Annotated in this window: 39 protein-coding genes, 1 tRNA gene and 2 rRNA genes (2 of these 42 only partly in view); 24 read left to right on the plus strand and 18 right to left on the minus strand. The window is 70.8% G+C overall.

Annotated elements, in window-relative coordinates; all coding sequences use genetic code 11:
- From O0S08_RS41855 to O0S08_RS41900, 10 genes are all read left to right on the plus strand, one after another.
- Positions 1-852 carry the end of an IgGFc-binding protein gene (locus O0S08_RS41855; protein ID WP_269035121.1) on the plus strand. It extends 861 nt beyond the left edge of the window, so 852 of the gene's 1,713 nt are visible here — the last part of the coding sequence; its start codon lies beyond the left edge, outside the window; its stop codon occupies positions 850-852.
- 187 nt (positions 853-1,039) lie between these two features.
- A complete protein-coding gene (locus tag O0S08_RS41860; protein WP_269035122.1) occupies positions 1,040-2,593 on the plus strand; it encodes a lamin tail domain-containing protein in 1,554 nt (517 codons plus the stop codon).
- Positions 2,594-2,612: 19 nt separating this feature from the next.
- Positions 2,613-4,106, plus strand: a complete 1,494-nt coding sequence (locus tag O0S08_RS41865; protein ID WP_269035123.1) for an amidase — start codon at positions 2,613-2,615, stop codon at positions 4,104-4,106.
- A 38-nt stretch (positions 4,107-4,144) separates the two neighbouring features.
- Positions 4,145-4,690 carry a gamma-glutamylcyclotransferase gene (locus tag O0S08_RS41870; RefSeq protein ID WP_269035124.1) on the plus strand — a complete coding sequence of 182 codons (546 nt, stop codon included), beginning with the start codon at positions 4,145-4,147 and terminating at the stop codon, positions 4,688-4,690.
- Between the two features lie 15 nt (positions 4,691-4,705).
- Positions 4,706-5,827, plus strand: a complete 1,122-nt coding sequence (locus O0S08_RS41875) for a hypothetical protein (protein ID WP_269035125.1) — start codon at positions 4,706-4,708, stop codon at positions 5,825-5,827.
- 257 nt (positions 5,828-6,084) lie between these two features.
- Positions 6,085-7,023 carry a MopE-related protein gene (locus O0S08_RS41880; protein WP_269035126.1) on the plus strand — a complete coding sequence of 313 codons (939 nt, stop codon included), beginning with the start codon at positions 6,085-6,087 and terminating at the stop codon, positions 7,021-7,023.
- Between the two features lie 154 nt (positions 7,024-7,177).
- Positions 7,178-7,303, plus strand: a complete 126-nt coding sequence (locus O0S08_RS41885; protein WP_269035127.1) for a hypothetical protein — start codon at positions 7,178-7,180, stop codon at positions 7,301-7,303.
- Positions 7,300-7,902: a sugar transferase gene (locus O0S08_RS41890; RefSeq protein WP_269035128.1), complete on the plus strand. Its 603-nt coding sequence runs from the start codon at positions 7,300-7,302 to the stop codon at positions 7,900-7,902. The genes O0S08_RS41885 and O0S08_RS41890 overlap by 4 nt, the downstream gene beginning before the upstream one ends.
- On the plus strand, positions 7,893-8,909 hold the full coding sequence (locus O0S08_RS41895; protein ID WP_269035129.1) for a sensor histidine kinase: 1,017 nt from the start codon (positions 7,893-7,895) through the stop codon (positions 8,907-8,909). The genes O0S08_RS41890 and O0S08_RS41895 overlap by 10 nt, the downstream gene beginning before the upstream one ends.
- A gap of 250 nt (positions 8,910-9,159) precedes the next feature.
- Entirely contained in the window at positions 9,160-9,882 is a 723-nt protein-coding gene (locus tag O0S08_RS41900; RefSeq protein ID WP_269035130.1) for a LytR/AlgR family response regulator transcription factor, read from the plus strand.
- Between the two features lie 166 nt (positions 9,883-10,048).
- On the opposite strand, the gene O0S08_RS41905 is transcribed toward O0S08_RS41900, so the two are convergent.
- From O0S08_RS41905 to O0S08_RS41915, 3 genes are all read right to left on the minus strand, one after another.
- Positions 10,049-10,918, minus strand: a complete 870-nt coding sequence (locus O0S08_RS41905; protein WP_269035131.1) for a hypothetical protein — start codon at positions 10,916-10,918, stop codon at positions 10,049-10,051.
- 87 nt (positions 10,919-11,005) lie between these two features.
- Positions 11,006-11,929 carry a pirin family protein gene (locus O0S08_RS41910; RefSeq protein WP_269035132.1) on the minus strand — a complete coding sequence of 308 codons (924 nt, stop codon included), beginning with the start codon at positions 11,927-11,929 and terminating at the stop codon, positions 11,006-11,008.
- Between the two features lie 256 nt (positions 11,930-12,185).
- The gene (locus O0S08_RS41915; protein ID WP_269035133.1) at positions 12,186-13,115 is read right to left on the minus strand and encodes a LysR family transcriptional regulator; all 930 of its coding nucleotides are present in this window, start codon (positions 13,113-13,115) and stop codon (positions 12,186-12,188) included.
- Between the two features lie 521 nt (positions 13,116-13,636).
- Here O0S08_RS41915 and O0S08_RS41920 point away from each other — a divergent pair.
- Positions 13,637-15,046, plus strand: a complete 1,410-nt coding sequence (locus O0S08_RS41920; protein ID WP_269035134.1) for an SBBP repeat-containing protein — start codon at positions 13,637-13,639, stop codon at positions 15,044-15,046.
- Positions 15,047-15,242: 196 nt separating this feature from the next.
- Here the strand turns inward: O0S08_RS41920 and O0S08_RS41925 are convergent, their stop codons facing one another.
- The 3 genes from O0S08_RS41925 to O0S08_RS41935 form a co-directional block, all read right to left on the minus strand.
- Positions 15,243-15,614, minus strand: coding sequence for a hypothetical protein (locus O0S08_RS41925; RefSeq protein WP_269035135.1), 372 nt, complete (start codon positions 15,612-15,614; stop codon positions 15,243-15,245).
- Between the two features lie 250 nt (positions 15,615-15,864).
- On the minus strand, positions 15,865-17,592 hold the full coding sequence (locus O0S08_RS41930) for a hypothetical protein (RefSeq protein ID WP_269035136.1): 1,728 nt from the start codon (positions 17,590-17,592) through the stop codon (positions 15,865-15,867).
- Positions 17,589-18,482: a hypothetical protein gene (locus tag O0S08_RS41935; RefSeq protein ID WP_269035137.1), complete on the minus strand. Its 894-nt coding sequence runs from the start codon at positions 18,480-18,482 to the stop codon at positions 17,589-17,591. The genes O0S08_RS41930 and O0S08_RS41935 overlap by 4 nt, the downstream gene beginning before the upstream one ends.
- On the opposite strand from O0S08_RS41935, the gene O0S08_RS41940 reads away from it, so the two are divergent.
- A complete protein-coding gene (locus O0S08_RS41940) occupies positions 18,481-18,720 on the plus strand; it encodes a hypothetical protein (protein ID WP_269035138.1) in 240 nt (79 codons plus the stop codon). The genes O0S08_RS41935 and O0S08_RS41940 overlap by 2 nt on opposite strands.
- 71 nt (positions 18,721-18,791) lie before the next feature.
- Here the strand turns inward: O0S08_RS41940 and O0S08_RS41945 are convergent, their stop codons facing one another.
- On the minus strand, positions 18,792-20,096 hold the full coding sequence (locus O0S08_RS41945; protein ID WP_269035139.1) for a hypothetical protein: 1,305 nt from the start codon (positions 20,094-20,096) through the stop codon (positions 18,792-18,794).
- Between the two features lie 216 nt (positions 20,097-20,312).
- The gene (locus tag O0S08_RS41950; RefSeq protein WP_269035140.1) at positions 20,313-22,082 is read right to left on the minus strand and encodes an FG-GAP repeat domain-containing protein; all 1,770 of its coding nucleotides are present in this window, start codon (positions 22,080-22,082) and stop codon (positions 20,313-20,315) included.
- Between the two features lie 345 nt (positions 22,083-22,427).
- Here O0S08_RS41950 and O0S08_RS41955 point away from each other — a divergent pair, with 345 nt between their 5' ends.
- Positions 22,428-23,564: a hypothetical protein gene (locus tag O0S08_RS41955; RefSeq protein ID WP_269035141.1), complete on the plus strand. Its 1,137-nt coding sequence runs from the start codon at positions 22,428-22,430 to the stop codon at positions 23,562-23,564.
- A 157-nt stretch (positions 23,565-23,721) separates the two neighbouring features.
- On the opposite strand, the gene O0S08_RS41960 is transcribed toward O0S08_RS41955, so the two are convergent.
- Complete coding sequence (locus O0S08_RS41960) at positions 23,722-24,261, minus strand: hypothetical protein (RefSeq protein WP_269035142.1); 540 nt, start codon at positions 24,259-24,261, stop codon at positions 23,722-23,724.
- 78 nt (positions 24,262-24,339) lie between these two features.
- On the opposite strand from O0S08_RS41960, the gene O0S08_RS41965 reads away from it, so the two are divergent.
- Positions 24,340-26,670 (plus strand): hypothetical protein, encoded by a 2,331-nt coding sequence (locus tag O0S08_RS41965; protein ID WP_269035143.1) that lies wholly within the window; start codon positions 24,340-24,342, stop codon positions 26,668-26,670.
- Between the two features lie 56 nt (positions 26,671-26,726).
- Here O0S08_RS41965 and O0S08_RS41970 read toward each other — a convergent pair whose 3' ends face one another.
- From O0S08_RS41970 to O0S08_RS41995, 6 genes are all read right to left on the minus strand, one after another.
- Positions 26,727-27,131: a RidA family protein gene (locus O0S08_RS41970; protein WP_269035144.1), complete on the minus strand. Its 405-nt coding sequence runs from the start codon at positions 27,129-27,131 to the stop codon at positions 26,727-26,729.
- Positions 27,128-27,808 carry a hypothetical protein gene (locus tag O0S08_RS41975; RefSeq protein WP_269035145.1) on the minus strand — a complete coding sequence of 227 codons (681 nt, stop codon included), beginning with the start codon at positions 27,806-27,808 and terminating at the stop codon, positions 27,128-27,130. The genes O0S08_RS41970 and O0S08_RS41975 overlap by 4 nt, the downstream gene beginning before the upstream one ends.
- Before the next feature lie 267 nt (positions 27,809-28,075).
- Positions 28,076-28,939, minus strand: coding sequence for a 3-hydroxyacyl-CoA dehydrogenase family protein (locus O0S08_RS41980; protein WP_269035146.1), 864 nt, complete (start codon positions 28,937-28,939; stop codon positions 28,076-28,078).
- Between the two features lie 140 nt (positions 28,940-29,079).
- A tRNA-Leu gene (locus tag O0S08_RS41985) sits at positions 29,080-29,164 on the minus strand.
- Positions 29,165-29,211: 47 nt separating this feature from the next.
- The gene (gene pyk, locus O0S08_RS41990; RefSeq protein ID WP_269035147.1) at positions 29,212-30,663 is read right to left on the minus strand and encodes a pyruvate kinase; all 1,452 of its coding nucleotides are present in this window, start codon (positions 30,661-30,663) and stop codon (positions 29,212-29,214) included.
- Between the two features lie 220 nt (positions 30,664-30,883).
- Complete coding sequence (locus O0S08_RS41995) at positions 30,884-31,297, minus strand: hypothetical protein (protein ID WP_269035148.1); 414 nt, start codon at positions 31,295-31,297, stop codon at positions 30,884-30,886.
- A 157-nt stretch (positions 31,298-31,454) separates the two neighbouring features.
- Between O0S08_RS41995 and O0S08_RS42000 the strand changes: the two genes are divergently transcribed.
- From O0S08_RS42000 to O0S08_RS42025, 6 genes are all read left to right on the plus strand, one after another.
- On the plus strand, positions 31,455-32,171 hold the full coding sequence (locus O0S08_RS42000; RefSeq protein ID WP_269035149.1) for a CAP domain-containing protein: 717 nt from the start codon (positions 31,455-31,457) through the stop codon (positions 32,169-32,171).
- 91 nt (positions 32,172-32,262) lie between these two features.
- Positions 32,263-33,438 carry a THUMP domain-containing class I SAM-dependent RNA methyltransferase gene (locus O0S08_RS42005; RefSeq protein WP_269035150.1) on the plus strand — a complete coding sequence of 392 codons (1,176 nt, stop codon included), beginning with the start codon at positions 32,263-32,265 and terminating at the stop codon, positions 33,436-33,438.
- Between the two features lie 30 nt (positions 33,439-33,468).
- Positions 33,469-34,449 (plus strand): magnesium/cobalt transporter CorA, encoded by a 981-nt coding sequence (gene corA, locus O0S08_RS42010; RefSeq protein WP_269035151.1) that lies wholly within the window; start codon positions 33,469-33,471, stop codon positions 34,447-34,449.
- A 100-nt stretch (positions 34,450-34,549) separates the two neighbouring features.
- Positions 34,550-35,812, plus strand: coding sequence for a glucose-1-phosphate adenylyltransferase (gene glgC / locus O0S08_RS42015; RefSeq protein WP_269035152.1), 1,263 nt, complete (start codon positions 34,550-34,552; stop codon positions 35,810-35,812).
- Between the two features lie 11 nt (positions 35,813-35,823).
- Positions 35,824-37,272 carry a glycogen synthase GlgA gene (gene glgA, locus O0S08_RS42020; RefSeq protein WP_269035153.1) on the plus strand — a complete coding sequence of 483 codons (1,449 nt, stop codon included), beginning with the start codon at positions 35,824-35,826 and terminating at the stop codon, positions 37,270-37,272.
- A gap of 136 nt (positions 37,273-37,408) precedes the next feature.
- Entirely contained in the window at positions 37,409-37,630 is a 222-nt protein-coding gene (locus O0S08_RS42025) for a DUF3820 family protein (RefSeq protein ID WP_269035154.1), read from the plus strand.
- A 49-nt stretch (positions 37,631-37,679) separates the two neighbouring features.
- Here the strand turns inward: O0S08_RS42025 and O0S08_RS42030 are convergent, their stop codons facing one another.
- The gene (locus tag O0S08_RS42030; protein ID WP_269035155.1) at positions 37,680-38,606 is read right to left on the minus strand and encodes a LysR family transcriptional regulator; all 927 of its coding nucleotides are present in this window, start codon (positions 38,604-38,606) and stop codon (positions 37,680-37,682) included.
- Between the two features lie 108 nt (positions 38,607-38,714).
- Between O0S08_RS42030 and O0S08_RS42035 the strand changes: the two genes are divergently transcribed.
- The 4 genes from O0S08_RS42035 (at position 38,715) to O0S08_RS42050 (ending at position 41,843) form a co-directional block, all read left to right on the plus strand.
- The gene (locus O0S08_RS42035; RefSeq protein ID WP_269035156.1) at positions 38,715-39,503 is read left to right on the plus strand and encodes a 3-oxoacyl-ACP reductase family protein; all 789 of its coding nucleotides are present in this window, start codon (positions 38,715-38,717) and stop codon (positions 39,501-39,503) included.
- Positions 39,504-39,558: 55 nt separating this feature from the next.
- Positions 39,559-39,717 carry an NAD(P)-binding domain-containing protein gene (locus O0S08_RS51465; RefSeq protein ID WP_371879519.1) on the plus strand — a complete coding sequence of 53 codons (159 nt, stop codon included), beginning with the start codon at positions 39,559-39,561 and terminating at the stop codon, positions 39,715-39,717.
- Positions 39,718-39,892: 175 nt separating this feature from the next.
- Positions 39,893-40,195, plus strand: a complete 303-nt coding sequence (locus O0S08_RS42045; protein ID WP_269035158.1) for a hypothetical protein — start codon at positions 39,893-39,895, stop codon at positions 40,193-40,195.
- Between the two features lie 16 nt (positions 40,196-40,211).
- Complete coding sequence (locus O0S08_RS42050) at positions 40,212-41,843, plus strand: HEAT repeat domain-containing protein (protein WP_269035159.1); 1,632 nt, start codon at positions 40,212-40,214, stop codon at positions 41,841-41,843.
- A 56-nt stretch (positions 41,844-41,899) separates the two neighbouring features.
- Here O0S08_RS42050 and rrf read toward each other — a convergent pair.
- Together rrf and O0S08_RS42060 are read right to left on the minus strand one after the other, a co-directional pair.
- Positions 41,900-42,016 (minus strand): 5S ribosomal RNA (gene rrf / locus O0S08_RS42055).
- A gap of 165 nt (positions 42,017-42,181) precedes the next feature.
- Positions 42,182-44,683 (minus strand): 23S ribosomal RNA (locus O0S08_RS42060) (it continues 441 nt past the right edge of the window).

A 44,683-nucleotide genomic window follows, 5' to 3' on the forward strand; every position in this document is an offset into this window, starting at 1 on the left:
CCGGGCGGCACCGGCACCAAGATGATGCGGCGCTTCGACGTCCTGCAGGTCGCCGCCTCCTCGCCGGCGGGCGACGCCGACTACGAGAACCACGACGTCTCGGGCACCCTGGTCAGCGCCGACAAGAACATCTGGGTCATGGGCGCGACCAACTGCGCGTACGTGCCGTTCGGCTCCGGGTGGTGCAACCACCTGCAAGAGCAGATGATCCCGCTCGAGTACTGGGGCAGCACCTACGTCGCCCCGCCCTCGCCGCCGCGCTCCGGCGAGGAGAAGCAGTACTGGCGCGTCTACGCCGGCGATGACGACGTCACTCTCGGCATCTCCAGGACCGACCAGCCCGGCACTCAGTTCGTGGCGATCGCCGAGCGCGGCGACTTCCGCGAGTTCGCGGTCGATGCCGGTGTCACCCTGCTGTTCGTCGGCCTCAACGACGCGCCGATCCTCCCGGTGCAATACCTCGCCGGCAACCTGGCCGCCGGGGGGATCGGCGACCCGGCGATGGTGCAGAGCATCGCCGCCGAACAGTGGCGCGAACGCTACGTGTTCGTCACGGGCGCCGACTACGAGGCCAACTACGTCCAGGTCATTCGTCGCACCGGCGGCGCCGATGTCACGATCGACGGCCAGGTGGTCGGCAGCTGGAAGCTGGCCAACTTCGAGGGCGTCGACAATTACCAGATCGCCGACGTCCCCCTCGCCAGCGGCGGCGAGGCGGCCACCTACGTGGCGGCCTCGACCGAGCCGTTCGGCATCACCGTGGTCGGCTACAACCCCGCCGGCCCCGGCACCATGACCTCCGCTTACGCCTACCCGGGCGGCATGCGGCTCGAACGGCTGTTCCAGCCGTGAGCCCCGGCGGGCCCCGCACGCGGGGTTCGCCGTAGCGACGTCACCAGACCCGCGTCGGACCGGCCTGGGTCCACGACGGTCGATCGTCCGCCGGCCGGACCTTGCGGGCCTGTGAGGCGGAGAAAGCTCGCTCGGTCGCGCCGCACCGGCCGTGCTGGCCGCCCGGCTTTCCGCTACCCTCCCGGCCATGTCGAAGCTCTCGTATCGCCTTGGATTCGCGCTCCTCGTCCTGCCCGCGTGCAGCAATCCGGCCCCGGCCGACACCGACAGTGATACCGACACGTCGACGAGCACGTCGACCACCGACGGCACTCAAACCTCGGTCGCTCCGACCACCGAGCCGCCGACCTCGACGACCGAGGAGCCGACCTCGACCACCACGACGACCACCGAGTCGACCACCACCGAGCCGGTGACCTCGACAACCTCCACCGATACGACCGACACGTCGACGACCACCGACACGACGACGACCACCACCACCACCACCGACACCGAGACGTCCTCGACCACCGAGGCGCCGGACCAGTGCGCCGACGGCGAGAAGAACGGCGGCGAGACCGACACCGACTGCGGCGGCCCGACCTGTTCGCCCTGCGCCGACGGCGGCGCCTGCGTCGAGGACACCGACTGCGAGAGCGGCAGCTGCAACGACGCCACCTGCGGCCTGCCGCCGGTGGGCTGCCTCGACGGCCTGAAGAACGACGAGGAGACCGACATCGACTGCGGCGGCTCCGAGTGCCCGGCCTGCGCCGACGACCTCGCGTGCGCCGTCCCCGAGGACTGCCTCTCGAAGGTCTGCACCGACGACGTGTGCGTCGCCGCCAGCTGCGAGGACCAGGTCGTCAACGGCGAGGAGTCGGACGTCGACTGCGGCGGCGACACCTGCGACAAGTGCGTCGACGGCGACAGCTGCAACACCGCCGACGACTGCGACAGCGGCGTGTGCGAGAGCAACGTCTGCTCGCCGGCCAGCTGCGAGGACACCGCCCAGAACGGCGACGAGACCGACGTCGACTGCGGCGGCCCCGACTGCGACAAGTGCGGCGCCGGCGACGCCTGCGTGACCAACGCCGACTGCGCCGACAACCTCTGCCAGAACAACGTGTGCGTCGGCCCCACCTGCGACGACGGCATGCAGAACGGCCAGGAGACCGACGTCGACTGCGGCGGCCCGAACTGCGAGGCCTGCCCCGGCTTCGGCCTCGTCATCAACGAGGTCGACTACGACAACCTCAACACCGACAACGCCGAGTACATCGAGCTCCTCAACACCACCCCCGACTCGATCGCCCTCGGCGGCCACAAGGTCGTCCTCATCAACGGCAGCGGCGCGGCCACCTACGCGACCCTCGACCTCAGCCCCCTCGGCTCGATCGCCGGCGGTCAGTACCTCGTCATCGCCAAGCCCAGCTTCACCGTGCCGGGCGGCGTGCTCAAGGTCGACTTCAACGGCGACACCGACAAGATCCAGAACGGCGCGCCCGACGGCATCGCCCTGATCGGCGGCGGCGCGCTCATCGACGCCCTGTCCTACGAGGGCGCGATGACGAACGTCAACATCGCCGGCGTCGGCATGGTCAGCCTCGTCGAGGGCACCGTCCTCCCCGTCGACGTCGCCGACTCCAACACCATCGTCGGCTCGCTGGCCCGCCTGCCCAACGGCAGCGACACCGACGACGCCGCCACCGACTGGAAGTTCACGGCCAACCTCACCCCCGGCGCTGCCAACGTGCCCTGAATCCCGCTATCCTCGGCGCATGATCGCCGAGTATGAGGATCTCGACGGCCTCGCCCTCGCCGCCCTCGTGCGCGCGGGCGAGGTCTCGCCGTTAGGGCTGGTCGACGAGGCCATCCGCCGCTGCGAGGCCGACGGCGTCCCGCTCGGCGCAGTGGTCGCGCCGATGTACGAGCGCGCCCGCGACCTGGCCAAAGGGACATTGCCCGAAGGACCGTTTCGCGGCGTGCCGATGTTGCTCAAGGACCTGGTGTCGGGGGCCGAGGGCGCGCCGCTGCAGTCGGGCAGCCGGTTCCTGCGCGGCTACGTGTCGCCGGCCGACTCGGAGATCGTGCGCCGCTACCGAACGGCCGGGCTGATCCCGGTCGGCAAGTCGGCGACCTCGGAGTTCGGCGTGGTGCCGACGGTCGAGACCCTGGTCCACGGCCCGTGCAAGAACCCGTGGGACCGCGCGCGCTCGGCCGGCGGCAGCAGCGGCGGCTCGGGCGCGGCCGTGGCCGCCCGCGTCGTCCCGCTCGCCAGCGGCAGCGACGGCGGCGGGTCGATACGGATCCCCGCCTCCTGCTGCGGCCTGTTCGGCATGAAGCCCACCCGCGGCCGCACCCCCAGCGGCCCCGAGCGCGCCGAGGGCTGGCAGGGCTTCGCCGTCCTCCACGCGCTGACCCGCTCGGTCCGCGACAGCGCCGCCCTGCTCGATGCGACATGTCCCCCGGAACATGGCGCTGCGTACTACCCGCCTCCGCCGGCCCGGCCCTACCTCGCCGAGGTCTCGACCCCGCCCGGCAAGCTGCGGATCGCCGTCACCACCCGGCCGATGCTCGGCGGCCAGGTCCACCCCGACTGCGCCGCCGCCCTCAGCTCGGCCGCCGCCCTGCTGCAGGACCTCGGCCACCACGTCGACGAGGCCGCGCCCGAGGTCGACGGCCCCGCCTTCTCGCGGGCCTTCTTCGCCATCCTCTGCGGCGAGGTCGCGGCCGACATCGACGAGGCCGCGCGCCTCACCGGCCGCCGCCCGCGGGCCGGCGAGTTCGAGTTCGTCACCTGGACTTTGAGTCAGATCGGTCGGGCCCTCGGCGCCGCCGAGTTCGTGGCCGCCAAGCGCCACTTGCAGCAGGCGGCGCTGAAGATCGGGCCGTTCTTCGCCGACTACGACGTGCTCGTCACCCCGACCCTGGCCCAGCCGCCCGCCCCGCTCGGCACCCTCGGCCCGCAGGGCCTCTCCGCCGCGATGATGAAGGCTCTCGGCCGCGCCCGCGCCGGCGGCCTGCTCAAGGCCCTCATGGCCCACGACCCCAGCGCCGACCAGGTCTACGCCTACCTGCCGTGGACCCCCGTGTTCAACGTCACCGGCCAGCCGGCCATGTCGGTGCCGCTGCACTGGAGCCCCGAGGGCCTGCCGATCGGCGTCCACTTCGTCGGCCGCTGGGGCGACGAGGCGACCCTGTTCCGCCTCGCCGGCGAGCTCGAGCGCGCCCGCCCGTGGGCCGGCCGCCGCCCGCCGCCCGCGGCCACATGACCGAAACACCCTGTCCTATAGACCCTGTCTATCACGACATGACCGATCAGACATCTCTGTGGTTGTTCGGCTACGGCTCGCTGATCTGGCGGCCGGCGATCCCCTACGCCGAGCGGCTGCCGGCCCGCGCCGCCGGCTACGAGCGCCGCTTCTACCAGGGCTCGACCGACCACCGCGGCGTCCCCGAGGCCCCGGGCCGCGTCGTCACCCTCGTCGCCAGCGCCGCGGCGCTGTGCGGCGGCGTCGCCTACCGCGTCGCCGAGGCCGACGTCGCCGCGGTGCTGCACACCCTCGACGTCCGCGAGCAGGGCGGCTACACCCGCCTCGAGCTGCCGGTGCAGGTCCTCGGCGCCGCCCCGCGCGAGGTCACCGCGCTCACCTACGTCGCCGCGCCCGACAACCCCAACTGGCTCGGCCCGGCCTCCGTCGCCGCGATCGCGCGGCAGATCGCCCATAGCCGCGGCCCCAGCGGCATGAACCGCGAGTACCTGGTCCGCCTCGCCGCCGCCCTGCGCGAGCTCGCCGTCGACGACCCCCACGTGTTCGAGCTCGAGCGCGAGGTCGACGGATTCGCACCGATCTGACCCGACGAGCCCCGTATGCGCCACCCGCGAATCACGACCCTCTTCCTGCTCGCACTCTCCTCCTGCGCAGAGGAGGATGAAGGGGTCGAGCTGCCCGAGATCTCCGCGAGCAGCAAGTACGTCGCGTACGGAACATGGGCCGACACCTCCACGCTGTGCATGGACGATCGCCTGGCGCGGTGGGACACGTTCATCGAGCGCGTCGCCGACTTCCTGGACATCTCCCCGCCCTCGTCGCGGATCCGCTACACCTGGGTCCCCGAGGGCCTCTCATCCCCGGAGCGTTGGGGTTGCGCCGACTCGAACACGGGTTGCTTCAAGGGGAGCCGGCAGGGGGTCTTCGTCCGCGAGTTCGAGATCGTGCATGAGCTCGTGCACGTGGTCGGCGCCGCGGGCCTCGGCAGGGGACATCCCATCCTCTCCGAGGGACTGGCCGAATATTTGGGCAGCTTCAGGTCCACGGAGACGAAGTTGGAGGAGTTCCCGGACGAGTTCCGGGGCCTGATCGATTCCGGAGGGAGACCTGAATCCTACGGCGATTACACGCTCTCCATGCATTTCGTGGGCGCCACGATCGAGCGCCACGGCGCGTCGGCGTTCACGGAGTTCTACCGCTCCCTGAGCGCGGACGTCACCTTCGAGGAATTCGAAAGCACATACCAGGCAGTCTTCGCCGAGGACCTCTCGGAGCGCCTGCTCGACATGAGCCTCCACCCGGTCCTCGGCCAGTTCGTCCCGTGGGCGTGTCGCACGGGCTCGGGCGCGGAGACCCTCGATTGGTCGGCCGCGACCGAGCTCCAGGCGACCATCCACGGCGAGTGCGGCGATCCACACTTCGTCGGACCCGGCCACGATTCACCATACGACCTCACCAAGGACTATGTGATCGAGGTGGAGTCCGCCGGCGGCTATCGCCTCGAGGTGACCGAGATCGACGCCGCGAAGGGCCTGCTGGCCGCGACCCTCGAGAGTTGTCCGGGGGTCCCGTACGGGAGGCTCGTCGTCGAGAACGGCTATTCCTTCGAGGGGACGCTGTCCCCGGGCCGCCATGTGCTGACAGTGTATTTTCCGCCCACGACCGAGCTCGAGGGCGATGCCGACGTGGCGCTGAAGCTGCTGTATCCCGTGCCGCCGTGAGGCGGGCGCCAGCGACGCCTCACGCCGCAGGTCCCCTCGCCCCCGCGAGCTCGCCGCCGACGTCTTCGCGCCGGCGCGTTCGTACATGTCCTGCGGGACATGTCATGGGCGAGCGACGGGCGCCGCCCGCAAGCCCCTCGGCGACACACATGTCCTTCAGGACATCTCGGCGTGGCGGGCGCGGACGCCACCCGACGCGCCCGGCCGCCTCCCCTGTCGCTGCCGGATGAAGCCGAAGGCCGTGTTATCCTCGCCGCATGCGCCCCGTCGCCGGCGTCCTCCTCGCGCTCTGCGCTCTCGCGGGCTGCTTCTCCGACAGCCTGCCGCAGCTGTCCACCGGCGGCCCCACGACCGCCGACGAGACCGCGACCTCGACCTCGACCTCGACCTCGACCGACGCGGCCACGTCCTCGACGAGCACCTCCCCGACCGAGGTCACCACCACCGACGGGGCCACCACCGGCACCTGTCCCATGGGCCAGCCGATGAAGTCCTGGTACCCCGACGGCGACGGCGACGGCTTCGGCGCCGCGGAGCCGGTCACGATCGCCTGCGAGGCGCCGCCAGGCGGGGTCGACGTCGCCGGCGACTGCGACGACACCTGGTTCGAGGTCCACCCCGGCGCCGCCGAGCTGTGCAACATGGGCGTCGACGACGACTGCGACGGCCTCGTCGACGAGCACTCGACCGACAACCTGGAGTGCGGCAGCTGCAGCCTGTCGCAGCTCGGCGGCGCAGTCTTCTGGGTGTGCAGCGAGGCGGCGGCGTTCACCGCCGGCGAGGCCTTCTGCCAGCAATTCGGCGCCGCGGTCCACCTGGTCCACCCGGAGAACCCCACCGAGCTCGCCTTCGTCCGCGACCGGATCTTCGACCACCTCGGCGAGCAGCCGACGGAGCTGCACTTCTGGACCGGCCTCCACCGCAGCCAGGCGCTGTGGAACGAGTGCACGATGAACCCCGACGCCGCCGACTGGGTCGCCCTCGACGGCGACCCGGTCACCTACCTCCCGTGGCGCGACGGCGAGCCCGACAACTCCGAGTGCCTCCCGCGCTGCACCACCGAGGTCCTCGAAGACCCCGAATGCCCGCGCGAGAACTGCATCGAGCTCGGCGACGGCGCCACCGGCGCCTACAACGACCGCACCTGCAGCCTCGCCGCCGTCGGCCTGGTCTGCCAGGCCCGCCTCGACCCCTGAGCCGTCTCCGCGCAGGTCGCTCGCGCCGGCTCCTCGCGTCCTGCCCGGCCACGCGCCGCCCCGCCGCGACCGCTCGACCACCGCCCGCGACCGTTCGCCCGCACGGCCGCCCCCGCGGGGAACGACGCGTGCCAGCTTGCGCGTGGAGCCCACGATGACCGCCATCCTCCACAGCGCCCTCGCCCTCGCGCACCTCGCCCTCGCCCTCGTCCCGCTCACCCTCGCCGCCGCCGCCTTCTTGCCGCTGCTCGACCTCTCGGCGCTGGAGGACCGGCGATGAGCGCCCTCGCCCGCAAGCGCGCCTTCGACCTCGCGCTGCTGCTCCCGCTGGTCCCGCTGTTCGCCCTCGCCGTCGGCGCCCTCGCCGGCTGCGTGTGGCTGTGCGACGGGAGGCCGATCTTCTTCACCCAGCCGCGCATCGGCCAGGGCCGGCGCCTGTTCCACATCGTCAAGCTGCGCACCATGACCTGCGAGCTCGACCCCGCCGCGCGCAAGCCGACCCGCTTCGGCCGGTTCCTGCGCCAGCGCGGCCTCGACGAGCTGCCGCAGCTGCTCGTCAACGTCCTGCGCGGCGACATGAGCCTCGTCGGTCCGCGCCCGCTCACCCCGGCCGACGCCGAGCGGCTGGTCGCCGAGCACCCGCCGTTCGCGCGCCGCTTCGACGTCCCGCCCGGCCTCACCGGCCTGGCCCAGGTCTGCCTGGCCCAAGGGTCAGCCTTGACCGCCGCGCTCGACGCCGCCTACGCTGAGCGTCGCAGCGCCCTCCTCGACCTCCGCCTGCTCCTGCGCACCGCGTGGATGAACCTCGTCGGCAAGCGCCGCGGCGCCCTCCGCACCACGCTCCCGATCGGCCGCCCCCGCACCGTCTCATGGCCCTGATCGCCTCCACGCTGCAGGCCCTGCTCGCCCCCCGGCGGCTGGTCCCGATCGTCCTCGTCAGCGTCCCGCTGGTCGTCGCCCAGCACCGCTACTCGCCCGCGCGCGACCCCGGCGCGGTCGTCGTCGGCCTGGCCATGTGCCTCGTGTTCGCGCTGATCGCCCCGTGGCTGTGGCGCGTCACCGCCCCGCGCGGCTGGCTCGGCCTCGCCGTCTACGGCCTCGTCGGCGTCGCCGTCGTCGCCGGCCTCGGCCTCGTCCTGCCGGCCGCGTTCGGCGTCGGCCGCACCTTCCTCACCGAGGACGCCAGCCTGCTGGTCGCCCTCGCCCTGTTCCTCGTCGGCGGCTGGGGCCTCGGCCGCGACATCGACCTCGAGGCCAGCCTCGACCGCGAGCGCGCCCGCGCCGAGGCCCTCGCCCGCGAGGCCGAGCGCGCCCAGCTGCTCGCCCTCCGCAGCCACCTCGACCCGCACTTCCTCTTCAACACCCTCAACGCGATCGCCGAGTGGTGCCGCACCGACGGCGAGATCGCAGAGCGGGCCGTCCTGCGCCTGTCCGCCATGCTGCGCACGATCCTCGACGGCGTCCGCCTGCCCGCCTGGCCGCTGCGCCGCGAGCTCGACCTCTGCCGCGACCTGTTCGCCCTCCACGCCGTCCGCGACCCCGGCCGCTTCGACTGCGCCGTCGACGGCGACCCCGGCGACATCCTCGTCCCGCCGCTCTTGCTGCTGCCGCTGGCCGAGAACGCGATCAAGCACGGCCCGTCCGCCGGCCACCGCGGGCCGGTCCGCATCCACCTGTCCTCCGGGACATCCGGCGTGGAGATCGTGATCGACAACCCCGGCCCCTACACCGGCCCGCGCCCCGGCGGCGAGGGCCTGCACATGGCCCGGCGCCGCCTCGACCTCGCCTACGACGGCCGCGCCGCCCTCGTCATCGGCCCCGCCGACCACGGCACCCGCGCCGTCGTCACCATCCCCCCCGGCCCCGCCCCCACCGTCGTCACCTGACGCCCGCCCCCGCCACATGTCCCATGAAACATTCTCGCTTGGACATGTCCGAAATGCCATACCGCTTCGATGCGACCTACGACGGCCACGCCAGCCTCGTCATCAGTCCATCGGCCACGACACCCCCCATGCTTGATCGGCCTTGTCCGGTCCGCCACACCGTGCGGACGACCGCGACGCGCTGCGGCGCCCAGACTCTCGTGACCGCGCCTACCGCCCTCGCAATGACTGACCTTTCGGACATGTCACGATGACCCCCCTGCGAATCCTCATCGTCGACGACGAGGAGCTGGCGCGCCGCCGCCTGGTCCGCCTGCTCGCCGATCTGCCGGGCGTCGAGCTCGCGGGCGAGTGCGACGCCGGCCAGGCCGCGCTGACGCGCCTGCGCGAGCCGGACGCCGACGTCGACGTCGTCCTGCTCGACATCCGCATGCCCGGCCTCACCGGCCTCGAGACCGCGGCGTTGCTCGGGGACGACGGCCCGTACGTCATCTTCACCACCGCCCACGACGACCACGCCGTCGACGCCTTCGACCTCGGCGCCGTCGACTACATTTTAAAGCCGATCGAGGCGGTGCGGCTGCACCGCGCGCTCGAGCGGGCGCGCCAGCGCCTGGGCGGGCAGCGGGCCGGCTCGCGCGAGTTCGTGCGCCTGCCGGTCACCACCCGCGAGGGCATCGTCCTCGTCGACCCGCAGGCCCTCACGCACGCAGTGTTCGACGGCGCCCTCGTCACCCTCCACCTCGACGGCCGCACCTTGCTCACCGACCAGAGCCTGCAGGACCTCGAGGACAGGTTGCCGGCCACCGCGTTCGAGCGGGTCCACCGGCGCGCGCTCGTCAACCTCGAGAAGATCGAGCGCCTCGAGCCGCTCGAGACCGGCGGCTACAACGCCCGCATGGCCGGCGGCGACCTCGTCCCGATCTCCCGCCAGGCCGCCCGCCGTCTCCGCCGTCGCCTCGGCCTGTCCTGAGGGACATGTCGCCGCACGGCCTCGCGCCGGGCGCCATGTCGACATGTCCCAAGAGACATCCACGATCACCGTCGAGCCGCGGCCTCGACACACCCGAGAGGCACACCGGTCCGAGACGGGCGCCCGACAGGCCCCTCGACCTCAGATGTCCCTTCGGACATGTCTATTAGGACATCGCTCGCCGTCGGCGGATGAACGACCAGGCCAGCGGCCCGAGCAGCCACAAGGCCGGCGCGAACCCGCCGGAGCCGACCTTGCACGCCATGCTTTCGTCGGAGTCCGGCGCGATGTCGGCCTCGTCGAGCACCACCGTCTCCCCGCGCGTGCCGTCGGCGGCGACCGGCGTGAGCGCGATGGGCCCCGGCCCCGGCGGGATCTTCGCCCCTTGGCCGAAGCCGGGCCCGGACACCACCGCGAGCCGGCCGTCGGCGTAGACCGCCTCCACGTACCCGCCCTGCCCGAAGTACTGCGCCGAGAAGTCGATCGAGAGGGCGATCGAATCGGGGACCGCGCACGTCGCCCCCCCGGTGGGTTTGCAGCCCTGGGAATCGACAATCTTCTCGCGCGCCTGCAGCTCGCCGAGCACCGCGGGCGGGAACGCCGGCAGGTCGCCCACGTGGAGCGTCCCCGGGCTCTGGAAATCGTCGGGGTAGGCCGCAAACTCGCCGCAATCGAGCTCGTAGACCGCCCCGGGGGCCAGCGGCTCGGCCGGCACGAACTCTGCGACGACGTCGAAGGTCTCGCGCTCCTCCGAATCGCAGGCGCTCGCCCCCCGCAGCTCGACGGTCACGTCGATCCGCACGTCCCCGGCCACCAGCGCGCAGTCGTCGGGCACCGCCGCCTCGATGTCCTCGCACCGCATCACCATCCACGGCAACACGTCGGCCGGGACCTCGACGGCGTCGTCGAAGAACATCGCGCTGCCGTAGTCGCTGTCCCACGACCAGCTCCCACAGCTGCGCGCTTCTGCCGGCTCCGGCCGGGCCCACAGGCCGAGGATCGAGGCGACGAGGACGAATCGACGATATCTTTGCACGTGGCCACCACCTATCTTTAGTAGCCTCGAGCATAGACAGACCGCGGCGGCGCGGCAACCACCGCGCCGCCTTTCACTCCAACCAGATCACGCCGGCACCGCGCCGAACTTGCCGAGCTCGAAGTCGCGGACGGCGGCCGCCAGCTCGCTGCGGGTGTTCATCACGAACGGCCCGTACGACGCGATCGGCTCGTCGATCGGCTCGCCGGCCATGACCACCAGGTGCGCGTCCTCCTTGGCGACCACCTCGACGAACGCGCCGCCGTTCTCGAACACGAACAGCTCGCCGTCGCGGGCGTGCTCGCTGCCCGACTTGGCGTGGCCCGACTCGACCAGCACCAGCGCGTTGTGGTGCTCCGGCAGCGGCACGCGGACGCGGTGCTTCGCCCGCAACTCGACGTCGAGCAGGGTGATCGGCGTGTGCGTGCGCGCCGGTCCGCGGGCCCCCGCGAACTCGCCGGCGATGACCCGCACGCGGCCGGCGTCGTCGTCGAGCGCGACGGTCGGGATGTCCGCCGCGGTGATCGGCTGATAGCCCGGCGCGCTCATCTTCAGCCGCGCCGGCAGGTTGACCCACAGCTGCACGAGGCGCACCGCCCCGCCGCGGCGAGAGAATTCCTGCTCCTGATACTCCTCGTGCAAGATGCCCGAGGCCGCGGTCATCCACTGCACGTCGCCCGGCCCGATGATCCCCGCGTGCCCGGCAGTGTCGCGGTGAGCGATCGTGCCCTCCCACGCCAGCGTCACCGTCTCGAACCCGCGGTGCGGGTGCCAGCCGACTCCGCGTCGCCCCTGCGACAGCGCCGGATAGCTCTCCCGCGGGTGATGGTCCAGCAGCAAGAACGGGCTGGTCCGCTCCATCGGCAGGCTGCGGCTCGGGAACACCCCGCGCACGTGAAAGCCGTCGCCGACCCAGTGCATCGGGCCGCCGCGGTGCACGCCCTCCACGCGGCGCGCTCGCCCAGCGAGTTCGAGGCCGGAGAGACTCGGAGTCGTGATCGTCGTATCCATGGTGGGACAGGATGGAGCCCGCACCCCGGCGGCGTAACTGGGGCGCGAGTGATGGCCGCCATCACGCCAGGTGATGCCGCGGATTCGCCGAGAACGCCCCACGAGGGCGGCCATCCTGCGTACTCGCGCCGCTCCCATGCAGGCGGCGAGCGAACACGCAACTCGCGCGATGAGCGGGGCATCCTCGCCCGCGCTCGAGCGGCACCGAGGAACGATCCGCGAGCATCATCCTCGCTGCGCGGCGAGCCGCCGCGCCTCACCTCGCGGCCTGCGTCGCCTCGGCCAGCGCGAGGCGGCACAGGTCCGTCAAGCGACCCGCCGCCCAGCTCGCCACCGGCCCGAGCGCCGACCGCTTGCGTCGCACCAGCGCCAGCTGTCGCAGCGGCGCCGCCGCGCCCCACGCCGACAACTTCAGCGCCACCAGCTGCCCGCGGGCCAGCTCCTCGCGCACCAGGTGCTCCGGCTCGTGACCCCAGCCGAGCCCGCCGACGATCAGCGCGTGCTTGGTCGACAGATCGGCCACCCGCCACGTCCGCGTCGACAGCACCCCGCGGTCGGCCGAGCCGCGCCCGTCGACCGCGCGCTCGCTCAGCACGATCTGCACCGCCGACGCCAGCGCCGCGTCCTCGATCGGCCCCGCGATCGCGGCCAGCGGATGCGACGGCGCGGCCACTGCGATCATCCGCAGCTCGGCGAGGTGGCGCTGCTCGAGCCCCGCGAGGTCGGCGTCGGAGCCGGCGATCCCGAGCGTCGCCCGCCGGTCGCGCACCATCGCGGTCACTGCGTCGAGCATCTCGGTGGCGATCGTCAATTCCACCTGCGGATGCGCCGCCGCGAACTCGCGGGCGAAGCCGACCAGCGCCGCGCTCGGGAACATCGCGTCGACCACCAGCGACAGCCGCGTCTCCTCGCCCCGCTTGAGCCGCGCGACCAGGGCCTCGACGGCCTCGACGTCCTCGTGGATCTTCTCGGCCGCGGCCACCAGCGCAGCCCCGTGCTCGGTCAGCACCGCGACGCGACCCGACCGATCGAACAATTTTAGATCGAGCTGGCCCTCGAGCCGCTGGATCGACTGACTGACCGCCGCCTGCACCCGCCCGAGCTTGCGCGCCGCGGCGGTGAAGCTGCCGGCCTCGGCGACGGCGCGGAGGGTGCGGAGCTGGTCGATGCTGATCGCCTCGAGCACGGGCCCCAGTGGACCACGACCCGCCGGTTTTGCCCATCCCCGCCGCGACGCCGCGGGCGACCGCGGAGCGCCGCGACGATGGATATCCCAAAGGACATGTCCGCTCGGTCGGGTCGCCTTGCTGCGAGAGAGCCGGGGTTCGACCCGGCCCGTCGACACCCGCTGCAAACCCTTTCACGGCGCCCGCGCGGCGAGCGCTGCGGCTCGTCGCTAGTCGTGCACTACGCTCATAGGATAGAGATTGTTCCTTCGGCTCAAAAAACACGATACGTGGTGCGGAGGTCCGTGCGCTTCGCGCAGCAGGCCGAAATGGATAGAGTGCTTCGCAGTCGGGAAGGGCCCGAGTCCGGTGCACGAGGGCAGTGCATTCGGCGCGAAATCAGAGCTTGACGCTCCCCACCTTTCTGCCAGACTGACGCCGCAGCTGTCTCGTGGCCGCGAGCGCAATTGAGCGTTCGTGGCATGGCGAGGTCGTGATGCGATATGGAGGCAACGTGATCAAGTCCTGTGTTGGAGTGGGTATGTTCAAGTATTTCGTCATGGCGAGCGGGGTCGCGGCGACCTTCGCAATCGGGCTCCAGGAGGCCCACGCGGCGCCGCTTCTCGACTGGAGCTCGTACTACGGCGGGACGGGCGACGAGGCGGGTTTCGACGCGAATTTCAACCTCGCCGGCGAGCTGGTGGTGGTGGGCGTCATGTCCTCGAACGGATTTGCCACCGCGGGAGCCCACAAGGGGTCGCCCTCGGCCGACGACGGCTTCATCGCCCAGATCGACCCGGTGACCGAAATGGTGAATTGGCACACCTATTACGGCGGCACCGGCACCGACCGGTTCCGGTCGGTCGATCATGACAGCAACGACAACGTCCACGCCGTCGGCGATACCACCTCGACGACCGGCGTCGCTAGCGCCGGGGGCGGCTCGCTGAGCGGCTCTTCCGACGCGATGGTGGTCAAGTTCACCTCGAGCGGAGGCCGCACGTGGGGCCGCTATTTCGGCGGCCCCAGCACCGAGACCGGCGAAGGCGTGTGCGTCGGTTCGGACGGCACGGTGTACATGGTCGGCGCCACGAACTCCTCCTCCGCCGTCGCCACGGTGAACGACACCACCTACGGCGGGATCCAGGACGGCTACCTCGCCAAGTGGTCGTCGGCCGGTGTTTTCCAGCGGGCCACCTATATCGGAGGGAGCAGCGGCACCACGACCGCGACGGGCTGCGCCGTCGACGCCAACGGCGACGTGGTGGTGGTCGGCTACACCGAGGCCAACGCAGGCATCGCCACGCCGACGTCCCAGGACCCCAGCTACAACGGCAGCGGCGACGCCTTCGTGATCAAGTACGACAGCAGTCTGACGCCGCTGTGGGGGCGGTACTTCGGCGGTACCAGCCTCGATCGCGCCGAGGCGGTCGACGTCGACGAAGACGGCGACGTCTACGTCACGGGCCATACGCAATCTTCCAGCGGCCTCGCCACGAACTGGGACACCATCCTCGGCGGCGGTCATGACGCGTTCGTCGCCCGCTTCGTCTCGCTGAACGGCAACCTCGTGTGGAGCCGTTACTACGGCGGCTCCGCCATCGACGAGCTCGACGACATCGAGGTCGTGGAGTCGTCGGTGTACCTGAGCGGCTGGTCGACCAGCACCAGCGGCGTGACCTCCGTGGACTCGTTCGACGACATCCACGGCGGCGGCGCCGACTGCCTGTTCGTCATCCTCGGCAACAACGGCTCGACCTCGCACGGCAGCTACATCGGCGGCGCCAGCACCGACAACTGCATGGGCGTCGCCGCGGAGCTCGGCAACGCGGCGGTCAGCGGCTACACCACCGGTTCGTCGACCGGAATCGCCACCCCGGGCGCCATCCAGACGTCGTTCGGCGGCGGCTTCTTCCCCTGGGACGCGATCATGGCGTACATCACGCTGTAGATCCGGCGAAAGGACGCGTCCCGCATCGCCGGGCCGCGGGTGTCGTGAATCCGTGACTGGTGTGAATGAAACCGGCTGTCCGGTGATTGTTCAGTCGCTACCGTACTCGCGTGAAACCGCGTCGAACACGGCCACGGTCGACCCACCGGGCGACCGCGGCGATCCACCTATAATCAATGTCCGCAGGGACATGTCCTCACGGGCTGGCGAAGATCGCCTTGCAGCTCCCGGCCTCGCACGCGCAGCGGCCCCCGCAGTCGAGCGTGTTCGGGGCGCACTGCATCGTGCACATCACGTCGGTGCAGTCGGGCTTCTGCGCCGCCGGCACGCAGCTGGCCGGGTGACAGCACGAGGCCGGGACACAATCGGCGTCGACCTTGCACTCGCCCTCGCCGCCCGCGGTCGCGGGGGCCGGCTTCGGCGGCTCGCTGACCGGCGGCGGCTCGGGCACCGGCTCGGCGGGCGCGGGCTTCGGCGCGCAGGCCGACGCGACCAGGCCGAGCAGCACCGCGCCGAGGCGCCCGCGCGCCCCCTCGAAAAAGGACTGTCCGGGAAGACGGGTAGACATGCGCCCTTGTATGCCGCCGAACGCGTCCGCATTCCACGACCTGCGGATCCGCTTCCGGCCGCCACCCCCTGACACGGCGAACCGCGCCGCGATCCCGTCGAGCTCGCCACGCCGACGCCGCGCACCGCGGTAGACGCGCGTCACTCGCTCTCTGTCTCTTGGGACATCTCGCGCCGGCGCACCCAGCGGCCGACGCGCCCCACGTGGGCTGTCTCTTGAGACATCTCGCGTCCGCGGCCGCTCGCCGGGTTCACGGCCCGAACTGCGCGAGGACCAGCTGCCCCACGTCCGGCTCGCCGAACGGCGCGCCGTCGAGGTAGACCTCGCCGTAGATCTCGAACGCCGCGATCGCCGCGCCCGTCGGGCCGGCGCCCGCGAGGATCGACTGGCCCGTCGCTGAATTGAACAAGCCGTGCAACCACCGCTGCGACCCGTCGCCGGCGAGCGCTGCGAGCCATGGGCCGTCGTGCTGGCCCCACACGTCGCCCGCGAACTGCGGCCGCTCCTCACCGCCGCCGGCGAGGACGATCGTCCCGTCCGCGCCCACGTCGAGCGTCGAGAACCCCACCGACTCCGTCTCGCGGAGGAGCGCGGTGCTCCAGCGATGCTCGCCGCCGCCGTCGAGCCGCGCGACGAAGATGCCCGTCCACCAGAAGTGCCCGGGATAAGGGTCGTGCTCGACCTTCGCCGTCTTCAGCGGCCCGCCGCCGAGGTCGATCGCCGACTCGAAGTGCCCCGCGACCACGATCTCCCCGGCCTCGTCGACGCGCACGTCGTCGGCGCTCTGCATGAAGTTGTCGCCGTACGTGCGAGCCCACAGCGGCGCGCCCTCGGCGTCGAATCGGACGACATACGCGTCGCTGGTGCCGGCGCTGAGCAGCGGTCCGTCGCCGAAGTCGAGCGCCCCCTCGAGGCCGCCCGCGATCACCAGCCCGCCATCGGGCGTCGCGTCGATCGCCCGCACCGTCTGGTGCCCCGGATCGCCGTGGCGGTGGTTCCACAGCACGGTGCCGTCGACGTCGAGCTGGGCGAGCAGCACGTCGCCCCACCCGGCCGACTTCAGCGGCCCGCCGCCGACATCGACGCTGCCGCGAATCGTCGCCGCCAGCCACGCGCGGCCGTCGGGCCCGGGCGCGACCCACAGAGTGTTTTCGCCGCCGTCGTGCGATTCGGCCATCCCGGCGGCGCGGCGCGCCCACTCGACCTCGCCCGCCGCGGTCATTCGCAGCACCACCGCGTCGTGCTCCTCGCCGGCGAGCGGCCCCTGGCCGAAGTCGACGTCGCCCACGCACCTCGAGGTGAAGAGAATGTCGCCGTCGGGCGCGAGGCGGATGTTCCCGTCGCTCGTCGCCAGGCCGGGGTACTCGGCCGGTCCGGGCGCGCCGAAGCTGCGGAACCACAGCACGGCGCCCTCGGGATCGAAGCGGGCGATCCAGATGTCCCCCTCGCCGGCCGCGTGGCGGAGCACGCCGCCGAACATCACGTCTCCGCGGAATGTCCCGGTCGCCACGACCTCGCCGTTCCCGGCGACCGCGAGCGCCGACGCGCGAATCGCCCCGTCGGGGTACGGGAACCGCCGGCTCCACGCCAGGCCGCCGCTGCACGGAGCGACCTCGCTGCACGACTCGTCCTCCGGGGTCGCGCAGTCCTGCTGCTGCGGGGTGACCTCGCCGACGCACGGGCCCCATCGACCGAACCAATCGCAGGTCTCGACGCCGGCGCGACAGAGCCCGACGCCCTCGGTGCCCGCCGGCCCGCCGTAGCACGATCGCGTCTGGTCGTTGAGACAGGTGCCTTCATCGCCCGAACTACCGCCGGGCTCGGTGACGAGCGACGTGGTGAGCGTGACGACCGCGCCGGTCGTCGTCGACATGCCGGTGCTCGTCGACGTCGCCCCGCCCGCGGTCGGATCGACGGCGTCGTTGCCGCAGGCCGAGAGCAGCAACGCCGGCGCGATCGCCAGGAGACGCGCCCTCACGGCAGCGCCTCCGTCCCGCACACGCCCACGGCTTCGGCCCCGGGCTTTTCGAAGGACAGCTCCCAGGGCGCCACGCACTTCTGCCCCGGCAACGGACACGCCGCCTGCGGATCGCTGCGATCGCAGAACGGAGTGCAGCAAGACTCGCCGGCGCAGTCCGGGACCGCGCCGCCGAGGCACGTCGCCCCGAGCTCGCAGTCGTCGATCCAGCTGCAGACCTCGCCGACGGCGACCCGGGGCCCGTCGGGCAGGTCCCCCACGCACAGCGTCCCGCCCCCGGACAGATCGCAGCGATTTCCGGGCGCGCAGTCCTGCAGCAGCGGATCGCACATGGGGACGCACAACCACTGCGCGCGGCCGCCGACGCACAGCGAGCCGACGTCGCAGTACGGGTGCCCCGCCGTGCCCATGCACGACGACAGGCACGCGCCCTCGCCGTCCCACGGGTCCGGCGAGTACGGCCGCTCGACGCAGGCGCTGCCGATGTCGCAGTCGTCGACGCCCGTGAACGGGTCATCCACGTCGTACTGGCAAGGCGAGCCGGGCGGCAACGGCTCGCGCGAGAGCGGGACGCAGGTCGTGTGCGCCCAGTACAGCTCGCCCGGCGGGGCCGTCCACGCGCACTTCTGTCCTTCGGGACAGTCCTGCGCGTAGATGTCACAAGCCACGACTCCCGGGCCCATGTCGCTATCCGCCGCGAGGTCGGGGAGCGGCGGCGGATCGCCCGTGACGCCCGTCGAGGTGGTGCCCGTCGTGCTCGTGGTCGAAGTGCCCGAGCCCGCGTCGACCGTGGTCGTCGCGCCGCCTGCCGTCCCGCCGAGGACGCTCTCGCTCGCGGGCGGAAGACACCCTGCGACCAGCAGGGCCAGCAGCCAGGACACGCGACACATGACCGCACGATACGCCCGATCACCGCGAAAAGATAACCATGGCGCCGGCAGCTCGCAGCTGCGCCTGGCCTGGCCCGGTTCTCTGCCCGCGGAGCACGAGGTCGTCGCGGAAGACGTGTTCGCCGGTCGCGCCGGCTTCCGCCTCGATCCGGGCGGCAACATGCACCTCGCGGTCAACGACGACGAGGTCCTCGGCGTCCTGAGCTCGGAGATCCGCTACCTCATGATCGGCCCCTAGTTCGTCCGCCGCGCAGCGAGCGAGGCGGCGGACGCGTCGCGCCCGAATCGTCACTGCAGGACGCACCAGACTCACTCGAGCGGTGGCTCGAGGATGAAACCGATGCTCTGCGGCGCGCTCGCTAGCAGCCCCGGCCTGCCGACGAGCTCGGCGGGTGCGGGGTAGTCCTTCGGCCAGTACTCGACGAGCACCTGCTCGCACACCTCAACGCCCGCGTCGAACTCACCGCGCGCCGTCGCGTCGGAGAGACAGCGCGCGTACGCCTCGCGGGCCGCCTGTCGGAGCGGCGCGACGCGGGCCGATGACTCGTCGCACCAGCGCAGCGCTTCTTCCCCGCTCGGAAAGCCGCCTCTCGGCCGGGCGCCCCCGAGCTCCGCCGCGTGGTGCTGTGACACCAACGCGACGCGGAACCAGGCGTCGCGTGCGATCCGTCCCGAGCCCGCGCGGAGGGCAAACTCCTCGTACCGCTTGCGCAGCGCGGCGCCCTCGGTCGCCAGCGCCCTGTTCGTATCCGCGAGCTCCCGCTCGGCCCGCGCGACCTCGCGGCGTTGCCGGCCGAGCTCCCGGATGTCCGCGGGCGCCTGCGAATTCGCCAGCCAGCGATCGGGGTACAGCCGCGGCTCGCCGACGTGCTTCATCAAGTACGCCTCGAGCGACGTGTCGAGCAGCGAGAGCTCCGCCGCGAGGACCGCCGCTGCGACCTCCGGCTCCGAGAGCACCGCGCTGTCGGCCTTGCGCGCGAGCGTGACGACGCGCCGGAGCTGCGCCCGCGCTGCGGCCGATCCCCGCGGCTCGCGCTCGGACCCCTGCACACGCCCGAATGTGATATCGCAGTGGACGAAAATCGGCCCCAGCTTCGCCGGCACGGCTTTCTTCGACTTATCCGCCCACGGTCTGCGCGGCCAGCCAGTGTCCCGCGCGCGCCTGCGTACCTGCACATCAAACTCCGCGCACACGCCGTGGGACACGCTCCCCTTACAGGACAGGAGCCACAGGAACTGTGCGATCGTCGCCTCGGCGACGATTCGTCGCGCGAGCCCGCCGTGACGTGCGTGCCGGCGTAGGTACGTCCGCATGTGCTCGAGCCGCTGCTCCCAGGTCCACAACAGCGCTCGCCGCCGCCAGAACGCCGCCGCCGCGTCGGCCGACGAGCGCTGCCCGGCGATGCGCTCGCTGGCCGAAAGGTCAGCCTCCGCGAGCTCCGGCTGCCCGAGCCCCGTCCGGATCTCGGCGGCCGTCCACAGCATTTCGCTGTCCTGCGTCGCCGACGTCTCGATCGCCTGTGCCGCGTCGGTGAAGCGCCCTTCCGCGAGCGCGCGCGCCGGCTCGTCCGACGAACCGAGCGCGAGTGCGAACGCGAGCGAACGGAGCGTCATCGTGTCCCAAGCTACGTCGCACCGGGCTCCGCCGCAAGGAGCTGCACACCGTGCGCGTCCGCAACGGTCCCCCGAGCACACGGGGCTGCAGGCTCGTTCCCCATGGCCGCCATTGTTTGTCCCGATGCCGATCCACCGTCGGCGTCCGCCGTCATCCGTGCCGCTCGTTTCCGGAGAAAGGTCGCTCGCGCGCGGACGACCCGCCGCACCGAGACATCACTGCGGCGGGATGCAGATCTCGCCGCCCTCGATCTGCGAGTTGGTGCGGAACGTGTTCAGCGACTGCCACCACGGCTCTTCGAACTGCGGGATCTTGCCGTCCTCGCGCACGTTGGTGACGTGGTAGGTGTGCTGATTCCAGATCCGCCGCGGCTGGATCCACCGGTCCTCGATGTCGCGGATCACCTGCACCGTCGGCGCCGTCTGGTTGCCGCCGAAGCCCGCGTCGGAGACCACCACGATCTCGGCCGAGCCGTCGTTGTCGACGTCGGCGACGACCGGGTACTCGGCCAGCGTCCGGGCGCTGCGCGGCACGTTGAGCAGCGGCTTGCCCTGGCCGTCGAACACGTAGAGGTTGGCCTCGTCGGCGTACATCGCCTCGGCGACGCCGTTGCCGTCGAAGTCGAACGCGGTGCCGGCGGCCCAGCCGCTGGCGTCCTGGACCGGGGCGAGCCAGTTGACAGTCAGGTCGCCCTCGAACATCACGTACGAGTTGGACGCGCTGGTCGCCACCTCCGACACCTTGTCGCCGTCGAAGTCGTGGACGGTGCCGGGCCGGAACCACGACGACCCGCCGCCGGGCTTCTGGTTCTGGTACTTGATCGCGCCGGTGTGCTCGAGCAGCGTCAGCCCGCTGCCGCTGTTGACCATGATCTCCGGCTCGGGGTCGGCGTCGAGGTTGGCGACCTGGGCGAAGCCCCGCTCGAGGTTCGGGTTCTGGAAGTAGACCGAGCCGTCGTGGTGGTACGCGCTGGGGCCGATCACCACCTCGAGGTCGCCGTCGCCGTCGAGGTCGGCCGCGACCGTGGTGAAGTTCTCGGCGTACTGGTTCTCGGGCAGGGTCACCACCGTCTGGCCGTTGTGGTCGATGATCAGCTTGTCCATGCTGATCTCGACGTCGCCGTCGTTGTCGAGGTCGGCGAGGGTGATCGCGCCGCCCTGGCTGTGCGAGACGCCGGTGTTGCCCTGCCACTTGACGGTGCCGTCGTGCTCGAACGCGATCGCGAACGACGGCCCGCCGAAGCCCGGCCCGGTGGCGGCGATGATCTCGGGCAAGCCGTCGTTGTCGATGTCGCCGATCGCCGGGTTGATCGACCACGTCAGCGCGACCGGGATCATGAAGTGCTGCGTGCCGGTCGCGCCGTCGAGCACGTAGATGTGGCCGTCGTTGGGGAACTGGGTCACCATCACGATCACGTCCGGCGTGTCGCACAGGTCGATCTCGCCGTCGTTGTTGTCGTCGGTCAGGTTGGCCACCAGCGGCGTCACCAGCGACTCCTTCTCCAGCCCCGGCCCGTTCCAGCTCCACTGGATGTCGGGCTCGAACGCGTCGGGCGGCGCCTCCATCGTGCAGTCGCCGACCCCGCCCATGTCGTCGTCGGTCGCCTTGCACTGGTCGACCGGAGCGCCGGTGGTGCTCGTCGACTCCGTGTCCCCGCCGAGGTCGAACTTGGCCCCCGTGGTCCCGTCGCTCTCGCTGCTCGGCATCGACGTGCCGGTCGTCTCGCTCACGCCCGTGGTGCCGGTCGTCGACGTCGTCGACGTCGTCGGCTCGCCGGTCGCGCTGTCGGTGCCCGTGCCCTGCTCGGTGTCGGTCCCGGTGGCGCTGTCGCTGACGCCGGTCGTCGGCGTCGTCATCGACGCGCCAGTCATGGTCGCGCCGGTCTGGCTGACTCCCCCCTGCGTCGCCGTGGTGCCGCCGTCGTCGCCGCAGGCCGCGAGCAGGAGGAACATCGTCACCGGGAGCAAGCGAGTCGAAGTGCGCATCGGCGGCGACGATACGCCGTCCTGCCGGCCGCGACCAGATGGACTCACCTGTCCCAAGGGCCATTGTCTCGAATTCGCCCGCGCGCCGCTGCCATCGACGTCCGCGCTCGCACGACACTCGCGAATCCACGTGTGACCAGGACGAGCGACGAAGCTGCGATTCCTCGTGACCGCGCGCCTGCGATCGACCGGGGCCGCTCGCCGCACGCGCGTCCGTGGAGCTCCGCGCCCACGACCGGGCCCGCCTGGCCCGCGTTCGCCGTGCTCCCCGGACGCACGGGGCGCCGGCGAACGTGCGCGCGTTGCCAGACAGCGGGGTCCGGCGGCAACATCACCGCGCCCACGATGCCGCCGCCGATCCCGCTCGTCCGCACCGCCTCGCTCACCCTCGGCCGCGCCAAACGCGACGGACGCTCGTGGATCGTCGCCCGCTCGGTCGGGCCGCGCGACGTCCTCGCCCAGCACTCGAAGGACAGCGGCGTCAAGCACGACGCAGTGTGGATGCCGGAGGACCAGATCTTCGACGTCGAGGTGCAGACGAGCGGAGGCTCGGCGCTGCTGCGCTTCCTCGGCAGCTTTCACCGCACCTGCGGCTGGGACGAGCCGGCCAACACGCGGCGGATCGGCCCGCTGAGCTTCGCCGAGGCCGACGAGGCCGCAGCGGCCGTCCGCGAGGCGCTCGCGCTCCCCCGCGTCCCGCTCGACGTCGACGCGGCGACGCTCGCCGCGGAGCCGGCGAGGTACTCGCGGCAGTTCGTGCGCACCCTCGGCGTGTGGACCGTCGGGCTCGAGCAGTCGACGTTCGCCGGCGCGTGGCTGCGGCCGGCCGACGCGGCGCGACACCTCGGGGGCCCGGGGCGCATGGACGCGAGCGCGTGGCGGGTGACCGGGTGGTTCGAGGCCGGCGAGAGGGGCCCGCTGCAGGGCTTCGGCCACCTGGGCATGAGCCGCAGCGAGCTGCTCGCCTGCGCGATGGAGCCCTCCGCCGCCGTCCCGCTCGCCGACGCGCTGCGCGAGCTCCACAACAACGGCCTGGCGAAGGACCTCGACGTCGCCGCGTGTCGCCGCCTGCTCGCCGACGAGGGCGCGGGGCCCGAGACGATGACCCGCGACGACGCGCTGGCGATGCTGCACCGCCACTACGCCGGCGAGGAGGACCTCGTGTCGCGCAGCGAGGCGGCGCTGGCCGACGGTGTATTCGTCGCGCGCCAGCTCCACGACGAAGACGAAGCAGTCGTGCGCGCCGCGGTCACGGCCCTGGCGGCCCGCCACGGCGCGTCGGAGCTCGAGCTCGACGACCCCGGCGACTGGGACGCGATCGCCGAGGCATTGACGGCCGCGCTGCGCCGCGCGGGCCACAAGACCGAGGCAGTCCTGCCGCCGCTCGGCGCGACCCACGGGCTCGTGGCGATCCGCGACCGCGTGTCGGGCGGCCCGCTGCGCCTGTTCGCCGGCGCGCTCGACCTCCGCTCGCAGCGCTGACCTGCGCTCACGCTGCGCGAGAGCGATGCTCTTCGCGCGGCTCCGGTGATGCTTCTGCGTTCACTCGCGCACGAGAGTGATGCGCCCCTCGCCGCACTCGGCGATGCTCCTGCGCTCACCCGGCGCGCGGGAGCGATGCTCCCCGCGTCCGCGAAGCTCACGACGAAGCGGCCTCGTCGTCGCTCTGTATTATCAAAAACTCCGCCTCGTGGATGCGGAACTCGCCCCAGCTCATGCCGAGGTGGCCGAAACCGGGCAGGTTCTTGCTCGAGCCCTGCGCTCGCGGGAACACCCACAGGCCGGCGGCGCGCACCTTGTGCCGGCCGCGACCCGGCGACGCGATGCCGTTCACGCCGACTGCGTGGGCCGGCCCGATCGACGAGTACTCGAACCCGATCCCCCACCACGCGACCACGCGGATGGTCTTGCCGTGCCACGCTTCCGGCGCCTCGCACAGCATCTCCTCGGTCACCTCGACCGCGCTCGCCGGCTCGAAGACGTAGGCCTTTACCAGGCGTCCGGCCGCGATCACCAGCTCCTGATCGGGGTCCGGCCGGGACTTCCGCGGCGCCTGCTCCTTGTTCTTCAACCCCTCGTCGTACCGCCGCTGGTGCTGGAGCGCGGCTCGCAGCCCGAGCACGAACGCCGGCACGACGACGAGCAGGACCACTGCGAGGACGACGAGCGCGGACGACACGACTCGAGACTCCACGAAGATGGTCCGCGCGCGCAAGTCGACCCGCGGACGCTCCGGTGATTGTGTTCTACTCCGCCCATGTCGACCAGCTACCGGGCCGCGTTCATCGTCCGCGACTTCGCGCCCACGCGCCGCGACGAGCTCGAGCGCCTCGTCTGCGCGGCCTTGCTCGACTGGGGCCTCGGGCCGCGGGACGTCCTGTGGTCGCGCAGCTCGAGCGTGCTGGTCGCCTTCGTCGACGACGTCGTGATGAGCGCGGGGACCGACCTCGACGCCATCGAAGAGTCGGTCGTCGACGCGGCCATGAGCGCGGACGCGATCGTCACCGTCGAATGGTGCCACGAGAGCACCTTCGTCCCTGACGACGGCCTCTTCGAGGTCGCCAGCGTCCACCTCGAGCCATTCGACGAGCGCGCAGTCGTCGGCGAATTCTTGCCGTGGCTCGCGGGCACGCGCGACCACGCGGCCGGGTTCGCCGCGCTCGCTCCGCTCGTCCACGCCGCCCGGTCCGCCCGCGCCCACGGCCAAGTCGTTGCGCGCGCAGCGACCCTGCGCGCCCTCGCTGCCGCCCACGCCTGGTCGACGCGCGCGCCGCTACGCCTCGTGCGGATCGCCGACAGCCACACACCGAGGGTCCGCGAGCAGCTGTTCCGCCTCCTCGGCCCCGACCGCCCGCCCGCCGCGCTCCTGGCCGCATTGCCGGCCGGCGACGCCGCGTGGCCGGGGTGGGTGTGGTCCCACGCCGCGCTCGGCGAGCGCCTCGCTGACCGAGAATCACTCGATCCCGAGCTCGCGCAGGCGCTCGCGACCATCCACGCCCGCGGCCTCGGCGTCGTGATCGACCTCGAGCTCCACTGGCCGCCCCGAGGCCGCGACTTCGTCGACGCGCCACTCCCCATCGACGAGACCCCCTTCCGCGCGGCCGCCGAGCGTGGCCTGCGAGCCATCGGCGACCCCGGCGTCCTCGAGCTCACCCACGTGCCGGGCCTCGCCTGCCCGCGCCCCGCGGTCCGTTACGGCGGCGATCCTCACCCGCTCCCGGTCTCGAGCCCCGGCGACTTCGCCGCCCTCTCCACCGATCTGCATGAGCTCTACTGGCGATGGGTCCAGCCCGACTGGGAGCTCGCGCTCGTGCGCTCGCAGTTCCCGTACGTCGGTCGCGGCTTCCGCCTCGACCTCGTGTCGTCTCGCTGGGGCCGCGACGCGATCCGCGGCGTCCTCCGTGCCACCTTCGCCGCGCACGAGCCCGAGGAGCGCCCCTTGCTCGTGCCGCGCGCGCTCCTCGACGGCGTGCTCGTCGCGGACGAGTGGCACCTCGCGCCGCTCGCCGTCGACGCGCCGCGGATCGACGCCTGGCGCGAAGCGCTGGCCCGGGCCGACGCCGACGACCTGCGGGCGGATCACGTCGCCTGGTCGTTCGTGCGGCCCGAGGACGAGCGAGGGCCGACGCGGCCGATCGAGCGGCACGAGCTGCCCTGCGCGTCGGTGAAGGCGCGCCACCTCGATCGTCTCGTGCTCAGCGACGCTCACCCGGAGAGCACCTGGGTGATCGACACCGCCGCCGCACCGCTCGGCATCGTCGCGATCGACGGCCTGTTCCTCCACAGCGCGGACATCGACGCCCGCGGCACCCTGCACGCGCTCGCCCGCCGCGCCGGCGAGACCCGTCTGCACGTCGGCAAGTTGGAGCTCGACGGTCCGCTCGACGGCCTCGCCGCGCGACCCTTCCGCGCCAGCCGCATCGATCCCGGCAGCGAGGCCCGGATCTTGCGCCGCCTCGGTGACCGCTCCCTCCTCGCCGCGGACTACGCCCGCCCGGGCGCCGAGCCGCGCTGGAGCGACGGCACTCCGCTCGCGCTACCCACGAGCGACCGCCCGCTCCCCACCTCGTTCGAGGCCCGCATCTTCCGCGACGGATCGGCCCTCCTGGTCGTCGGCGGGCGCGCGCACCGACTGGTGTGGACCGACGACGCTCCGCACGCGACCCTCCTGCCCCTCGACCCGCTCGACGTGGAGCGCCCCTTCGACGCCCCGCCCGCCGTCCTCGACGACGACGGCGACGGCCTGCTCCTGCTGGTGGATCGCCGGCTCTGTCGCCTGCGCAGCGACGGCGCGCTCGCGCGGCTGTTCCCCGAGGTGGAGAACATCATGACTCTGGCGCGCGGCCCCGGCGACGCCGTGATCGTCAGTCAGGGCGACGATGTGGACGGCGACGTCGCCAAGGTGCTGTGGCTGGCGACCGGCGAGGTCTCGCGCCTGCGCCCGGAGCTCCTCGACCTGCGCGGCTCCGCGACCTTCGCCTGCTTCCTCGCCGCGCGCTTCGCCCTGTGGTGCCAGTTCCACCGCGACGTCCGCGTCGTCCCCTGGGAGCTCGTCGAGCGCCTGCCGCGGACTCGACATGGTCTATAAAACATGCCCGCGAGGACATGCCTGAACGGGCATGCCCTGAAAGACATGCGCCCCAATCATCCCACCGGCGCGAACACGTCGGCTTCGATCTCGATCAGCATCGCCGGGTCGATCAGCCGCCGGACCTCGACCATCGTCGTCGTCGGCCGGTGCTCCCCGAAGAATTCGGCGTGCGCGCGCCCGTACTCGGCCCAGCGGGCGATGTCGGTCACGAACATCCGCGTCCGCACGATCCGCGTGCGGTCGGTCCCGAACGGCCGCAGCGCCCGCTCGATCAGCTCGAGGCAGCGCCGCGCCTGCGCGTACGCGTCGCCCGGCGCGAACACCCCGCCGCCGTCCTCGTCGACCGGCGCCGTACCTGTCACGAAGACCATGTCGCCCGCCCGCAGCGCCCGGCAGTAGCCGACCTGCTGCTCCCACGGCGCGCGCGAGTAGACCCGCTCGAAGTCTGTCTGGCTCACGCCGCCACGCTAGCACGCCCGGGCGCGGCCGCGGCCACCCCGTCGGCGCACACGCGGCGGCGCACCGCGACCACCAGCCCCCACAGCCGCCGCGGCGCCCCGTCGATCGCCAGCGCCCGCAGCGTCGGTCGGTGATCGATCAGCACCACCGCGCAGGCGGCCGCCGCGACCGCGAACCACGCCGCGCTGAAGAGCGCCCGCCGCCACGGCGACGCCGTCTGCAGGCGGAAGAACGCGCAGTGGAACTCGAGGTGGGCCTCCTCGTCGCCGCAGATCTCCCGCAGCACCTGGCCGATCGGACAGCCCCCCAGGCGCCCGGCGAGCAGGCCGTAGAAGCCGATGCCGATGACCTCGGCGGCCAGCAGCACCAGCAACTTCAACCGCAGGCCGAGCAGTCGGCGGCCGTGGACGAACAGGCGGTCGGTCCAGGCGGTCCGGCGCAGCGAGCCGCCGAGCGCTCGCACCATCGCCGCCAGGATCCGCGCGTGCCGGCCCTCCTCCTTGACGAACAGCTTCAGCGCCGCCCGGTAGTCGGCGTCGATTCCCCCCAGGCGCGAGCGCTCGATCTCTCGCACGATCCGGCCCTCCCCGCTCTCGCCGACCTGGAAGATCGCCAGCGACCGGCCGAGTGGCGCCCGCCAGGCCTCCGGCACCCCCTCGGCGTCGATCGTCGGCAACGGCCTGCGGGCATTGTCTTCAAAGTGTCGTCTCCACGGGCTCCACATGCGAGCGCCTCCTGCGCTCGCTCATACGCCCGCGGCCGGGCCGTTCCTGCCCGCCAACTCCGCGAACGGTCGCAACCGCGGGGCGAACGGTCGCGGCGCCGCGCCGCGCTCTCGACCGCGAGCGGAGCTCACTCCGTCGCGCATGCAGCGAACCGGCGCGCGCACCTTCGAGTCGCGCGCCCGTGGTCGCTCGCGGTCACTGCCGCGAGCGGCCGTCGCTCACCACTTATAAAAGCCTTCGCCCGACTTCTTGCCGAGCTTGCCGGCCGCGACCATCTCGCGGAGCAGCGCCGGCGGGCGGAAGTGGTCGCCCTGTTGCAGGTTGGCCGCCAGGTACTCGGCGATGTTGAGGCGGACGTCGAGGCCGACCAGGTCGGTCAGCTTGAGCGGGCCCATCGGGAAGCCGTAGCCGAGGCACATCGCCTTGTCGATGTCCTCCGCGGAGGCCACCTTCTCCTCGACCATGCGGATCGCCTCGAGGCCGATCACCAGGCCGAGGCGGCTGGTCGCAAAGCCAGGCGAGTCGCGGACCACGATGCAGTCCTTGCCGAGCTTCGCGCCCCAGGCCTGCACGGTCGCCAGCACCTCGGGCGAGGTCTGCTGACCGACCACGATCTCGAGCAGCTTCATCACGTGGACCGGGTTGAAGAAGTGCGTCCCGATCACGCGCTCCGGGTGCGGCAGCCCGGCCGCGATCGCGGTCACGCTGAGGGAGCTGGTGTTGGTCGCCAGCACCGCCGTGGTCGCCACGTGCGCCGCCACCTTCGTGAACAGCTCCTGCTTGAGCGCCAGCTTCTCGGGGACCGCCTCGACCACGAGGTCGGCGCCGGTGACGGCCGCCTCGAGGTCGCTCTCGCCGCGCAGGGCCGCCAGGGTGGCCGTCCGCTGGTCTTCGGTGACCTTGCCCTTGGCCACCCCGCCGTCGAGGTTGGCGCGGATCTTCGTCAGACCGGCCTCGACCAGGTCGGTGCGGACGTCGTAGAGGCGGGTCTGAAAGCCGGCGGCGGCGGCGACCTGGGCGATCCCGTGGCCCATGGTGCCGGCGCCGATCACGGCGACCGTGGAGATGGCGGACGCTGTCATGGCGCCGGGTTATAGCCCGACCTCGCGCCCGCGAGCCCCGTGAAACTCGCAGCCCTGCGTGAGGCGCGAACCCCTCCGGGTCCAGGCCCGCAGGCCATGGCGGCAGGACCAAAAACAAAACGCCGAGGAGGTCCTCGGCGTGGTGCGAAGGGAGGGACTCGAACCCTCACAGGTTACCCCACTAGATCCTTAGTCTAGCGCGTCTACCAATTCCGCCACCTTCGCGTGGCTGTCGGCCTCCCCCTGGGTTCCCCAAGGGGAGGCGCTGTGTATCACATGTTGGGCGGGGGAGGCAAGCTCTCCCCGACCACGTGGAGCTTGAGGAGGTTCACGGACTTGTGATCTTTCACCGGGTAGCCGAGGGTGATCACGATGCGGTCTCCGCGCGCCAGCATCCCGCGGCTCAGGATGAGCCTGTCGATGTCGACGAAGATGCTGTTGCCGTGGGGGCTGGACACGGTGAAGAGGACCGGGACCACGCCCCAGTAGACCGCGAGGGCCTGGTAGGTCGCCGGGTTGGGCGTGAACGCGAAGATGGGGACGCGAGGGCGGTAGTCGCTGACGAGGCGGGCGATCCCGCCGGACACCGTGTACGTCACGATCGCCTTGGTGTCGGGCAGCGACTTGCAGCAGACCACGGCGGCGCGGGCGATCGCGTTGGTCGAGTGGCCGAGGTCGAGGTCGGACGGCTCCCGCCAGAAGCGCTCCTGGCGTTCGATGGAGCGGACGATCTTGTCCATCGTGTGCACCGCCTGCAGCGGGTACGCGCCCGAGGCTGTCTCTCCGGACAGCATCACCGCGTCGGAGCCGTCGAGCACCGCGTTGGCGACGTCGGACGCCTCGGCGCGGGTCGGCCGCGGGTTGCGGATCATCGAGTCGAGCATCTGCGTCGCGGTGATCACCAGCTTGCCGACGCGGTTGGCCAGCTCGATGCCCTGCTTCTGGATCACCGGCACCTCTTCGGGCCCCATCTCCACCCCGAGGTCGCCGCGGGCGATCATGATCCCGTTCGACACCTCGAGGATCGACTTCAGGTTGGTGACCGCCTCGGGCTTCTCGATCTTGGCCACGATCGGCACCACCCGGCCGAGCTCCTCCATCAGCGTGCGCACCGCCAGCACGTCCTCCGGCTGGCGCACGAACGAGATCGCCACCAGGTCGACGCCGAGCTCGAGCGCGAAGCGCAGGTCCTCCTTGTCCTTCTCCGTCATCGACGGCAGCGACAGGTGGACCCCCGGCAGGTTGACGCCCTTGCGCGACGTCAGAGTCCCGCCGGTCACCACCGTCGTCTTGATGTCGGGCCCCTCGACCCCGGTCACGCGCACCTCGAGCGCCCCGTCGTCCATCAGGATGCGGTCGCCCGGCTTCACCTCGCCGGCCAAGTGCGGGTAGTCGATCGTCACACGGCCCGGCTCGACCTTGCCCTCGGGGTCGACGCAGAGGATGAACTCGTCGTTGACCTTGAGCTCGAACCCCGGCGCCGGGATCTTGCCGACGCGGATCTTGGGCCCCTGCAGGTCGGCGAGCACCGCCACCGCGAGGTCGCGCGCCGACGCCTCGCTGCGGATCGCTTGAAACACCCGCGTGTGGTCCTCGTGCGACCCGTGCGAAAAGTTGAGGCGGGCGACGTTCATGCCGGCCGAGATGAGCGCGCCGATCTGGTCCTGGCTCGAGGGGCCGATCGTGCAGACGATCTTGGCGCGGCGAAGGGGCGGAAGCGACATGGCGCGCATCATGCCATGACGCCCCCGCCCCGCCACATCCCGCCGCGGTGACGCGTTTGCCACGGCGCACACCTCGGCCGCGCACCGCGCGCGGACGCCCACGCGCCGCCGAGTCCGCCATTTTCGCCAATTCGCCCGCCGAGTGGCCCGCGCGGCGCCTGTGAACGCGCCTTCGCGACTTGTCCCGGAGTGCGCCGATCTGCGACGAGCGAACGCCCACTCACCAGCGCGAGTGCAGCGACCCGAGCTCCACCGGCGTGTGCACGCCGAAGGCGTTGCCGATCGACGTGATGCACACGTGCTTGTGGTTCGCCGGATCGATGACGACCTCGCACGGCGCACCGGCGATGAGCAAGTGCAGCAGCGTCTCCGGCACCGCGATGTCGACCTCGACCCGCACCTCGCCGGTCGGCAGCGCCACCTTCAGCCCCACCGGCCGCACATAGATCCCGAGCGAGCCCTGACGCGACCTGAGCCGCCCGGCGCCTACCGACGCGATCGTCCCGCTCGCCTTCGTCCCGCTCGCGCGCAGCCGGTCGTGCGCGGCCTCCTCGGCGGCGCCGTCGTGAAGCATGCTGTTGGCCAACCAGACGAACAGGCCGAAGCCGACGACAGAGGCGATGAACCCGAACACGCGGCGAGGGTAATCAATCGCAGGCGCGAGGTGGCCGCACTCGCGGATGCCTCATGTCCGCGCGCGCGCGTCGGGGCCGCGAAGCCTGCCGCTTGCGCACGCGCGCGGCGACGCGACGGGCGCGTGCGCCTGGTATGTTGCCAGTCCGGAGGTCGTCATGCGCACTCTCGTCTCGCTGGCCCTGCTCGCCCCGCTGTGTCTCGCCGCCTGCTCCGACAGCAAGGATCCGCTCGACGGCCTCACCGCGGTGCCGAGCACCGACGGCGGCACCGACGGCGGCACCGACGACACCGACGGCACCGGCGGCGTCGCGACCACCAGCGACGACGCCGGCACCACGACGGAGGTCGGCCCCGGCGACCCGCCCGACCCGACCGGCACCAGCGCCACCACGACCGGCGCCGATCCGTCGGCGGGTCCGACCAGCGATCCCTCGGGCGGGCCGACCAGCGATCCGAGCTCGGCCACCAGCACCACCGACGACCCCGGCGATCCCTACGAGCAGGCGCGACAGCTGTGCGTCGACACCATCAACATGTACCGCGGCACGCTGGGCCTGCCGCCGTATCAGCGGTGGGCCGACGCCGAGGGCTGCTCCGACGCCGAGGCCGCGGCCGACGGTCAGAGCGGCACCCCGCACGGCGCCTTCGGCATGTGCGGCGAGTTCGCCCAGAACGAGTGCCCCGGCTGGCCGAGCCCGGCCGAGCAGTCGCTACCGGGCTGCCTCGAGCAGATGTGGGCCGAGGGTCCGGGCGAGGACTTCCAGATGCACGGCCACTACATCAACATGTCGAGCGAGCAATACACCATGGTCGCCTGCGGCTTCGCCGACGCCGGCGGCGGCGACCTGTGGATGGTGCAGAACTTCAAGTGACCGGCCGGCGCGGCGGGGGCGGCGACCTGCGACCTGGTCTTCGTCGCCCCCGAATTGTGATCGACGTCGCAACCGCGCTAGACTGGGCCTGATGCGCGAGCTGTTCGCCGTGGCCCTGCCCGGGCTGGAGCCGCTGGTCGCCGCCGAGCTCGACGCGCTCGGCCTCGGCCCCGGGCGGGTCGTGCCGGGCGGGGTCGGCTTCCGCGGCGACTGGGGGGCGCTGGTGGCGGCCAACCTGCACTTAAGGACAGCCACGCGCGTGCTCGTGCGCCTGGCCGAGTTCCCCGCCGTCAACTTCGCGGTGCTGTCGAAGCGGCTGGTCGACATCGCGTGGGAGGACCTGTTTCCGCCGCACGCGCCGGTGCGCCTGGCCGTGCGCGCCACCGCCCACAAGTCCCGCCTCTACCACACGGGCGCGATCGCCGAGCGCGTCCACCTCGCCGTCGCCGCGCGCCTCGGCAGCCACGTCGAGCTCGCTCACCCGCACGACGACGGCGAAGATGGCCCCGAGACCAGCTCCTCGCATTCGACCGTCCTCCTGGTGGTCCGCCTCGAGCGCGACCGCTGCACCGTCAGCGTCGACAGCTCCGGCGACCCGCTGCACCGCCGCGGCTACCGGCTCGCCACCGCCAAGGCCCCGCTGCGCCCCACCCTCGCCGCCGCCTTGCTCGCTGCGGCCGGCTGGCGCCCCGGCGAGCCCCTCCTCGACCCCTTCTGCGGCTCCGGCACGATCGCCATCGAGGCCGCGCTCATCGCCCACGGCAAGCCCGCGGGGGCCCTGCGCGACTTCTCGTGCGCCCGCTGGCCCGCGCTCGCCGCCGCCTACCCGGCCCTGCGCAAGGCCGCCACACGCCTGTCCCAAGCGCCATGTCCCTACGCGCCGATCGTCGCCTCCGACCGCGACGAGGGCGCGGTCGCGGCGGCGCGCGCCAACGCCCAGCGGGCCGGGGTCGACGCCGCGATCGCCTTCGCGGTGCGACCGTTCGCCGCCTGCGAGCCGTTCAGCCCCAGCGGTCTGCTCTTGACCAACCCGCCCTACGGCGTGCGGGTCGGCCGCGCTCGGACCTTGCGCGACCTCTACGCCCACATCGGACACGTCCTTCGGGACAGGTTCCCCGCGTGGCGCGCCGCGCTGCTGTGCCCGCCCGACCTGCGGGTCACCGTGGGCGTCGCGCTGCACCCGGTCCTGAGCACGCGCACGGGCGGCCTCGCGGTCGAGCTCGCGCTGGCCGAGCAGACGCACCCCGACGTCCGGCCGCGTGGCTGAGGCCCGGCGCGCGCGTGGTACCCTCGGCGGGTGTTCACGCTGCACGCCTTTCACCCGACGCGCGGGCACTGGAACGAGACCGACCTCGGGGCCGTGCCGCGCCTGCTGGCCGAGCCCGACGTGACGATCTGGCTCGACCTCCAGGACCCGACGGACGAGGAGGCGCGCGTGCTCTCGGAGGTGTTCCACTTCCACCCGCTGGCCATCGAGGACATGCTCCACGACTACGGCCACCCCAAGCTCGACGTCTACGACGACTACGTGTTCCTCATCGTCCACGGCGTCGACTTCCAGAGCCTCGACCTCGAGCACGGCTTCGTCGTCAACACCCTCGAGCTCGACATCTTCGCCGGCCCGCGGTACGTCGTCACCCACCACTCGGACACCGTCCTGCGCTCGGTCAGCGAGCTCCACCGCGACGTGTGCGACCCGTGCCACCGCCCGTGGATCTCCGTGCGCGTGCTGCACCGCCTGCTCGACCGCCTGGTCGACAACTATTTGCCGGTGATGGACCGGATCGGCGCCCGGCTCGACGCGCTCGAGGACCTCATCATCCACCGGCCGGAGCCCGAGCACCTCGAGCTCGTGCTCGACGCCAAGAAGACCATCAACCGCCTGCGCCGGATCACCGGTCACCAGCGGCTGATCTTGGAGTCGCTGGCGCGCGGCCACATCGACCTCATCCCGCGCGACAGCATCGCCTTCTTCCGCGACATCTACGACCACTTCGTGCGGGTCGCCGACATCTCCGAGGCCAACCGCGAGGGCGTGCAGGCGGCCGTCGAGGCCTATCTGTCGGTCTCGGCCAACAAGACCAACGAGATCATGAAGGTCCTGACGCAGATCTCGACCGTCATGCTGCCCCTGACCTTCATCGCCGGCATCTACGGCATGAACTTCGACATCATGCCGGAGCTGAAGTGGAGCTTCGGTTACCCGTTCGCCCTGGGGCTCATGGCGGTGACGGCCGCCGGCCTCATCATATGGTTCCGGCGCCGGCACTGGTTGTGATGCGGGCCCTGCCGCGTCCGGTGGTCCGCGGGCGGCCGTCCTGCGGCGTTGTTGATCTCGCGACCCGGCCGGTGGTACATGACCTGAAGGAGGGCCTCGCATGGTCTTCGAGCCGCGTCTTCGTGAACTCACCCGAACCGCGCTGACCCTCGTGTTGGCCGGGGGGCGCGGCAGCCGTCTGGCCGCGCTGACGGATCGCCGGGCCAAGCCGGCCGTCTATTTCGGCGGCAAGTTCCGCATCATCGACTTCGCGCTGTCGAACGCGATCAACTCGGGGTTCCGCAAGATCTCCGTGCTGACGCAGTACAAGTCGCACAGCCTCTTGCGCCACCTGCAACGCGGCTGGAGCTTCCTGCGCGGCGAGATGGACGAGTTCGTCGACCTCTTGCCTGCGCAGCAGCGGCTGAACGAGGAGAACTGGTACCGCGGCACGGCCGACGCCGTATGGCAGAACCTCGACATCTTCCAGAGCGTGCACCCGTCGCACGTCATCGTCCTCGCCGGCGACCACATCTACAAGATGGACTACGGCAAGATGCTGTGGCAGCACGTGACCCGCGGCGCCGACGTGACGGTGGCCTGCTTCGAGGTCCCGCGCAAGGAGGCGAGCGCGTTCGGGGTCATGGCGGTCGACCCGGGCGGGCGGGTGGTGCGGTTCGTCGAGAAGCCGGCCGACCCGCCGCACATCCCGGGCAACCCCGAGATGTCGCTGGCGAGCATGGGCATCTACGTGTTCAACGGCAACTTCCTGTTCGAGCAGCTGCGCCGCGACGCCGAGGATCCCAACTCGAACCACGACTTCGGCAAGGACATCATCCCGTACCTCGTGCAGGGGCGGGCCAGCGTGTTCGCCCACCGCTTCCAGGAGAGCTGCGTCGTCAGCGAGGCCGGCGGCACCCCGTACTGGCGCGACGTCGGCACCGTCGACGCCTACTGGGAGGCCAACATCGACCTCACCAACATCATCCCGCCGCTCGACCTCTACGACCCGCAGTGGCGGATCTGGACCTACCAGGAGCAGCTGCCGCCGGCCAAGTTCGTCCACGACGAGGACAACCGGCGCGGCATGTGTCTGGGCAGCATGGTCTCGGGCGGCTGCATCATCTCCGGCTCCCTCGTGCGGCGCAGCCTCCTGTTCTCCAACGTCCGCTGCAACTCCTACTCGCGGCTGGAGGGCGCGGTGGTCTTGCCCGACGTGGTCGTCAACCGCAGCGCGCGGCTGACCAAGGTCGTCGTCGACCGCGGCGTGGAGATCCCCGAGGGCCTGGTGGTCGGCGAGGACCCGCAAGAAGACGCCCGTCGGTTCCTCCGCACCAGCAGCGGCGTCACCCTGATCACGCGTGAGATGATCGACCGCCTGTAACGAGCCCCCGCATGCGCGTCCTGTTCGTCGCCTCCGAAGTCTATCCCCTCGTCAAGACCGGCGGTCTGGCCGACGTCGTCGGCGCCCTGCCGATCGCGCTGGCCGAGCTCGGCGTCGACGTCCGCGTCCTCGTGCCCGGCTACCCCAAGGTGCTCGCCGGCCTGCACGCGCGCGGCCGCGAGGTCGAGCTCCACAACCTCGTCGGCGGCGGCCCGGCCAAGCTGATGTACGGCCGCGTCGGCAAGCTCGAGCTGCTCGTGCTCGACGCGCCCCACCTGTACAATCGGCCAGGTAACCCCTACGTCGACCAGCACGGGCGCGACTTCGGCGACAACCACCTGCGCTTCGGCGCCCTGTGCCACGCCGCGACCTGGCTGGCGGGGCCCGAGGGCGGCGACCGCTGGCGGCCCGAGCTGATCCACGGCCACGACTGGCAGTCGGGCCTGGTCCCGGCCTACGTCGCCCTGATGCCGCCGCAGCAGCGCGTGGCCACCATCACCACGATCCACAACCTCGCCTACCAGGGCGTGTTCCGGGCCGACGTGATGGGCGCGCTGCGGCTGCCCGGCTCGATGTTCGACATCCACGGCGTCGAGTTCCACGGCCACCTCGGCTTCCTCAAGGCCGGCCTCTGGTACAGCGACAAGATCACCACGGTCAGCCCGACCTACGCCCGGCAGATCCAGACCGAGACCTACGGCCACGGCCTGCAGGGCCTGCTGCGGCGGCGCGACGCCGACCTCTACGGGATCCTCAACGGCATCGACACCGAGACGTGGAACCCGGCCACCGACCCGCACCTGCCGGCGCCGTACAGCGCCGACGACCTCACGGGCAAGCGGATCGGCAAGCGCGCGCTGCAGCTCGAGCTCGGCCTCCACCCCGATCCCGACGCGCCCTTGTTCGTGGTCGTCAGCCGGCTCGTGACCATGAAGGGCCTCGACCTGCTGCTCAGCGCCGGTCGCTCGATCCTCGAGCGCGGCGGCCAGCTCGCCGTCCTCGGCTCCGGCGAGGAGCGCCTGGTCGACGGCTTCCAGCAGGCGGCGCGCCTCAACCCCGGCCGCGTCGCCTACCGCGGCGGCTACGACGAGCCGCTCGCCCACCGCATGCAGGCGGGCGGCGACGCCATCATCATCCCCTCGCGCACCGAGCCGTGCGGCCTCACGCAGATGTACGGCCTGCGCTACGGCACCGTCCCGGTCGTGCGCCGCACCGGCGGCCTGGCCGACAGCGTCATCGACACCACCCCCGAGACCCTCGGCGCGGGCCTCGCCACCGGCGTCCTCTTCAACGACATCGACGCCTCCGCCCTCGCCTGGGCCCTCGGCCGCACGATCGCCCTCTACCACAACCGCCCGGTGTGGCAGCAGCTCGTCCGCCACGGCATGCAGGAAGACTTCAGCTGGCGCCGCAGCGCCGCCCGCTACCTCGACCTCTACCGCCGCGCCCTCGGCTACTGAGCGCGGCAGGCCTGTCCCTCCGGGCATGTCTGTTCAGACATGCCCGTTTAAACATGTCCGAGAGCGCCCGCGACCCGCGGACCCAGGCGCTGGCAGCGCGGCTGCACGCCTGTCGGTCCTGCGGTACCCTGCGCGCGTGGCGGAACTCCAGCTCGACCCCGAGGCGCTGCAGGACCTGATCGACGCGCGCATGCCGTTCGGCAAGTACCAGGGCGTGGCGCTGCTCGACCTGCCCGAGCCGTACCTGGTGTGGTTCTCGCGCCAGGGCTTCCCGCCGGGCAAGCTCGGCCGGCAGCTGGCGGCCATGCTCGAGATCAAGACCAACGGCCTCGAGCGGATGCTGCGGTCGCTGCGCTGACGCGAAAATAACCCGGTGGACATGTCTTCATGGACATGTCCCTTCAAACTCACCGGTCGGCCCGGAAGCGCTCGGCCAGCTTCTCGCGGCGGAACCAGGCCACCAGCGCGTCGACGAACGCGCGCGTCTTGGCGGGCAGCAGCTTCTGCCCGCCGAAGTAGACGAAGATCGCCCCGGCGTCGGCGTGCCACTTCGGCAGCACGCGGACCAGCCGGCCGCTGTCGAGGTGCGGCACCGCGTGCGGCATGCTGATGAGGCCCACGCCGAGGCTCATCAGCGTGGCCTGACAGATCGCCTCCATGTCGTTGAACACGATCCGCGGACGCGGCTCGAGCGTCGCTTCCTCGCCGGTCTTGCTGCGAAACGACCACGTGCGCACCCGACCCGACTGCGGCGAGCGCAGGACGATGCCGTCATGGCGCCCCAGCTCCGCCGGCGACCTCGGCGCGCCGTGGCGGGCCAGGTACTGCGGCGTCGCGGCGGCGACGATGTGGGCGCGGGCCAGCTCGCGGGCGACGATCCCCGAGCGCAGCTCGATGGCCGCGCCGATCGCCGCGTCGAAGTTCTCGCCGACCAGGTCGACCTGGCGGTTGTCGAGGTGCCAGTCGGGCGTGATCGCCGAGTAGCGCGCCAGGAACTCGCCGAGCATCGGCAGGATGTAGTCGCGCCCGAACGTCGGCGACATGCTCACGCGCAGCGTGCCCGCCGGCTCGTGCTGCGCGCTGGCCAGGCCCGCCATCGCCGCCTGCAACGTGTGCAGGCCGCTCGCCGCCTCGCGCAGGAACTGCTCCCCCGGCTCGGTCAGCTTCAAGCTGCGGGTCGTCCGCTGGAACAGCCGCACCCCGAGCCGCTCCTCGAGCTTGGCCACGCTCTTGCTGACCGCCGCCGGCGTCACCCCCAGCTTGCGCGCCGCGGCCGAGAAGCTGCCGGCCTCGGCGCTGTGAACGAAGCATTCGACGGCGGCCAGGCTCTCCACGGGGCGTCTCCTCTCGACTTCTCGCGTCTGCACTTTCAACCATTCGTTGAAAGTATTCGGAATGTTTTGTTACTACCGGTCAATGCCGGCCGCAAGCATCTTCCTCGCATGACCACGACGCACCCGGCCACCACCACCCCCGCATCCACCCTCGCCCGCACCCCGCTCGCCGGCAAGGTCGCCCTCGTCACCGGCGGCTCGCGAGGCCTCGGCGCAGCGATCGTCGAGCGGCTCGTCCGCGACGGCGCCGCGGTCGTCTTCACCTACGCCGGCGCCAGGGACCGCGCCGACGCCCTGGTCGCCGAGCTGACCGCGGCGGGCGGCCGCGCCCTCGCCCTCGAGGCGGACAGCGGCGACGTCGACGCGGTCCGCCGCGCGGTCGCCCGCACCCGCGAGGCCTTCGGCCGCCTCGACATCCTCGTCAACAACGCCGCGATCGCCCGCACCGCCCCGCTCGTCGACGTCGCCGACGACGACCTCGAGCGCATGCTCGCAGTCAACGTCCGCGGCGTCGTCGTCGCCACCCGCGAGGCCGTGCGCCACATGGACCGCGGCGGCCGGGTCATCAACATCGGCAGCATCAACAGCGAGTACGTCCCGTTCCCCGGCGCCTCGCTCTACGCCCTCACCAAGGGCGCGCTGTCCGGCTTCACCCACGGCCTCGCGCGCGAGCTCGGCGCCCGCGGGATCACCATCAACAACATCCAGCCCGGCCCCGTCGACACCGACATGAACCCGGCGGGCGGCCCCAACGGCCAGTACCTCACCGGCCTCATCGCCGTGCAACGCTTCGGCCACACCCGCGAGATCGCCGGCCTCGTCGCCTACCTCGCCGGTGAGGAGGGCGCCTACGTCACCGGCGCCGACCTCCGCATCGACGGCGGCTTCGCGGCCTGAGCCGTTCACGGCTGTCGTCATTCTCCAATCACCCCACTTCACGAAAGGCATGGTCATGCAGATCGGCGTCATCGGCACCGGAGCGATCGGCCAGGCCCTCGTCCAGCACCTCGTGCGCGCCGGCCATCGCGTGCTCCTCAGCAACAGCCGCGGTCTCGAACACGGCCTCGCTGTCGCGCCAGGACGGCCCTCACGGAGCTCCGGCATGGCATGACTTATGGGGCATGACCCTTCGAGCATGCCCCATAAGTCATGTCATGATGCTGCTCCTCTGGGCACGCTCGTGTTCGTACCGGGCCACGCCCGACACGGGCGCCGCCTGGCTCCATCGCCGATCTCGCAGGCCAGCGTGCTACGCTCGCGCCCGGCGCATCATGATCAGGACGCGGATGTCACGCCTGGCGAAGCTGAACCTGTCGAGCCTGTGTCCGTGCCTCGCCGTGCAGGCGTGCGCCCCCGCCGGCGACGGCGACACGCGCGTGCTCGACGACACCACGCCCACACGGTACCTGGACGGCGAGGCCAACTCCCTCGCCGGCGACCTGAGCTGGCAGACCGGCGACCTCGCCGCGGGGGCTGCTGGCCGTCCTGCATCACGACGACGCCTTCGATCGCGGCACGCCGCTGGAGGAGCGCATGAAGGTCCGAATGCGCTGGCGCGACGGCTCGGCGAACAATCCTTGAAATTTTGAACACTCTCGAGGTCTCATGTCCCCAGTCAAGACCGGCGCGCAGCAGCTCGAGGAGCTCGCCCGTGCGAGCAGCAAGTGGACGACGATCGAGGCGATCCGCGAGCGGCCCGCCGCCGATCTGCTGGCCGAAGCGCGGGCCCGATTCGCGGCCAGGCCTGACCGTCGCGCCGAGCTGATCGAGCTCCTACAAAAATTGCCCGGGGACGCGGCCGAGGCGCTGCTCGTCGAGTGGCTCGACGACGCGTTCAGCGCCCACCACGCGACGGTCCTCCGCGCGCTCGCAGAGCGAGGCTCGAAGGTTTCCGACGCGATCCTCGAGCGGCTCCTCGCGTCCGCGACCGCCACGCTCACGACCCCGCGCAAACGCAAGCTCTCGAAGCGAGCCGCCGAGCAGGCGAGCCGCGACTTCGAGGTCGTCCTCGAGGCCGTCGGTTGCCTCGGCGATCCTCGGCTCGCGCCGGTCGTCGCGCGTCACCTCGACGCCCACCCCTACACCGCCGCGCTCGCCCTCGGCCGCCTCGGCGCGCGCGACCACGTCACGACGCTGCTGGCCCGCCTGCCGGACGTCCCGGCGAAGGCGCAGTGCGCCATCGTCGCCGCGCTCGAGCTGCTCGGCGACCCCGCAGCCGCGCCGGGCTTGCTCGAGCAGCTGCGCACCGCCCCCGACGAGGTGGTCTACGAGCTCCATCACACTCTCGGCCAGCTCGTCGGCTGGGAGCCGCTGCTGCCGCTCTACCCCGAGAACCTCGCCCAGGCGCGGGCGCACATCCGCGCCGGCTGGGCAGGCTTCGACGTCACCCGATCCCGGCCCGCACCGCAGCTCGAGCAGGTCGCGCTCACGTCTCCTCACGAGCTCCGCTTCTGCGTCGTGAATGGCCTCGGGATCGCCCGCGAGCAGCTCGATCCGCCGCCGCGATTCTCCTCGTGGCTGCGCTGGGGCTCGTCGCTGTCGATCGCCGGCCGGCCGCTCTACCGGCTAGGCTCACACTGCGAGACCTGCGAGGCTCACATGCGCCTGGGCGGCTGGCCCCCCGAGCGCGCGGCGGAGGTCGCCGGCGCCGTCCGCGACGCCCTCGCCGACACATCGGAGCTGTCGCTCGACTGGCTCGCGGCGATGACGCCGCTGCTGACGACCCTCCGCACCGGCCACTGGATCGCCGCGCGCGCCGAGTTCGACCTCGAGCGGGTGACCGCGCCCGAGCAGTCGTGGTGGTCCCGGCGAGGGCCCTACCGCAAGGCCGAGGACGCCGACATCGTCGAAGTCTGGTCACCGTGGCCCGGCACTGAACATTTTCAAGTGCGCGAGCCGCTGTCGACCGAGCCCCCGACGTTCGGCGTGCTCATGCCGACGCAGCCGCTCGCCGCGCTCGACGAGGCGACGGTCTCCCGCTACGAGCAGGCGATCCGCGCCGGCGCCCGACCGGCCTGCCTGGTGCTCGCGTGGATCGATCAACGCACGTTGCGCGGCGAGTGCGAGGAGCGGCTGCTGCTCGCGGTGGTGCTCGACGGCCACCACAAGCTCGCCGCCTATGCCCGCTGCGGCGTCCCGGCGCCCGCAGTCCTGCTCTGCCGGCTCGAAGACACCTGGGGCCCCCCGGGCGAGCGCGAGCGCTGGTTTCTTCAGGCGGCACTCCCGGTCGCCGAGTAGCGGCCCATGTGCCGAGACCCAAATAAAAAAGCCCCCTTCTTTCGAAGGGGGCATAGCGCTGGCGGCGTCCTACTCTCCCACAGGGTCTCCCCTGCAGTACCATCGGCGCTGGAAGTCTTAACGACCGAGTTCGGGATGGGATCGGGTGTGGCCCTTCCGCAATAGCCACCAGCAAAACTTGTCGACGAGCTGCGAGGCGGACCGCGCGAGGCGGTTCGGGCTCGCAAAGAGATTGTGCGCTGTGCACGGGGCTCCATTTCGGAGCGGGTCCTTCTGACCCTCGTGCGTGTATCGCTCGGAACCTCGGACCTCAAACGCGCCACACGGGAGCGGCGCCCAAGGTCAAGCCGAACGGTCGATTAGTACCGGTTAGCTCCGCGCGTCACCGCGCTTCCACACCCGGCCTATTAACGTCGTCGTCTACGACGGACCTTCAGGGAATCCTCATCTTGTGGTTGGCTTCCCGCTTAGATGCTTTCAGCGGTTATCCGTTCCAGACATGGCTACCCGGCGATGCTCTTGGCAAAACAACCGGAACACCAGGGGTCTGTCCATCCCGGTCCTCTCGTACTAGGGACAGCTCCACTTCAAGATTCCTGCGCCCACGGCAGATAGGGACCAAACTGTCTCACGACGTTTTGAACCCAGCTCGCGTACCGCTTTAATTGGCGAACAGCCAAACCCTTGGGACCTACTACAGCCCCAGGATGCGATGAGCCGACATCGAGGTGCCAAACCACGCCGTCGATGTGAACTCTTGGGCGTGATAAGCCTGTTATCCCCGGAGTACCTTTTATCCGTTGAGCGATGGCCCTTCCATTCAGAACCACCGGATCACTAAGGCCCACTTTCGTGCCTGCTCCTCTTGTATGAGTCGCAGTCAAGCTCCCTTATGCCTTTACACTCTTCGGCTGGTTTCCAATCAGCCTGAGGGAACCTTTGCGCGCCTCCGTTACTCTTTCGGAGGTGACCGCCCCAGTCAAACTACCCACCAGGCAGTGTCCCGGACCAGGCTCACTGGTCACGGTTAGGCTTTCAGACTTCTCAGGGTGGTATTTCAACGTTGGCTCCGTGGAACCTAGCGGCCCCACATCATAGCCTCCCACCTATCCTACACAGACAAGTCCGAAAACCAGTGCCAAGCTGCAGTAAAGGTTCACGGGGTCTTTCCGTCTTGCCGCGGGTACGGGGCATCTTCACCCCGATTTCAATTTCGCTGAGTCCCGGGTCGAGACAGTGGGGAAGTCGTTACGCCATTCGTGCAGGACGGAACTTACCCGCCAAGGAATTTCGCTACCTTAGGACCGTTATAGTTACGGCCGCCGTTTACCGGGGCTTCGATTCGATGCTTCGCTTGCGCTGACATCTCCTGTTAACCTTCCGGCACCGGGCAGGCGTCAGACCCTATACGTCGTCTTGCGACTTCGCAGAGTCCTGTGTTTTTGGTAAACAGTCGCTACCCCCGATTCTCTGCAACCCCCAAAGGCTCATGGCGCGAGGCCCGTCACCCTCAAGGGCACACCTTCTCCCGAAGTTACGGTGTCAATTTGCCGAGTTCCTTAACCCGAGTTCTCTCAAGCGCCTTGGGATGTTCTCCCCACCCACCTGTGTCGGTTTACGGTACGGTCAGCACAGCGGTACACTTGTACGATGCTTTTCTTGGAAGCTTGGACTCACCGAGTTGTCCGCCTTGCGGCGACCCTCATCACCTCTCGGCGTTGCCCGCGCGTTTGTGGCCAGATGCCTCCTACGCGAGCCGCCTACCGGCTTGAACGACCATCCATCAGGTCGCTCGGCTATCCTCCTCCGTCCCACCTTACAAAACCATCCGTGCTGGTGCAGGAATGTTCGCCTGCTTCCCATCGACTACGCATTTCTGCCTCGCCTTAGGGACCGACTAACCCTGAGAAGATGATCTTTACCCAGGAACCCTCGGGTTTACGGCGACCGGGTTTTTCACCCGGTTTATCGCTACTCATGCCAACATCAGCTCTTGTCTGCACTCCAACGCTCGTTTCCGTACGCATTCACCGCGCAGACAATACTCGCCTACCGCCTATCTTTCGATAGACCCGGAGCTTCGGTTCATCACTTAGACCCGTTGAATTTTCGGCGCAGGTTCACTCGACCAGTGAGCTGTTACGCTTTCTTTAAAGGATGGCTGCTTCTAAGCCAACCTCCTGGCTGTCTGAGTGCTCCCACATCCTTTACCACTTAGTGATGAATTGGGGACCTTAGCTGCCGGTCTGGGTTCTTTCCCTCTCGGCAATGAAACTTAGCTCTCACTGCCTGAGTGCCAGCCTGTTGTCATCGGTATTCGGAGTTTGGTTGGGTTCGGTAAGATTGTGGTCCCCCTAGCCCATCCAGTGCTCTACCCCCGATGCAAATCGACTGACCCCATACCTCAATATGTTTCGGCGAGAACCAGCTATCTCCCAGTTTGATTAGCCTTTCACTCCTATCCACAAGTCATCCCCCACATTTTCAACTGTGGTGAGTTCGGCCCTCCACGCAGTCTTACCCGCGCTTCAGCCTGCTCATGGATAGATCACAAAGGTTTCGGGTCTGTAACCAGCGACTTAAACGCCCTTCTCAGACTTGCTTTCGCTTCGGCTTCGCCTATCGGCTTAACCTTGCCGCTGACCACAACTCGTTGGCTCATGATACAAAAGGTACGCCGTCGAGCTTTGCCTTGCGGCCATAGCTCTCCGACTGCTTGTAAACACACGGTTTCAGATTCTTTTCACTCCCCTCGCAGGGGTTCTTTTCACCTTTCCCTCACGGTACTCGTACACTATCGGTCACCAAGGAGTACTTAGCCTTGGAAGATGGTCCTCCCA

Origin of the sequence: Nannocystis punicea, assembly GCF_026965555.1 — a bacterium.
Classification (GTDB): domain Bacteria; phylum Myxococcota_A; class Polyangia; order Nannocystales; family Nannocystaceae; genus Nannocystis; species Nannocystis punicea.

Coding starts and splice junctions, on each gene's coding strand:
- O0S08_RS41920 (WP_269035134.1), top strand. CDS start 13,637: ATGTTCAAGTATTTCGTCATGGCGAGCGGGGTCGCGGCGACCTTCGCA.
- O0S08_RS42050 (WP_269035159.1), top strand. CDS start 40,212: ATGTCCCCAGTCAAGACCGGCGCGCAGCAGCTCGAGGAGCTCGCCCGT.
- O0S08_RS41945 (WP_269035139.1), bottom strand. CDS start 20,096: ATGACGCTCCGTTCGCTCGCGTTCGCACTCGCGCTCGGTTCGTCGGAC.
- pyk (WP_269035147.1), bottom strand. CDS start 30,663: ATGTCGCTTCCGCCCCTTCGCCGCGCCAAGATCGTCTGCACGATCGGC.
- O0S08_RS41890 (WP_269035128.1), top strand. CDS start 7,300: ATGAGCGCCCTCGCCCGCAAGCGCGCCTTCGACCTCGCGCTGCTGCTC.
- O0S08_RS41870 (WP_269035124.1), top strand. CDS start 4,145: ATGACCGATCAGACATCTCTGTGGTTGTTCGGCTACGGCTCGCTGATC.
- O0S08_RS41885 (WP_269035127.1), top strand. CDS start 7,178: ATGACCGCCATCCTCCACAGCGCCCTCGCCCTCGCGCACCTCGCCCTC.
- O0S08_RS41950 (WP_269035140.1), bottom strand. CDS start 22,082: ATGCGCACTTCGACTCGCTTGCTCCCGGTGACGATGTTCCTCCTGCTC.
- O0S08_RS41910 (WP_269035132.1), bottom strand. CDS start 11,929: ATGGATACGACGATCACGACTCCGAGTCTCTCCGGCCTCGAACTCGCT.
- O0S08_RS42005 (WP_269035150.1), top strand. CDS start 32,263: ATGCGCGAGCTGTTCGCCGTGGCCCTGCCCGGGCTGGAGCCGCTGGTC.
- O0S08_RS41875 (WP_269035125.1), top strand. CDS start 4,706: ATGCGCCACCCGCGAATCACGACCCTCTTCCTGCTCGCACTCTCCTCC.
- O0S08_RS42000 (WP_269035149.1), top strand. CDS start 31,455: ATGCGCACTCTCGTCTCGCTGGCCCTGCTCGCCCCGCTGTGTCTCGCC.
- O0S08_RS41900 (WP_269035130.1), top strand. CDS start 9,160: ATGACCCCCCTGCGAATCCTCATCGTCGACGACGAGGAGCTGGCGCGC.
- O0S08_RS41980 (WP_269035146.1), bottom strand. CDS start 28,939: ATGACAGCGTCCGCCATCTCCACGGTCGCCGTGATCGGCGCCGGCACC.
- O0S08_RS41955 (WP_269035141.1), top strand. CDS start 22,428: ATGCCGCCGCCGATCCCGCTCGTCCGCACCGCCTCGCTCACCCTCGGC.
- O0S08_RS42045 (WP_269035158.1), top strand. CDS start 39,893: ATGTCACGCCTGGCGAAGCTGAACCTGTCGAGCCTGTGTCCGTGCCTC.
- O0S08_RS41935 (WP_269035137.1), bottom strand. CDS start 18,482: ATGTGTCGCGTGTCCTGGCTGCTGGCCCTGCTGGTCGCAGGGTGTCTT.
- O0S08_RS41865 (WP_269035123.1), top strand. CDS start 2,613: ATGATCGCCGAGTATGAGGATCTCGACGGCCTCGCCCTCGCCGCCCTC.
- O0S08_RS51465 (WP_371879519.1), top strand. CDS start 39,559: ATGCAGATCGGCGTCATCGGCACCGGAGCGATCGGCCAGGCCCTCGTC.
- glgC (WP_269035152.1), top strand. CDS start 34,550: ATGGTCTTCGAGCCGCGTCTTCGTGAACTCACCCGAACCGCGCTGACC.
- O0S08_RS41860 (WP_269035122.1), top strand. CDS start 1,040: ATGTCGAAGCTCTCGTATCGCCTTGGATTCGCGCTCCTCGTCCTGCCC.
- O0S08_RS42035 (WP_269035156.1), top strand. CDS start 38,715: ATGACCACGACGCACCCGGCCACCACCACCCCCGCATCCACCCTCGCC.
- O0S08_RS41880 (WP_269035126.1), top strand. CDS start 6,085: ATGCGCCCCGTCGCCGGCGTCCTCCTCGCGCTCTGCGCTCTCGCGGGC.
- glgA (WP_269035153.1), top strand. CDS start 35,824: ATGCGCGTCCTGTTCGTCGCCTCCGAAGTCTATCCCCTCGTCAAGACC.
- O0S08_RS41940 (WP_269035138.1), top strand. CDS start 18,481: ATGACCGCACGATACGCCCGATCACCGCGAAAAGATAACCATGGCGCC.
- O0S08_RS41965 (WP_269035143.1), top strand. CDS start 24,340: ATGTCGACCAGCTACCGGGCCGCGTTCATCGTCCGCGACTTCGCGCCC.
- O0S08_RS41895 (WP_269035129.1), top strand. CDS start 7,893: ATGGCCCTGATCGCCTCCACGCTGCAGGCCCTGCTCGCCCCCCGGCGG.
- O0S08_RS41925 (WP_269035135.1), bottom strand. CDS start 15,614: ATGTCTACCCGTCTTCCCGGACAGTCCTTTTTCGAGGGGGCGCGCGGG.